This is a genomic window from Acinetobacter amyesii (assembly GCF_023499985.1).
GTDB classification, from domain to species: Bacteria; Pseudomonadota; Gammaproteobacteria; order Pseudomonadales; family Moraxellaceae; genus Acinetobacter; species Acinetobacter amyesii.
In genome coordinates this window covers 112653-170323 of record NZ_JAMCOU010000039.1, presented here as the reverse complement: position 1 = coordinate 170323, position 57671 = coordinate 112653, and the positions used below count along the sequence as shown (strand labels likewise).

Annotated in this window: 54 protein-coding genes (2 of these 54 cut by a window edge); 39 read left to right on the top strand and 15 right to left on the bottom strand. The window is 41.0% G+C overall.

Translation table 11 applies throughout. From position 1 onward, the window contains the following. The 3 genes from M5F03_RS16010 to M5F03_RS16000 form a co-directional block, all read left to right on the top strand. Positions 1-1081, top strand: the 3' portion of a protein-coding gene (locus M5F03_RS16010) for a UDP-N-acetylmuramoyl-tripeptide--D-alanyl-D-alanine ligase (RefSeq protein ID WP_249708874.1). The gene continues 329 nt to the left of window position 1, outside the view; only the last 1081 of its 1410 coding nucleotides appear in the window; its start codon lies off the left edge, out of view; it ends in the stop codon at positions 1079-1081. Next, complete coding sequence (gene mraY, locus M5F03_RS16005) at positions 1081-2199, top strand: phospho-N-acetylmuramoyl-pentapeptide-transferase (protein WP_078189386.1); 1119 nt, start codon at positions 1081-1083, stop codon at positions 2197-2199. The genes M5F03_RS16010 and mraY overlap by 1 nt, the downstream gene beginning before the upstream one ends. A gap of 77 nt (positions 2200-2276) precedes the next feature. Next, positions 2277-3080, top strand: coding sequence for a putative RNA methyltransferase (locus tag M5F03_RS16000; protein ID WP_249708924.1), 804 nt, complete (start codon positions 2277-2279; stop codon positions 3078-3080). A 56-nt stretch (positions 3081-3136) separates the two neighbouring features. Here M5F03_RS16000 and ponA read toward each other — a convergent pair whose 3' ends face one another. Further along, positions 3137-5677, bottom strand: a complete 2541-nt coding sequence (ponA, locus tag M5F03_RS15995) for a penicillin-binding protein PBP1a (protein ID WP_180129586.1) — start codon at positions 5675-5677, stop codon at positions 3137-3139. A 165-nt stretch (positions 5678-5842) separates the two neighbouring features. Here ponA and M5F03_RS15990 point away from each other — a divergent pair, with 165 nt between their 5' ends. From M5F03_RS15990 to tfpZ, 16 genes are all read left to right on the top strand, one after another. Then, positions 5843-6901, top strand: coding sequence for a pilus assembly protein PilM (locus M5F03_RS15990; protein WP_078192532.1), 1059 nt, complete (start codon positions 5843-5845; stop codon positions 6899-6901). Next, positions 6901-7587, top strand: a complete 687-nt coding sequence (locus M5F03_RS15985; RefSeq protein ID WP_180024285.1) for a PilN domain-containing protein — start codon at positions 6901-6903, stop codon at positions 7585-7587. The genes M5F03_RS15990 and M5F03_RS15985 overlap by 1 nt, the downstream gene beginning before the upstream one ends. Then, positions 7584-8306, top strand: a complete 723-nt coding sequence (locus tag M5F03_RS15980) for a type IV pilus inner membrane component PilO (RefSeq protein WP_078192531.1) — start codon at positions 7584-7586, stop codon at positions 8304-8306. The genes M5F03_RS15985 and M5F03_RS15980 overlap by 4 nt, the downstream gene beginning before the upstream one ends. Beyond that, a complete protein-coding gene (locus M5F03_RS15975) occupies positions 8303-8830 on the top strand; it encodes a pilus assembly protein PilP (RefSeq protein WP_078192530.1) in 528 nt (175 codons plus the stop codon). The genes M5F03_RS15980 and M5F03_RS15975 overlap by 4 nt, the downstream gene beginning before the upstream one ends. A 61-nt stretch (positions 8831-8891) precedes the next feature. Then, positions 8892-11006, top strand: coding sequence for a type IV pilus secretin PilQ (locus M5F03_RS15970; protein WP_249708923.1), 2115 nt, complete (start codon positions 8892-8894; stop codon positions 11004-11006). A 36-nt stretch (positions 11007-11042) separates the two neighbouring features. Continuing rightward, on the top strand, positions 11043-11588 hold the full coding sequence (gene aroK / locus M5F03_RS15965; protein ID WP_078189378.1) for a shikimate kinase AroK: 546 nt from the start codon (positions 11043-11045) through the stop codon (positions 11586-11588). Between the two features lie 14 nt (positions 11589-11602). Further along, entirely contained in the window at positions 11603-12685 is a 1083-nt protein-coding gene (aroB, locus tag M5F03_RS15960) for a 3-dehydroquinate synthase (protein ID WP_180024286.1), read from the top strand. Positions 12686-12692: 7 nt separating this feature from the next. After that, positions 12693-13532: a hypothetical protein gene (locus M5F03_RS15955; RefSeq protein WP_180024287.1), complete on the top strand. Its 840-nt coding sequence runs from the start codon at positions 12693-12695 to the stop codon at positions 13530-13532. A gap of 445 nt (positions 13533-13977) precedes the next feature. Further along, positions 13978-18453: a glutamate synthase large subunit gene (gltB, locus tag M5F03_RS15950; protein ID WP_180024288.1), complete on the top strand. Its 4476-nt coding sequence runs from the start codon at positions 13978-13980 to the stop codon at positions 18451-18453. Positions 18454-18522: 69 nt separating this feature from the next. After that, entirely contained in the window at positions 18523-19944 is a 1422-nt protein-coding gene (locus tag M5F03_RS15945) for a glutamate synthase small subunit GltD family protein (RefSeq protein WP_078189374.1), read from the top strand. Positions 19945-20185: 241 nt separating this feature from the next. Then, positions 20186-21070, top strand: a complete 885-nt coding sequence (locus M5F03_RS15940; RefSeq protein WP_249708873.1) for a metal-dependent hydrolase — start codon at positions 20186-20188, stop codon at positions 21068-21070. A gap of 161 nt (positions 21071-21231) precedes the next feature. Beyond that, positions 21232-21822, top strand: a complete 591-nt coding sequence (locus M5F03_RS15935; RefSeq protein ID WP_078189372.1) for a LemA family protein — start codon at positions 21232-21234, stop codon at positions 21820-21822. Between the two features lie 29 nt (positions 21823-21851). Further along, a complete protein-coding gene (locus M5F03_RS16660; protein ID WP_372491162.1) occupies positions 21852-22919 on the top strand; it encodes a TPM domain-containing protein in 1068 nt (355 codons plus the stop codon). Beyond that, positions 22913-23473, top strand: a complete 561-nt coding sequence (locus M5F03_RS15925; RefSeq protein ID WP_249708872.1) for a TPM domain-containing protein — start codon at positions 22913-22915, stop codon at positions 23471-23473. Before M5F03_RS16660 ends, M5F03_RS15925 begins: the two co-directional genes overlap by 7 nt. 204 nt (positions 23474-23677) lie before the next feature. Further along, the gene (locus tag M5F03_RS15920) at positions 23678-24202 is read left to right on the top strand and encodes a pilin (protein ID WP_249708871.1); all 525 of its coding nucleotides are present in this window, start codon (positions 23678-23680) and stop codon (positions 24200-24202) included. 165 nt (positions 24203-24367) lie between these two features. Further along, complete coding sequence (gene tfpZ / locus M5F03_RS15915; protein WP_249708870.1) at positions 24368-25105, top strand: TfpX/TfpZ family type IV pilin accessory protein; 738 nt, start codon at positions 24368-24370, stop codon at positions 25103-25105. Between the two features lie 49 nt (positions 25106-25154). Here the strand turns inward: tfpZ and bfr are convergent, their stop codons facing one another. The 6 genes from bfr to gmk all read right to left on the bottom strand — a co-directional run bounded on the left by bfr (position 25155) and on the right by gmk (position 30032). Beyond that, on the bottom strand, positions 25155-25619 hold the full coding sequence (bfr, locus tag M5F03_RS15910; protein ID WP_180145458.1) for a heteropolymeric bacterioferritin subunit Bfr: 465 nt from the start codon (positions 25617-25619) through the stop codon (positions 25155-25157). Between the two features lie 257 nt (positions 25620-25876). Next, entirely contained in the window at positions 25877-26071 is a 195-nt protein-coding gene (locus M5F03_RS15905; RefSeq protein WP_218945411.1) for a bacterioferritin-associated ferredoxin, read from the bottom strand. 217 nt (positions 26072-26288) lie between these two features. Next, positions 26289-26672: a deaminase RidA gene (ridA, locus tag M5F03_RS15900; protein ID WP_078189365.1), complete on the bottom strand. Its 384-nt coding sequence runs from the start codon at positions 26670-26672 to the stop codon at positions 26289-26291. 54 nt (positions 26673-26726) lie between these two features. Next, positions 26727-28832, bottom strand: a complete 2106-nt coding sequence (locus M5F03_RS15895; protein ID WP_249708869.1) for a RelA/SpoT family protein — start codon at positions 28830-28832, stop codon at positions 26727-26729. A 218-nt stretch (positions 28833-29050) separates the two neighbouring features. Next, the gene (gene rpoZ, locus M5F03_RS15890; RefSeq protein ID WP_067762989.1) at positions 29051-29332 is read right to left on the bottom strand and encodes a DNA-directed RNA polymerase subunit omega; all 282 of its coding nucleotides are present in this window, start codon (positions 29330-29332) and stop codon (positions 29051-29053) included. Between the two features lie 76 nt (positions 29333-29408). Next, positions 29409-30032: a guanylate kinase gene (gmk, locus tag M5F03_RS15885; protein ID WP_249708868.1), complete on the bottom strand. Its 624-nt coding sequence runs from the start codon at positions 30030-30032 to the stop codon at positions 29409-29411. A 133-nt stretch (positions 30033-30165) separates the two neighbouring features. Here gmk and ispH point away from each other — a divergent pair, with 133 nt between their 5' ends. From ispH to rplS, 12 genes are all read left to right on the top strand, one after another. After that, positions 30166-31116 carry a 4-hydroxy-3-methylbut-2-enyl diphosphate reductase gene (ispH, locus tag M5F03_RS15880; protein ID WP_180102358.1) on the top strand — a complete coding sequence of 317 codons (951 nt, stop codon included), beginning with the start codon at positions 30166-30168 and terminating at the stop codon, positions 31114-31116. 164 nt (positions 31117-31280) lie between these two features. Then, the gene (locus M5F03_RS15875; protein ID WP_180126915.1) at positions 31281-31727 is read left to right on the top strand and encodes a GspH/FimT family pseudopilin; all 447 of its coding nucleotides are present in this window, start codon (positions 31281-31283) and stop codon (positions 31725-31727) included. Then, entirely contained in the window at positions 31721-32230 is a 510-nt protein-coding gene (pilV, locus tag M5F03_RS15870) for a type IV pilus modification protein PilV (protein WP_372491161.1), read from the top strand. Before M5F03_RS15875 ends, pilV begins: the two co-directional genes overlap by 7 nt. Further along, entirely contained in the window at positions 32231-33256 is a 1026-nt protein-coding gene (locus M5F03_RS15865) for a PilW family protein (protein WP_180126911.1), read from the top strand. Continuing rightward, complete coding sequence (locus tag M5F03_RS15860; RefSeq protein ID WP_180126909.1) at positions 33253-34017, top strand: pilus assembly PilX family protein; 765 nt, start codon at positions 33253-33255, stop codon at positions 34015-34017. Before M5F03_RS15865 ends, M5F03_RS15860 begins: the two co-directional genes overlap by 4 nt. A 15-nt stretch (positions 34018-34032) precedes the next feature. Then, the gene (locus tag M5F03_RS15855) at positions 34033-37536 is read left to right on the top strand and encodes a pilus assembly protein (RefSeq protein WP_249708867.1); all 3504 of its coding nucleotides are present in this window, start codon (positions 34033-34035) and stop codon (positions 37534-37536) included. Between the two features lie 9 nt (positions 37537-37545). Continuing rightward, positions 37546-38001 (top strand): type IV pilin protein, encoded by a 456-nt coding sequence (locus M5F03_RS15850; RefSeq protein ID WP_180126905.1) that lies wholly within the window; start codon positions 37546-37548, stop codon positions 37999-38001. Positions 38002-38006: 5 nt separating this feature from the next. Then, a complete protein-coding gene (locus tag M5F03_RS15845; protein ID WP_249708865.1) occupies positions 38007-38459 on the top strand; it encodes a type IV pilin protein in 453 nt (150 codons plus the stop codon). A gap of 147 nt (positions 38460-38606) precedes the next feature. Further along, positions 38607-38864 carry a 30S ribosomal protein S16 gene (rpsP, locus tag M5F03_RS15840; RefSeq protein WP_078189354.1) on the top strand — a complete coding sequence of 86 codons (258 nt, stop codon included), beginning with the start codon at positions 38607-38609 and terminating at the stop codon, positions 38862-38864. A 17-nt stretch (positions 38865-38881) separates the two neighbouring features. Continuing rightward, positions 38882-39430 (top strand): ribosome maturation factor RimM, encoded by a 549-nt coding sequence (gene rimM / locus M5F03_RS15835; RefSeq protein ID WP_078189353.1) that lies wholly within the window; start codon positions 38882-38884, stop codon positions 39428-39430. 42 nt (positions 39431-39472) lie between these two features. Further along, positions 39473-40213 (top strand): tRNA (guanosine(37)-N1)-methyltransferase TrmD, encoded by a 741-nt coding sequence (gene trmD, locus M5F03_RS15830; protein WP_111884167.1) that lies wholly within the window; start codon positions 39473-39475, stop codon positions 40211-40213. A 139-nt stretch (positions 40214-40352) separates the two neighbouring features. Continuing rightward, positions 40353-40724 carry a 50S ribosomal protein L19 gene (gene rplS, locus M5F03_RS15825; protein WP_078189351.1) on the top strand — a complete coding sequence of 124 codons (372 nt, stop codon included), beginning with the start codon at positions 40353-40355 and terminating at the stop codon, positions 40722-40724. A gap of 63 nt (positions 40725-40787) precedes the next feature. Here the strand turns inward: rplS and M5F03_RS15820 are convergent, their stop codons facing one another. The 5 genes from M5F03_RS15820 to M5F03_RS15800 all read right to left on the bottom strand — a co-directional run bounded on the left by M5F03_RS15820 (position 40788) and on the right by M5F03_RS15800 (position 46563). Beyond that, the gene (locus M5F03_RS15820; protein ID WP_249708863.1) at positions 40788-41747 is read right to left on the bottom strand and encodes an esterase/lipase family protein; all 960 of its coding nucleotides are present in this window, start codon (positions 41745-41747) and stop codon (positions 40788-40790) included. 224 nt (positions 41748-41971) lie between these two features. Then, positions 41972-42937 (bottom strand): esterase/lipase family protein, encoded by a 966-nt coding sequence (locus tag M5F03_RS15815; protein WP_111884169.1) that lies wholly within the window; start codon positions 42935-42937, stop codon positions 41972-41974. A gap of 202 nt (positions 42938-43139) precedes the next feature. Continuing rightward, positions 43140-44117: an esterase/lipase family protein gene (locus M5F03_RS15810; RefSeq protein ID WP_443611949.1), complete on the bottom strand. Its 978-nt coding sequence runs from the start codon at positions 44115-44117 to the stop codon at positions 43140-43142. Between the two features lie 394 nt (positions 44118-44511). Next, positions 44512-45492: an esterase/lipase family protein gene (locus M5F03_RS15805; protein ID WP_372491160.1), complete on the bottom strand. Its 981-nt coding sequence runs from the start codon at positions 45490-45492 to the stop codon at positions 44512-44514. 42 nt (positions 45493-45534) lie between these two features. Then, entirely contained in the window at positions 45535-46563 is a 1029-nt protein-coding gene (locus M5F03_RS15800; RefSeq protein WP_180004766.1) for a lipase secretion chaperone, read from the bottom strand. Positions 46564-46716: 153 nt separating this feature from the next. On the opposite strand from M5F03_RS15800, the gene truB reads away from it, so the two are divergent. The 3 genes from truB (at position 46717) to M5F03_RS15785 (ending at position 49020) form a co-directional block, all read left to right on the top strand. After that, on the top strand, positions 46717-47625 hold the full coding sequence (truB, locus tag M5F03_RS15795; RefSeq protein WP_249708922.1) for a tRNA pseudouridine(55) synthase TruB: 909 nt from the start codon (positions 46717-46719) through the stop codon (positions 47623-47625). A 24-nt stretch (positions 47626-47649) separates the two neighbouring features. Then, on the top strand, positions 47650-48423 hold the full coding sequence (locus M5F03_RS15790; RefSeq protein ID WP_180059151.1) for a sulfite exporter TauE/SafE family protein: 774 nt from the start codon (positions 47650-47652) through the stop codon (positions 48421-48423). Between the two features lie 135 nt (positions 48424-48558). Beyond that, a complete protein-coding gene (locus M5F03_RS15785) occupies positions 48559-49020 on the top strand; it encodes a hemerythrin domain-containing protein (protein ID WP_249680046.1) in 462 nt (153 codons plus the stop codon). Positions 49021-49105: 85 nt separating this feature from the next. Here M5F03_RS15785 and M5F03_RS15780 read toward each other — a convergent pair whose 3' ends face one another. The 3 genes from M5F03_RS15780 to serA all read right to left on the bottom strand — a co-directional run bounded on the left by M5F03_RS15780 (position 49106) and on the right by serA (position 52424). Then, complete coding sequence (locus M5F03_RS15780) at positions 49106-49984, bottom strand: EamA family transporter (RefSeq protein ID WP_180145428.1); 879 nt, start codon at positions 49982-49984, stop codon at positions 49106-49108. 220 nt (positions 49985-50204) lie between these two features. After that, positions 50205-51074, bottom strand: a complete 870-nt coding sequence (locus M5F03_RS15775) for an EamA family transporter (protein ID WP_249708857.1) — start codon at positions 51072-51074, stop codon at positions 50205-50207. A gap of 117 nt (positions 51075-51191) precedes the next feature. Then, complete coding sequence (gene serA / locus M5F03_RS15770; RefSeq protein WP_078192852.1) at positions 51192-52424, bottom strand: phosphoglycerate dehydrogenase; 1233 nt, start codon at positions 52422-52424, stop codon at positions 51192-51194. Positions 52425-52796: 372 nt separating this feature from the next. Between serA and M5F03_RS15765 the strand changes: the two genes are divergently transcribed. The 5 genes from M5F03_RS15765 to craA all read left to right on the top strand — a co-directional run. After that, on the top strand, positions 52797-54206 hold the full coding sequence (locus M5F03_RS15765) for a D-2-hydroxyglutarate dehydrogenase (RefSeq protein ID WP_078189543.1): 1410 nt from the start codon (positions 52797-52799) through the stop codon (positions 54204-54206). Positions 54207-54396: 190 nt separating this feature from the next. Continuing rightward, positions 54397-54768, top strand: a complete 372-nt coding sequence (locus tag M5F03_RS15760) for a hypothetical protein (protein ID WP_078192499.1) — start codon at positions 54397-54399, stop codon at positions 54766-54768. An 85-nt stretch (positions 54769-54853) separates the two neighbouring features. Then, positions 54854-56431, top strand: coding sequence for an SIR2 family protein (locus tag M5F03_RS15755; protein ID WP_249708855.1), 1578 nt, complete (start codon positions 54854-54856; stop codon positions 56429-56431). Positions 56432-56533: 102 nt separating this feature from the next. Beyond that, on the top strand, positions 56534-57415 hold the full coding sequence (locus tag M5F03_RS15750) for a pirin family protein (protein ID WP_249708853.1): 882 nt from the start codon (positions 56534-56536) through the stop codon (positions 57413-57415). A 250-nt stretch (positions 57416-57665) separates the two neighbouring features. Further along, positions 57666-57671, top strand: partial view of a chloramphenicol efflux MFS transporter CraA gene (gene craA, locus M5F03_RS15745; RefSeq protein ID WP_180077089.1) — the 5' portion only. 1224 nt of this gene lie beyond the right edge of the window; the window shows 6 of its 1230 coding nt (coding positions 1-6); the start codon lies at positions 57666-57668; the stop codon falls past the right edge of the window.

Sequence of the window (57671 nt, the reverse complement as noted above, 5' to 3'; positions counted from 1 at the left end):
AAACCCAGCCTTAAAAGTGATTGCCTTGACAGGAAGCAGTGGTAAAACCACAACCAAAGAGATGCTCGGGAGTATCCTTTCTCGTCTTGCACCAACATTAATTACGCGCGGTAATTTAAATAATGACCTTGGCGTACCGATGATGTTACTTGAGTTGCGTCTAGAACATCAGTATGCCGTGATGGAGCTTGGTGCCAGTCATAAGGGTGAAATTGATTACACCTCAAATTTGGTACAGCCTCAGGTTGCCGGTATTTTAAATATTGGCACTGCTCATATGGGTGAATTTGGTGGGCGTGATGGCATTTGTCGTGCCAAGTCTGAAATTTATGCACATATAGCGAAAACAGGAACTTCGATTGTTCCTGCGGCAGATGATTTTACAGATGCCATTCGTCAAGCGGTGCAAACTGAGCAAGTAATGAGTTTTGGTCAGGGCGGGGATGTCTTTGCGACTGAGACGGAGCTTCAGGCTCAATCTTCACGTTTTATCTTAAATACGCCACAAGGTGCACGTCCTGTTCAACTGCCATTTGCTGGTGAACATAATGTGCAAAATGCCACTGCAGCCGCAGCTTTCGCGTTGTCGATTGGCGTGAGTTTAGATGACATCGTTGTGGGTCTTGAACATGCAACTGGTGCCAAAGGTCGTCTAAACTTTATTCAACACAAAGATTACTTGTTTATTGACGATACTTACAATGCAAATCCAACCTCAATGCGTGCTGCTGCTGATGTACTTGCGCAGCAAGATGGCATCAAAGTCATGGTCATTGGGGATATTGGTGAGTTAGGTTCATCTGCTGCACAGCAGCACTACATGTTGGGACGTGATCTTGTCTCACACTCTGGTCTTCAATTTGTCGTTGCTGTCGGTGAGTTTTCACCTGCTGTGCAAGAAGGCGCGCGCAGTACACAATATGGTAAAAAATTACAGGCCTTTCTTACTCAAGAACAGGCTTTACCGTTATTAATTAGTCTAGTCAAAACACATCAGCCTCAGTCCATGAGTTTCCTGTTTAAAGGTTCTCGTTATACCCACATGGAAACTTTGATGGCTGAATTGATGGAGAAACTTTAATGCTGTTATGGTTATTTGAGCAGCTTGCGGGTTATCACAGCTCGTTTCAGGTTGTTCGTTATTTAACGCTTCGTTCGCTACTCAGTGTCTTAACGGCATTGGCCATTGGTCTGTTGCTTGGACCTGTGATGATCCGCAAATTGCAAGCTCTCAAATATGGTCAGGCAGTCAGTTCATTTGCACCTGAAAATCATGCCAAAAAAATGGGCACACCGACTATGGGCGGTGTGTTGATTTTACTGTCTATTGGGATTTCAACCTTACTTTGGGCCGATCTTTCAAACCCTTATGTATGGATTGTACTTGGCGTTATGGTGATCTTTGGTGCTGTTGGCTGGGCCGATGACTGGATTAAAATCCGTTATAAAGACAATGCCGGTCTACCTGCGAAGAAGAAATTCTTTTGGACTTCTGTGGCATCGTTAGGCGCCGGTATTGCACTTTATGTGATTGCGACACAGCAAGCAAACCCAGTACATACCTCAAATATGTTGGATCTGCTGATTCCATTCTTTAAAGAAATTAGCATTCCATTGTCTATTATTCCACTCGGTATTGGCTTTATTGTCTTTACTTATTTGGTGATTAACGGCGCATCTAATGCTGTGAACTTAACCGATGGTTTAGATGGCCTAGCAATTATGCCAATTGTTCTGGTTGCCGCTGGTTTAGGTGTGTTTGCTTATCTGGCTGGTGATGTTCGTTTTGCCGATTATTTACATATCCCTTATGTGAAATACGCATCTGAACTTGTCGTGATCTGTGCGGCAATGATCGGTGCTGGTTTGGCATTCTTATGGTTTAACGCGCATCCAGCTCAAGTGTTTATGGGTGATGTCGGGGCCTTATCTCTAGGTGCGATGCTCGGTACGATCGCAGTCATGGTTCGTCAAGAAATCGTTTTTGCCATTATGGGCGGTGTCTTTGTGGTTGAAGCTATTTCTGTTTTCTTGCAAATTGGCTCACTGCGTATGCGGAATAAGCGTGTATTCTTAATGGCACCGCTGCACCATCACTATGAGAAAAAGGGATGGCGTGAAACTCAGGTGGTGATTCGTTTTTGGATTATCACAATTATGCTGGTAGTTTTGGGTCTAATGACTTTAAAATTACGTTAAGCAAATAAATAAACGAAACCGGCATTTGCTCCCACAGATGCCGGTTTTTTTATTTCAAAAATATAGTGGAGTAAATGATGAACCTGTTGATGTGTCCTGTATGCCGTGAAGCATTGAAACTCACAGAGCGGACATGGCGCTGTGAAAATAATCATAGCTATGATGTTGCAAAACAAGGCTATGTCAATTTACATGTGGTTCAACATAAACACAGTAAAAACCCGGGTGATACGCCTGAATCTGTACAGGCGCGTCGAGCATTTTTAAGTGCAGGTCACTATGCACCTTTGCAACAGACAGTAGTGGCTTTGATTCAAAAGTTACGTGTTGAAAACTTATTGGATATTGGCTGTGGTGAAGGCTATTACACCGATGCGATGCAAGCTGAAGTATTACAGTGTGTGGGTGTCGATATCGCTAAAAATGCAGTACAAGTGGCCGCTAAACTGAATAAAGAGGTGACTTGGGTGGTTGGGACAGGGGCAACCTTACCTGTATTAGATCATTCGATTGACTTGTGTACGAGTTTATTTAGTCCTATTCCTCAAGAAGAAATCCTTCGTGTGTTAAAGCCTGAGGGGCACTTGATGGTGGTTACACCTGCGCCAGAGCATCTTTATGCAATGCGTGAAGCCCTGTTTGAAGAAGTAAAACTACATGAACCGCATAAATTTGTGGAACAACTGGCGAATGATTTTGAATTGGAAAGTGAGCAAGTGGTACAAGCGAAAATGTCACTTTCTCAGCAGGATCTCAAAAACTTAATTGCAATGACGCCTTATGCCTATAAAGTGAAAGCTGAGCGTCGAGAAGCTCTAGAAAAAAATGAACAATTTGAGTTGCAAGCGCAGTATCAAATTTATCTCTTTAAAAAGAAATAATGCATTGGCAGTGATAAAAAAAGCCCTCGTTTGAGGGCTTTTTTTATGCAGCTTATTTACTGAACTTGATCGATGAGATGATCAAGTGCGTCAGTTTTATGCTCTGTACCTTGTGGTTTAGGCTGCATTGGTGGTGGCGCAGTCCGAGTAGGTGCAAGATTGGTTTCAGCAGCCCCTGGAAGATCTTCAAAATCATTTTGCGTAGCCTGTGGTTTTGGTACAACAGGAGCAGGACGATACAGCGGTTGAGCCATCGGCGGCGTTGCTGCACGATCTTGTTCAGGTTGACCTTGAGTCGCTTTAGCTGAATTGCGATTGATTGGATTTTTGGCATGAGTGTCTAAACGCACCCAAGCTTCAGGTGTGCCTTTGAGTGATTTCGCCATAAAATCTGACCAAATCGGCAGAGCTGCAACACCACCATATTCACGACGACCTAAGGTAGAGGGTTGGTCAAAACCGACCCAAGCCACAGTGACTAATTTTCCATTAAATCCAGCAAACCACGCGTCTTTTGCATCATTGGTTGTACCGGTTTTACCACCTAAATCACCGCGACCAATTTTTAATGCCGCACGACCTGTACCATGTTGGATCACGTCACGCAAGATGTTTGCCATATCAAAGGCCGAACTCGACTTCAAAATTCGCTGAGCTTGCTTATAGTTTGCTGCTTCAGTATCGGAAATTTTCGATTCAGCAGGTTTATTATCCTGATTAGTGACTTCAATCACTTCATCATCTGGCGTGGTCGGATCTGCAGATTCAACTTCGTCCTTTTGATTGATACATTGAATACATGCATATTCAGGATTGGCTTGATAAATCACTTTGCCATAAGCATCTTCAATACGACTAATAAAGTGCGGTTGAATACGATATCCACCGTTAGCAAATGTCGCATAACCTGTCGCCATTTGAATCGGCAATACCTGTGGGGTACCTAAAGCAATGGTGTAGTTACGTGGAATTTGGTTTTCTTGTAAGCCAAAATCCATAAATAATTGGCGAGTACGTTCAATTCCGACGACTTGTAATAAGCGAACAGAGACCGTGTTACGTGATAAATATAGGGCACGGCGTAGAGGAATCATCCCTAAATAGCGACCGTCAGAGTTTTTAGGCGTCCACTTGCCAATCGTAATTGGATTGTCATTGACCATGGAATACGGAGTCATGCCACGTTCAAGTGCTAAAGCATAAACAAAGGGTTTAATGGTTGAACCCGGCTGACGCCAGCCTTGTAGAGCACGGTTAAATTTAGATTGATAAAAATTATAACCACCGACAATGGCTTCAATGCCACCATTATTGGGGTTGAGTGCGATTAATTGACCTTGCGCTTTTGGAATTTGCACCAAAGCCCATGAGCTTTTATCAGCATTCGGACGTAGGCGAATAATATCTTTTACTTTAACAATTTGTGAGGCTTTGCTTGGCGCATTGCCTACACTATTGGCATTGCGATAGGGACGTGCCCAAGACAGACCTGACCATGGAACAGTCACACTACTGCCGTCTTGCATCAACACTTCGATACTGGTGTTGTTGACTTTAGTGACTTCGGCAGGATAAGTGTTAGCATATGGGATAAAGTTTTTTAATGGCTCATCATGTGCTTCTGCACCACGCCAACCATGTCGTCTATCGTAAGCTTCAAGACCATCTTGCACAGCTTGCTCAGCATAGGCTTGGCGTTGGCTGTTGATGGTGGTATAGACTTTATAGCCAGAATCTATCGCTTGTTCGCCAAACTTTTCTACGAGCTCAGAGCGAACCATTTCCCCGACATAGGGGAATTTGTTGCTAACTCCGCGGTCAGGCATATCGAGATTAATTGGTTCAGCAATTGCTTCTTGATATTCCGATTGATTGATATAACCCAATTGCAACATACGTCCTAAAATCCAATTACGACGCTCTAAAGCACGTTTTGGATTGGCTACAGGATTATATTTTGATGGTGCTTTGGGTAGGCCTGAAATCATTGCCATTTGAGCCAAGCTCAAATCTTGCAAGCTCTTGTTATAATAAATTTTTGCAGCTGCTGCGATCCCGTATGCATTTTTGCCCAAAAAGATTTTGTTAACATACAGCGTTAAAATTTCTTCCTTACTTAGATTTTGTTCAATTTTTCGAGCAAGGAAAACTTCGGTTAGTTTACGTTTTAAAGTACGCTCTGGAGTCAGATAATAGTTTTTTGCAACCTGCATGGTAATGGTTGAACCACCCGTTTGCACATCTGAGCCTGTAATACTTTCACTGACGGCACGCCCCAATCCTTTGAAACTAATTCCGCTGTGTTCAAAGAACGAAGAATCTTCCGCAGCTAAAAAGCCATGAATGAAATGAGACGGGATTTGGTCGTACTCTACAGGAACCGAAAGTTTGCCACCATATTCTGCAATCAGCTCATTATCAGCACTATAAACTTGCAATGGTTTTAATAATGGAGCCTTTTTTAAGATGGACATTTCAGGCAAAGACGGGGCAATATAGAGATACATGCCATAGAAACCCATTGGAATTGCGACCAAAACAATAATAATGGCCAAAAAAAATGGATGAACAAGGCCTGAACAAGATAGCTTTTTCATAACAAGTAAGTTTTAATAAGAGCTAATGGCAAACTAATTGGTGGTCAGTATATCCTTTCGATATACGGATTGTTAGATGAGTTATTGTATCTGTATAAAATTATAGACCAATGCTAATTAGTGGGTTAATTTTTTTGGGGATAAAAAAATAATAGGAATTATATTGTGCTCAGGTTATATCGTAAGCCAAATAAGGGGTTAATAGGAGTAGATATTAGTTCGACTTCTGTTAAGGTTTTGGAACTTTCTGTAAAGAGTGGGCGGTATTGGGTAGAAAGCTATGCTTTGGTGCCATTACCAGAAGGAAGTGTTGTTGAAAAGAACATATTGAATCCGGAAGCTGTCGGTGACTGTTTAGAGCGCGCAATTAATTTGGCCAATACGCAGACCACTAATGCAGCTTTGGCGGTTCCAACGTCGATGGTGATTACAAAAATCATCGAAATGGACGCAGATATGAACGATGATGAACGTGAAATTCAGATTCGTGATGATGCTGAGCAATATATTCCGTTCCCACTTGATGAAGCGAGCCTTGATTTTGAGGTCTTGCCAGATCGTCTGTCCAACCCAAATCGTGTCAATGTTTTGCTTGTCGCTACGCGTATTGAAAATGTTGAAGCGCGTGCGGAAGTCATTCAGCTTGCTGGTCTTACACCAAAAATTGGTGATGTAGAAAGCTTTGCAATTGAAAATGCATTTAAAGTTTTCTCAGATACTTTGCCAATGGGTGTGAATACCGTGGGTATTTTAGATATTGGTCATAGTATGACAACCTTATCTGTCATGCAGAATAACAAAGTGATTTATACCCGTGAGCAAGTGTTTGGTGGCAAACAATTGACACAGGAAATTCAAAATCGCTATGCATTGTCTTTCGAAGAAGCTGGTCGTGCGAAAAAAACACGTGCCTTGCCAGATGATTATGATATCGAAGTCTTAGAACCCTTCTTAGAAGCTGTCGTTCAACAAGCAGCACGTTCTTTACAGTTCTTTTTCTCATCTTCACAGTTCAACGAAATTGACCATATTTTATTGGCAGGGGGGAATGCCAATATTCCGGGGCTTGCAAAATTACTTCAACAAAAATTGGGTTACCGCGTCACGATTGCCAATCCATTCTTGCAAATGGGTTTTTCACCTCAAATTGATATTAAAAAAATTGAAAATGATGCCTCATCACTCATGGTGGCATGCGGTCTAGCATTGAGGAGTTTTGATTAATGGCAAAAATTAACTTGCTCCCTTGGCGTGATGAGCTAAGAGAGAAACGAAAAAAAGAATTTATTGCACTTTGTATTGGGGCTTTCTTAATTGGGGTAATTGGGGTTGGTTTAACATGGTTGTACTTTGATCACAAATTAAAAGATCAAGAACAAGCGAACCAATTGATTATCAGTCATAACCAAAACTTAGATGTTCAATTAAAGTCTTTGGATGGTTTACAAGAACAGCGTAATGCCATTATTGAACGAATGAAGTTGATTCAAGGCTTACAAGGTCAACGTCCAATTGCTGTACATCTTGTAGATGAATTGGTTCGTGTGACACCTGCCAATATGTACATCACAAAATTTGAACGTAATGGCGACAAATTTATGATCGAAGGGCGTGCGGAAAGTCCAAACACTGTTGCAGATCTACTGCGTAATTTGGAAGCATCACCTTGGTATCGTAATGCCTTCATGAGCTCATTCCTTGTGGCGGAAGAGAAAAAAGACAAAGCGCCGACGTCAGTGGTTCCTCGCGTAGAAGAATCTTATGGTGCATTTACTGTGACTGCTGATTTGGAGCAAATTGCGCAGCCGACCATTAATGATCCAGCAGTAAATGCAGGACAGTCAGCTTCATCGGCGCAAACATCTGACGCACAAACTGCAGCAAAACCAACTCCGGAGGCTGCAAAATGAGTCGTGATGAATTTGAACAATTGAATCAAGATGCTGTGGTCATTCCGAAAAAGAAAATGACTTTTGATAAGTTTGTACAGCAGTTCAATACGCTAGATCCGAATAACTATGGTAGTTGGCCAATTTCAGTCAAAATTACATGTTGGATTTTTATCATTATCCTTGTGGCAATTTTGGGCTATTTCTTGGCGATTAAAGGCAAGATTGAAGCTATTTCAAGTGCCAATGCACAAGAACAAAATTTGTTAAATGAGTTTCGTGAAAAAGATTCAAAACTACGTAATTTGCAACAATATCAGCTGCAGTTGCAGGATATGGAAGCACGTTTTAATCAACAATTAGAACAATTGCCGAAAGAAACTGAAATTCCAGGTTTGGTTGAAGATATCAACTTAACAGGCGTGAATTCTGGATTGAAATTTAAAATTATTCGTCTTGAGCCTGAAGTGAAGCAAGAGTTCTTTACGGAACAGCCAATTCATATTGAGGCAACAGGTGATTACCACGCCTTTGGTTCATTTGTAAGTAGCATTGCGGGGCTTTCACGGATTGTGACTTTGCATAATTTAACGATTACAGCAACTGAAAATAAAGAAAAGAACTCAGATATTCCAAAAATTGACTATGTGATTTCTGCAAAAACATATCGTTATGAAGGGAATACTGAAAGTGCTGCGAAAGCTGCAGATTCAGCAAGCACACAGGAGGCTCCAAAATGAAAATGAATAAATTGGCACTTTCTGTGATGGTTGGATTTGTATTGGCTGGTTGTGAATCACGTATTGATGTGGTCAATCAAGAGATGGCAAATATACGCAATCAAGCTCCACTAGCGATTGAACCTGCGCCAGATTTTGTACCTGTCGAAACTTTTAATTATGCGGCGCATTCTTTAAAAAGTCCGTTCTTGCCAAGTTCCTTGGCAGCAGAACTTAAAATCATGGCAGGTAAGCGTGTTTATCCAAACTTGAGCCGTCAGCCTCAACCTTTGGAGAGTTATGCACTCGAAACCCTGAATATGAAGGGTAGTATGCGTAACCAATCTGGGCAAATACTAGCCTTGATTCAGACACCTGATGGTGAAGTTGAGCGTATTCAACGTGGAAGTTATATGGGGCTCAATCATGGTCGAGTGGTAAATATTACCCCGACGCAAATTGATTTGATTGAGATTATTCCGGATGGGCGAGAAGGATATGTAGAGCGTCCTAGAAGTCTCATATTAATTGGACCAGCACCTTAAGCTTAAAGGAATAAAAATGAAGAATAGTGTACAAGATTTTATTTTTGGGGATGGCAATACAATGAATCATGTGTTTCGTCAGTTTTCGATGGGGGCTGTTGCAATGGCGATGATGCAAGTTGCCAATGCTCAGGTGAGTGTAACCAATGTGGTACCAATGCAAATTCTAGGTCAAGGGACTGAAATTCGCGTGATGTTTAATGGCTTGCCGCCGCAACCACAAGCTTATCAACTCGATCAACCATCACGACTAGTTTTAGACTTTGATAAAGCACAGCAAAATTTAAAACAAAGTTCAATTCCTGTTGCAACGGCTGAAGCGAGCACTGTGGATGTGAGTTCGGATGCACAACGTGCGCGCTTAACTGTGAATTTAGCCAATGCTGGCGCTTTTACCACGCGTGTTGAAGGTAATACCTTTATTTTAAAAATCAACTCTGCACAAGCTGCAAATTATGTACAGCCTGTAGCACAACGTCAGCAACAGGGCATCTCAAATATTGGTTTCCACCGTGGTTCTAATGGTGAAGGTCAAGTTGTTGTTGATTTACTGGGTGGAAATACTCCCGTTGATGTTCAACAGCAAGGCAGTAAAGTGGTGATCCGTACTTTAGGCAATAAAGTACCTGCACATTTGACTCGCCGTTTAAATGTCAATGATTTTGCAACACCTGTTGCAACGGTGGATGCACATAATGATGGCGGTAATGGTGTGATTACCATTCAGTCGACGGGCAGCTATGAATATATGGCGTACCAAACTGATAATAAATTAACGGTAAGTTTGAAACGTCCGGAAGATAAGAATCCATTACGTCCTAAAGCTGCCAATCATTATACCGGTAAGAAGATTTCATTAGACTTCCAAGATATTGAAGTACGTCGTGTGCTGCAACTTTTGGCTGATTTTACCGAAATCAATATGGTTGCTGCTGATACGGTTCAAGGAAATATTACACTTCGCTTAAAAGATGTGCCTTGGGATCAAGCACTAGATATCGTATTGAAAACCAAGAATTTGGACAAACGTCGTAATGGTAATGTGATTTGGATTGCGCCTGTATCTGAGTTGATTAAAGCGGAAGAAGAAGAAGCAAAAGCCTTACGTCAAAGTATGAAGTTGGCACCATTACAGACTGAATATTTAACGTTAAGCTATGCAAAAGCTGCTGAGATAGAGAAGCTGATTACGCAGTCTAAAACTGCGGGTAATAGCGGTTCGTCAAATAATAGTAATAATGCTGATGATGATCGGGGTAATTTGTTAAGTCCACGCGGAACGATTTCTGCAGATACGCGTACAAATACACTGATTATTAATGATACCGCGCAAAACATTGATCAGATTCGTAAGATGGTGGATTTGCTTGATGTATCAGTCAAGCAGGTCATGGTTGAAGCACGTATTGTAAAAGCATCTACTGACTTTACCAAAGAAATGGGTGTGAAATGGGGTCTCTTGTCTCAAGGGATTAACCAAAATGACCATTTATTGGTGGGTGGTAGTGATACTACGCTTTGGGACTTAAAAACACCGGATGATGATGGTAAATATACGATTCAGCGTCCAAGTAACTTAAACGTGGACTTAGGGGTGACTACTGCAGGTGCCAGTCGAATTGCGTTCGGCTTAATTAGTCTTTCTGATTTTATGTTGGATTTAGAGCTTTCTGCTTTACAAGCAGATGGTTATGGTGAAGTCATTTCTACACCAAAAGTACTGACAGCGGATAAACAACCCGCCAAAGTTGCATCAGGTCAAGAAATTCCATATCAAACCACAACGGGTACAGGTTCAAATGCGACTTCTTCTACCGAGTTTAAAGAAGCTTTATTAAGTCTGGATGTCACGCCTAGCATTACTCCAGATGGTAAAGTGCAAATGAAGCTGAATATCAAGAGCGACTCACCAGCAGGATATGCACAAAATGGTGAAATCATCCTGAATAAAAATGAAATTAATACCGATGTCTTAGTCAACAATGGTGAAACTGTTGTGCTCGGCGGTATTTTTAATCAGGAAACACAAAGTAAGCAAACTAAAGTACCGTTCTTAGGTGATATTCCTTATGTGGGTCGCTTATTCCGTAAAGATATGAAAAGCGATGCAAAAAATGAGTTACTGATTTTTGTTACTCCGCGAATTGTTAATGACAGTGTTACCAGAAATCATTAATATATTTTCAATTTAACAAAAGAAATAGGTGACTCCTTGCCAAGCAAAGAGTTTGAAACCCTACCAAATATCTATTTGGTAGGGCCAATGGGGGCAGGAAAAACAACCGTAGGGCGACATTTAGCAGAATTGTTAGGACGTGAATTTCTAGACAGTGATCATGAAATTGAACGTAAAACAGGTGCGACCATTCCTTGGATTTTTGAAAAGGAAGGGGAAAAAGGCTTTAGAAGTCGTGAAACGAATGTCATTGATGAGTTAACTGCAAAGAAACAACTGGTCTTGGCGACTGGCGGTGGTGCTGTGACTCAGCCCCCAAATCGTGAATTTTTAAAACAACGAGGTATTGTTGTTTATCTATATACTCCGGTGGAAATTCAGTTACAACGAACCTACCGCGACAAAAATCGCCCACTTCTTCAAGTGGAAAATCCAGAGCAAAAGCTACGAGATTTATTGGCTGCCCGTGATCCTCTTTATCGTGAAGTCGCCCACTATATTATTGAAACCAATCAAGGTGCGGCGAGAGATCTTGCGCAAAAAATTTTTAATTTAATTGTTTCACAAAATATATCTCGTTAGAAAAGGTTAAATTCATGCAAACCTTACATGTTGAACTCGGTGATCGTCGCTACCCTATTTTTATTGGGAGTGACCTTAATCCACAAACTTTACTTGAGCCTTATATTCAGGGTAAACAAGTGATGATTGTCTCTAATACCACAGTTGCCCCGCTCTATTTAAAACATTATGTAGAAGCAATTGAGGCAGTAGGGAAAACTGTTGCGACATGTATTTTGCCTGATGGTGAAAAGTATAAAAATTTAGACCATTTGAATTTAATTTTTGATGCCTTGCTCGAAGCAGGCTTTAACCGCGATTGTACGGTTTTGGCATTAGGTGGTGGTGTTATTGGAGATATGACCGGTTTTGCCTCTGCATGCTATCAACGCGGTGTGTATTTTATTCAAGTACCGACGACTTTACTTTCTCAAGTGGATTCAAGTGTTGGTGGCAAAACAGGGATTAACCATCCACTAGGTAAAAACATGATTGGTGCCTTTCAGCAACCCCAAGTGGTTCTTGCGGATATGGCGCAATTAAAAACTTTGCCAGCGCGTGAACTTTCTGCAGGTTTGGCTGAAGTGATCAAATATGCGTTGTTGGGTGATGTTGAATTCTTAACTTGGCTTGAACAGCATATGGATGCTTTAGTTGCAGGTGATGCAACTTTGTTGGCTGAAGCGGTTTATCGTTCATGTGCCCATAAAGCGCGTATTGTGGCCAATGATGAAAAAGAACAAGGTGAGCGTGCGTTATTAAACTTGGGTCATACCTTTGGCCATGCGATTGAATCGTACTTGGGGTATGGTGAATGGTTACATGGCGAAGCCGTTGCAACAGGGATGGTGATGGCTGCAGATTTGTCCCATCGTATGGGCTGGATCACAGTTGAAGATTTAGAGCGTACAAAAAAAATCATTTTACGTGCACAATTACCGATAGTTTGTCCTAAAATTCCGCTAGAGGAATTTTTGGCGTATATGTCCCATGATAAAAAAGTATTGAATGGGCAATTACGACTTATTTTACTGAAATCATTAGGTCAGGCCATCATCACCAAAGAGTTTGATGTCGAATTAATGAAACAGGCAATTTTGGCAAATCAGGCAGAGTAGGTACATCATGGCAGCGCGGCAGTCTCAATGGCAAAAAGTTCATCACTACACATGGTTGGTGGGTGGAGCTGTGTGTCTGTTCGCTGCATTGGTTTTTTGGGCGATTACAGATACCAAAGAATTGGTTGAAGTTGAAAAACAAGCGGAAACCGAAGTCGATTTACAAATTCAGCCAGAGAAAGTGGCAGCAATGTCCCATCTTGGTGCATTAAATGACGAAGTGCGTCCGCTTGATATGACGACCCGTGTGGTTGCTACGGCTCAACATGAACCAGAATTTCGCGGCACTAAATTTATCAATGATTCTGTCAAGCTTTATGGTATTGAATTATTTAGGGTTTCTGAAGAAGATATTTTAAAAAGCTTCTTACGCAAGCAGCCTGAGCGTCACAAATTTATTTATCTACGTCTTTCTGGTGAAGACCATCCTGAGCAATACGTCATTTTAACAGGACCATATTCGTCTCAAAATGATGCGAAAACTGCAATGTCGAGCCTCAATATTGCTTTGCCTGCATCAATTAAACCTAAGGTTGTGGAATTTAAACAATATCAAGCATATGTGAATGACTTAGGCGCGGAAGAAATGTCGTCGAGTCAAAAGTTATATGCTGTTAAATTAAAGTCTGTGCCTTTACCGAAAATTGATGAAGCTCAAATCGCAGCACGAAAAGCAGCGGCTGCAGCGTCGGTAACAACTCCAGCTAATGCAACAACAAGTACTACGGTGACTCGCCGTGATGCTGAAGGGAATGTGATTGATGTGCAAAAATCACAAAGTAGTGTAGATGCACCACGTCCAAAACCTGCACCGGTAGAGCAAGAAGTAACCGATCCATTCAATTAGTTCTAAAATAGCGCAAGATGTCTTAGGAAAAGTCTAAACTGCACAGAAAAAGTGCATAAAATTATAAAAGAACAATTTAAATTATTTGTTATAACTAAAAAATGTTTGTAATCAGCCATCTTAGGAGAAAATGCATCAAGTTGGCATGTAAATTGCTTAATTGGTGCGTAAATTGAACTTTTCTCCCTGTTTTGGCGCGAAAATGATTCGATAAAAGTGCGAAGTCATTAATCCAGTCGTTATCCCTGATCTGAACTGCAAAAGCAGAAAATTTGACTTTTATTCATGCATCTAAGATGAATTCGGTTTATCTTAAGGGTGTGAATAAGAAATAATTTTGCTCGACAGAACAATTCATGTGAGTAAGTTAAGACGAATCGCAACAAGAAATTAGTTTGTTAAGTGCTCGAAAGAGCTGTAAAGAAAAGAAGGGTACGCTATGCACATGCCATCGCCTAATACTGTAGCTCCCGCTCAAGGTTTATACCAACCGGATGAGTTTAAAGATAACTGTGGTTTCGGTTTAATCGCCCATATGCAGGGTGATGCAAGCCATGATCTCGTCAAAACCGCAATGCATAGTTTAAGTTGTATGACCCACCGTGGTGGTATTGCCGCAGATGGTAAAACCGGTGACGGCTGCGGTCTACTCCTTGCTATGCCCAAAGAATTTTTCCGTGAAGAAGCGAAAAAACTCAGTGACATTACATTGAGTGAAATCTTTGCTGTGGGTACGGTATTTCTAAACCTAGACCCTGCATTAGCCGCACATGCAAAACAAATTTTAACCAAAGAAATCGAAGACGAAGGTTGTAAAGTCATCGCTTGGCGTGTTGTGCCAACCAATAACGATGCGTTGGGTTCAATCGCGATGCAGTCATTGCCTGCATTTGAACAAATTATCGTAAATTGCCCAATGGGTGTTTCAGAGGTTGAATTCAACCGTAAGTTGGTGATGGCACGTCGTCGTGCAGAACAACAGCTGACTGCTGACCCATACTTCTATGTAACCACTTTATGCTCAACTGTGATCAGCTATAAAGGTTTGATGATGCCAGCAGCCATTGCTGATTTCTATACCGATCTTGCTGATGAGCGTTTAAAGTCACACATTGTTGTATTCCATCAGCGTTTCTCAACTAATACCTTGCCTCGTTGGCCATTGGCTCAGCCGTTCCGTTACTTAGCACACAATGGTGAGATCAATACCATTACCGCAAACCGTAACTGGGCGATGGCACGTACACCAAAATTTGAAAACCCATTATTGCCGGGTTTAACTGAGCTAAATCCAATCGTGAACCGTACAGGCTCGGACTCTTCAAGCTTAGACAATATGCTGGAAATCCTTGTTGGTGGTGGTATGGACTTGTTCCGTGCGCTACGTATGTTGGTTCCACCAGCGTGGCAAAACGTTGAAACTTTAGATGCGGACTTACGTGCATTCTACGAATTCAACTCGAAACATATGGAAGCATGGGATGGTCCAGCAGGTCTGGTAATTCAAGATGGTCGTCATGCGATTTGTATGCTTGACCGTAATGGTTTACGTCCAGCACGTTGGGTAATTACTAAAAATGGTTACATCACCTTGGCGTCAGAAATTGGTGTTTGGGGTTATGAACCAGAAGACGTTGTGTCTAAAGGCCGTGTCGGTCCGGGTCAAATTTTGGTGATTGATACCTTTACCGGCAAAATGCTCGATACTCAAGATGTGAGTAATCACCTCAAACGTATGCGTCCGTACCGTCAGTGGTTACGTGAAAACTCAGTACGTGTGCAAGGCAGTCCAGAGCTCGAAGAATATTTATGTGACCAAGGCTTAAAAGGCGATGACCTGAAAGCTTCACAAAAAATGTTCATGGTGACATTTGAAGAGCGTGACCAATTGCTTCGTCCAATCGCTGAAAGCGGTCAGGAAGCCGTGGGTTCAATGGGTGATGATACGCCAATGGCAGTATTGTCTCGTCAGGTGCGGCATGTGTCTGACTACTTCCGTCAGCAGTTCGCTCAGGTTACGAATCCGCCAATCGATCCATTACGTGAATCGATCGTAATGTCGTTAGAGACATGCCTCGGCCGTGAACAAAATGTATTTGAACAAGGTCCAGAGCATGCAGATCGTCTGATCATTTCAAGCCCAGTACTGTCAAATTCGAAAATGCATCAAATCCGTACACTTGGTCGTAAAGGTTACGAGATTGCAGATATCGACCTGAACTATGCAGAAGATGAAGGCTTAGAAGCTGCCATCGCGCGTATTTGTGAAGAATCTGCACAAGCGATTCGCGACGGAAAAACATTGCTTGTATTGTCTGATAAGAAAATCCGTCAAGGTTTCTTACCTGCAAATGCATTGATGGCAACTGGCGCGGTTCACCACTATTTAATCAATGTGGGTCTTCGTACAGATGCCAACATCATTGTCGAAACTGGTTTGGCGCGTGATGCACACCAGTTTGCGGTGATTCTTGGTTTCGGTGCGACTGCGATCTATCCATACTTGGCTTATGACGTGATCAATGACTTGATCGCGAAAGGCGAATTGTTGGGTGACCCAATTCATGCGCAAGCTAACTTCCGTAAAGGTATTGAGAAAGGCTTATTGAAAGTCCTTTCTAAGATGGGTATTTCTACTGTTGCCTCTTACCGTGGCGGTCAGTTGTTTGAAGCGGTCGGCCTTTCTGATGAAGTGGTTGCAAAATGCTTTACTGGCGTACCGAGCCGTATTAAAGGCGCGACATTCTCTGATCTAGAAAATGACTTGAAAAAATTGGCAGATTTGGCATGGAAATCACGTAAACCAATTGATCAAGGTGGTATGCTGAAATTTGTATTCGGTAAGGAATACCATGCATTTAACCCAGACGTAATTAATGCGCTGCATAAATCAGTACGCTCTGGTAATTATGCCGACTTTAAAGAATATGCAGAGCTAGTGAATAACCGTCCAATTGCAACGATTCGTGACTTATTCAAGCTGAAAACAGATCAATCGATTGCGCTAGATCAAGTTGAATCCGTGGAAGAGATTCTGCCACGTTTTGACTCGGCTGGGATGTCTTTAGGTGCATTATCACCTGAAGCGCACGAAGCTATTGCAATCGCTATGAATACCATTGGTGGTCGCTCGAACTCGGGTGAGGGCGGCGAAGACCCAGCGCGTTACGGCACTATCCGTAACTCGAAAATCAAACAAATTGCATCTGGCCGTTTTGGTGTGACCCCTGCATATCTAACTTCTGCAGAAGTCCTTCAAATTAAAGTGGCACAAGGTGCAAAACCAGGTGAAGGTGGTCAGTTGCCGGGCGGTAAAGTGAATGGCTTAATTGCACGTTTACGTTACTCAGTACCGGGTGTGACATTAATTTCTCCGCCGCCGCATCACGACATCTACTCAATCGAAGATTTATCACAGTTAATTTTCGATTTAAAACAGGTTAACCCACAGGCGATGGTGTCAGTTAAGCTGGTTTCTGAGCCCGGTGTTGGTACGATTGCGGCAGGTGTGGCAAAAGCATACGCAGACTTCATTACCATTTCTGGTTATGACGGTGGTACAGCGGCTTCTCCACTTTCTTCAATTCACCATGCAGGTTCTCCATGGGAGCTTGGTCTATCTGAGGCGCATCAGGCGCTACGTGTGAACGATCTGCGTGGCAAAGTCCGTGTACAAACTGATGGTGGCTTGAAAACAGGTCTAGACGTTGTGAAAGCAGCGATTCTTGGGGCTGAAAGTTTCGGTTTTGGTTCTACACCGATGATCGCATTGGGTTGTAAATACCTGCGTATTTGCCATTTAAACAACTGTGCGACCGGTGTTGCAACACAGCAAGATCATTTACGTCAGGAACACTATATCGGTGAGCCTGAAATGCTGATCAACTTCTTCCACTTTATTGCGGAAGAAACCCGTGAATGGTTGGCGGCACTCGGTGTGTCTAGCCTCAAAGATTTGATTGGTCGTACAGATTTACTGGAAATGCTTCCGGGTGAAACTGAAAAACATGCACACCTTGATTTGAGCGCATTGCTCCAATCGCATCCTGCGGCTGAAGGCAAAGCACAGTACTGTGAAGTACAAGGTAATGCACCATTTGATAAAGGTTTATTGGCTGAGAAAATGGTAGCTGAAATGCTGCCAGCGATTGAAGCAGGCACAGGCGGTGAATATAGCTTCACAATTGGTAACTGTGACCGTTCAATTGGCGCGCGTATTTCGGGTGAGATTGCAAAACGTTATGGCAACCTCAGTATGGAAGCGCACCCTGTTAAAGTTAAATTAACAGGGACTGCAGGTCAGTCATTGGGTGTTTGGAACGCCGGCGGTTTACACATCAGCCTAGAAGGCGATGCGAATGACTACGTGGGTAAAGGTATGGCTGGTGGTCGTATCTCGATCTTCCCACCGAAAGGTTCACCGTTCCAAACGCAAAATACTGCGATTATTGGTAACACCTGTTTGTATGGTGCAACAGGCGGTAAATTGTTTGCTGCAGGTACAGCAGGCGAGCGTTTTGCTGTGCGTAACTCAGGTGCGTTTGCCGTGATTGAAGGCGCAGGCGACCACTGCTGTGAATACATGACGGGTGGTATCGTGACTGTATTGGGTAAAGTGGGTCATAACTTTGGTGCGGGTATGACAGGCGGTTTCGCTTATGTGCTCGACCTCGACAATGACTTTGTTGACCATTACAACCACGAACTGATTGAATTGAACCGTATCTCTACAGAATCGATGGAAGAACACAAAGAGTTCTTGTGCCGTATCTTAGATGAACATATTAAAGAAACAGGTAGTGCTTGGGCGTATAAGATCCGCAACGAGTTTGACTTCTATAGCCGCAAATTCTGGCTTGTGAAACCAAAAGCTGCTAATTTGCAGACTTTGTTGAAAACAACTCAAGCTGATCCACAATAATTCCACTACTGCAGATTTGATAGGCAGGTGTAAGTCAAAACATGCTTACACCTACCCACGGAGAGAGACATGGCAGAGCGCCTAAATAATGACTTTCAGTTCCTGGATGTAGCACGCCAAGATCCAGAGAAAAAAGATCTAGTTGTCCGCAAAGCAGAATTTGTGGAAATCTATAAACCGTTTACAGCTGAAGTTGCAAAAAATCAAACGCACCGCTGCTTAGGTTGCGGTAACCCGTATTGTGAATGGAAATGTCCAGTACATAATTACATTCCAAACTGGTTAAAATTGATTGCAGAAGGTCGCATTTTCCAAGCAGCAGAATTGTGTCATCAAACCAACACCTTGCCTGAAGTTTGTGGTCGTGTGTGCCCGCAAGACCGTTTATGTGAAGGCGCATGTACGCTAAATGACGGCTTTGGTGCAGTCACCATTGGTAATGCTGAAAAATACATTAACGATACAGCCTTTGCATTGGGCTGGCGCCCAGATATGTCACACGTTAAGTGGACAGACAAAAAAGTTGCGATTATTGGTGCAGGTCCTGCTGGCCTTGGCTGTGCAGATATTCTTGTACGTAATGGTGTGAAGCCAGTCGTATTTGATAAGCGTCCTGAAATTGGTGGTTTGCTGACATTTGGTATTCCAGAATTCAAAATGGAAAAAGACGTAATGAAACGTCGCCGTGAGATTTTCTCGGGCATGGGTGTTGAATTCCGTCTAAATACCGAAATTGGTACAGATGTGACCATTGATCAGCTATTGGCTGATTACGACGCTGTATTCATGGGTATGGGAACCTATACCTACATGAAGGGCGGTTTCGCGGGTGAAGACCTTGTTGGTGTGCATGATGCACTGGATTTCTTGATTGCCAATGTGAACCGTACGCAAGGTTGGGAAAAAGATCCATCTGAATACATCAGCATGGAAGGCAAAAAAGTGATTGTTCTGGGTGGTGGTGATACCGCGATGGACTGTAACCGTACCTCGATCCGCCAAGGTGCCGAATCCGTTGTCTGTGCCTACCGTCGTGATGAAGAAAACATGCCGGGTTCACGTCGTGAAGTGAAAAATGCACGTGAAGAAGGTGTGGATTTCCAATTTAATCGCCAGCCAATTGAAATTGTGGGTGAAAATGGCAAAGTGACGGGTGTTAAAGTTGTGACTACACAGCTTGGCGCACCTGATAGTCGCGGTCGTCGTAGCCCTGAACCAGTTCCGGGTTCAGAAGAAATTTTACCAGCAGATGCAGTATTGCTAGCCTTTGGTTTCCGTACCAGCCCCGCAGATTGGTTTACTACATCAAACATTAGTATGGATGGTTCAGGTCGCGTCATTGCTGCTGAACAGCAAGAATTTAAATTTCAAACATCGAATCCGAAAATTTTTGCCGGCGGTGATATGGTCCGGGGATCTGACCTTGTGGTAACCGCAATCTGGGAAGGTCGCCAAGCTGCAGAAGGTATTCTTGATTACTTAGATGTTTAAGTCATGACATGCCAGTGATTGCATTGGATTTATTCAAAAAAACTCGCTTCGGCGGGTTTTTTATTTTTTGGAATTTACCTCAAATGACACGTGAATGGATTTTGCAGATAAATACGCTGAAAAGTTGTCAGACAGCGCTTTAGAATGGTGAATTATGCAAATGTGCTAGCACATTTTGCCATGTGTGAAAGAGCTTAGGAATTACATACTGCGATCATGATCTAAATCTTAGGAAGCGACCATGACGCAAGTGACGACACAAAAAACATATCTAAATCGTCCTAAAGCCATTGGCATTACGGTACGTCGAGCACAATTCAATCCTAAAGCGATTCGCCGGCATTATTTTGCCAACTCACCGGTGATGTCGCATTTGTTGACGGCATTGTCATCGACCTTTCCCATTGGTGAGCAATTCTTTGTGCATAGCGTGCGCAATGTACGCGATAAAGTCAGTGATGAAAAATTACAAGCTGAGATCGCAGCATTCATTGGGCAAGAAGCGATGCATTCCAAAGCCCATGCTGAATTTAACGATGCTTGGCGCAGTGAAACCTATAATTTAGATCGTTTCCAAGCATGGCTGGCACGTAAAGACAGCTATGTAAAAAACTTACATCCAAAAATACAGTTGGCAATTACCTGTGCATTTGAACATTTTACCGCGTTGCTTGGTGGCTATATTTTAAGACATCCTGAAGTGCTCAGTACTTTAGATGATGATGCAGTGAAACTTTGGGTGTGGCATGCGATTGAAGAGATTGAGCATCGTGCGGTAGCATTCGATGTATATCAGCATGTCTATGGTGATGACAAAATACGTCGCATGATTATGCGCAGTGTGACCACGGGTTTTGCAAGTCTTACGTTTTATTCTGCAACGAAGCTATTTATGCAGGATAAGAAAAAAAGTTTGCCAAAGCTGGGCGGAAATATTTTCGGGGCGTATTTGCTGGCAAAAATGTTTATTCAATTGACGCCAGAATATTTGTCATATTACAAAGCAGAATTTCATCCGAGCGAAATTGATTACAGTCAGATCGTGAAATATTGGAAAGAACGCCTTGCTGATGAATATCAAATGGAAAGTTTTCAGACTGAAATCACACCGCAATTGTATAGTTAATTCAATATGATAAAAAAGCCCGAGTTGTGGGCTTTTTTTAATGCTAAATATTTTTCGAGTAGATCAGTTTAATCACAAAGAAAATACATAATTCATTCGAAAAATAAGGTTAGAATGAATTTATTTAAACAATTACAAATAAATACTTGAGGTTAAGGGTTATGAATTCAATGAAAAAAAGCATGCTCGCAATCGCATTAGTCAGTACGTTGACCCTGAGTGGTTGTGGCTATAACACATTACAAGTCAAAGACGAGGCCGTTACAGCAGCATGGTCTGAGGTGCAAAACCAATATCAACGCCGTGCAGATTTGGTACCTAACCTTGTCAATGTGGTTAAAGGTTACGCGAAACATGAGGAACAAGTACTGACCGAAGTGACTCAAGCACGTGCCAATGTTGCGGGCTTAAAAGTGGATAAGGAAGTTTTGGAAGATCCAGCACTGTTCCAAAAATATCAAGAAGCTCAAGCGCAGATGACCAGCGCACTTTCTCGTTTAATTGCAGTCTCGGAAAATTATCCAGACTTAAAAGCCAATGAGCAATTCCGTGATTTACAGGTTCAGTTAGAAGGCACTGAAAACAGGATCGCTGTCGCACGTAATCGCTACATTACTACAGTACAAGACTTTAATGGCTATGCACGCCAGTTCCCGCAAGTGATGACAGCTAAAGTCATCGGTATGGATACCAAGCCTAACTTTAGCGCAGAGCAAAGTGCACAAACTGCACCAAAAGTTGATTTTAATTAATTGGCATCACTGCATTGTGAGGTGGGCTGATGGTGGATTTTGAGCTAAAACATACAGGTTTGTTGTGGTTGCAGCGCATGGTTTTAGCATGCTTATTGTGTGTGGTGGGTTTCACACATGCAGAAACTGCCACCGCTACAGATGTAGATGCTGAAACAGTTGTTGTCGGTAAAATATTAAAAGATCAACAGTCAGCTACGCAAAAAGATACAACAGCACAGCCTGAAATCAAAATTCAGCAGCCGAATATCGCTAATGATATGGCAGATGGCGAGTCGATTCGTGGCTTGCCGACGCTCAATGAACCTGTAGTTGATCAGGCAAACTTACTTTCCGCTGCTGAAAAGCAAGCCATTAGCCAGAAAATTTTACAGTTACACGAACAAGGCAAGGCACAAATTGGCGTCGTGATTGTGCCAACCACAGGTCAAGAAGATATTTTTGATTACGCCATGCGTGTTGCAGAAAAATGGCAACTCGGTTCAGCAAAACGTGACAATGGGATATTGATGGCGATTGCTGTGAATGATCACAGAATTCAAATCCTGACGGGTTATGGGCTGGAAGGCATTATGCCAGACATTATTGTTAGTCGAATTATCCGTAATCAAATCACGCCGTATTTTAAGCAAGCTCAGTATGCTCAAGGCATTGATGCTGGCTTAACGGAAATAACACGTATTTTAAATCAAGACCCTGAAGTTGCCGCTCAAGCAGCCCAAGAGCTGAAAGAACGTCAGGAACAAGCCTTACACGAGCAGCAAGCCAAAGAGAAAACTTTTACAACGGTTCTCATCATTTTGGTGATTGGTATTTTTGCATCCTTTATTGTGGGTAAGCGCTTAAGTGCGTCAACTGCTGCTGTTGCAGGTACCGTTGCGGGTTTGGTCAATGGTGCAGGTCTACTCACCAGTCTGTTGATGGGTGGAGCAATTTTCTTTTTACTGATTACGGCTATTGCTCAAACCATTTTTCAAATGTTTCTTGCTGGTGGTGGGGGTGGTGGAGGCCGTAGCGGAGGTGGTGGCTTTGGTGGCGGCGGCTATAGTGGAGGCGGTGGTAGCTTTGGCGGTGGGGGAGCATCAGGTTCATGGTAACGAAAACAGAAACAACAGAAATTGTCACCTGTCCTAAAACACAGGAAATACAGCAACCAAGTTTTAAACGCTGGTTGAAGCACTTCTTTTATATGCCTGCAGCAAACCGGTTTTTTAATAAGCAAGATCAGCAGGCCATTGCGCAAGCGGTGACAGAAGCTGAGCATGGCCATGTGGGCGAAATACAGGTGGTGATCGAAGGGCATATTCCTTCGAACCAAGCCTATTATCAAAATACCCGTGCACGTGCTGAACAGCTCTTTGCTGAACTGGGTGTGTGGGATACAGAATTTAATAGTGGTGTTTTGCTTTATTTAAACTTGTGTGAACGTCAGGTGGAAATTGTGATTGATCGCGGGATGAGGCAGGCGACCGATGCCCAAGTATGGCAGGATATTTGCGCGCGAATTATCCAAAGCATGCAAAATAAACAATACCGAATAGCTTTGACGGTTGGTGTAAAAGAGATTGGTGAAGTGATGGATCACTTTTATGCAGGGAAGTCTGTAGATCGAAATAATGAAATCGCAAATGCGCCAATAATTTTGCGCTAAAAAACGGTGATAAAGTGACACAAATCGTCACTTTTAAACACAAAAAGAGACGCAATGATTACAAAAAATAAAAATATTTTTTTAAAGTGCTGTTTTTTCTGTCATTTTCACTATAATAAATCTTGGCACGCTCTGTGCTATTTATAAAACAAGCTACATAGCTTTATTAAATAATTAAATTAAAAAACATTTGTGGAGAATGTTATGAACGCTCAAAAAGGTTTTACCCTTATTGAATTAATGATCGTTGTTGCAATTATTGGTATTCTTGCTGCTGTTGCGATTCCTGCTTACCAAAACTACACTGTTCGTGCAAAAGTAACTGAAATTGTTGGTGCTGCAACAGCAGGTAAGCAAGCTGTTAGTGAAATGTATCAAAGCAATGGTATGACTGGTGTTAAAGCTGCTGCTGCTGCTATTGCAACTGAACAAGCAGCAGGTACTATTGCATCTAAATATGTTCAAAGTGTTGTCGTAGATGAGGCTACTGGTATTATTACTGCAACTTCTTCAAATGATGCAGATGTATCTGGTTTACCTGGTGATGCACTAAACAAAACAATTATCTTTACTCCTTTTGTAGGTACTACAGCTTTAGCCTCTGCAACAGCGGGTGGAACAGTTGATTGGGCTTGTACTTCTTTAACAACAGCAACAGCAACTGCACGTGGTTTTACTGCAGCTGCTGGTTCAATGCCGGATAAATACGTACCTGCTGAATGCCGTTAATTTTTAGCTAAAAAAAGGAGTGCTAAGGCACTCCTTTTTTGTAAAGTTATTTATGGAAATGAATAAACGAAATAGAAAAAACTAACATGCTGTTTAGGGAAGTGTGTAATAAAACCCTATTTTACTAAGTCAAAAGCAAAATGAATAAATCATGAGTATGCTGTAATGGTTAAAAATAAACGCCTAAAATTTTTCCTCAGCCATTTATTTATTTCTATCCTAGTTGCTTTAATTATAATGGGATTGGTTTTTTTTGTATGGTACCCATCTCCACTCGCAAGTGCTGTTGGTGTTACTCACATTTTTTTAATGATGCTTGCGATTGATGTCATTGTCGGGCCATTGCTAGGTTGGTTGGTTTATAAAGAAGGTAAAAAAACACTTAAATTTGATCTCGGTGTGATTATTGCTTTGCAAATTTCTGCTCTCTGTTACGGTTTATATAGTATAGAGAAGGGTAGACCTGTTTGGATTGCTTATAATGTTGATCGTTTTGAATTAGTACGTAAAAATGATCTAATTATGGAACATCTAGCTCAAGTGAAAATTCAATTTCAGAAGCCCTCATTATTATACCCTCAATACGTATGTGTTGAATTCGCTCAAGACAAATTACAACGCGAAAACGATATGTTTGCTGAAGCATTGGGTGGGATTTCAATTGCTCAAAAGCCTGAACGTTATGTGGACTTTACAAAAGCATTACCGCAAATAAAAAAACGTGCGATACTTCTAAAAGAATTGGAGCAATTTAATGACTATAAGCAGGTACGAAAGATATTAGCGAAATATCCTCAAGCCACAGGTTATATTCCATTAAAAGCAAATGCTGTGGATATGACAGTATTAGTTAATAAAGAAACAGCTGAAGTCGTAAAAATCGTTGACCTTCGCCCTTGGTAGTAATTTATGAAAATAAAAAACCCGCATCCGCGGGTTTTTTTTAATAAGTTTAAATCTGACTCTGAATGTAATTCTCTATACCTACAGATTCAACTAAGTCTAATTGGGTTGTAGCCCAATCCAACCATTCTTCTTCTTTTTCTAAGATTTCTTGAGCCAGATCTCGAGTGACATAATCTAACTGTTCTTCTGCTAGTTTAACTGCAGTTTGAATGGCTTCAATGTTCTCTTTGACTTTACGTACATCACAATTTAAGACTTCAACGGTATGCTGACCGATATAGAGTTTACCGAGGTGCTGTAAATTTGGTAAACCTTCTAAAAACAAAATTCGCTCAATAATTTTATCAGCATGCTTCATTTGACGGATTGATTCTTTATATTCCGCAGAGCCCAGTTGTTCAATACCCCAATCGTTGAACATCCGTGAATGAAGAAAATATTGATTAATTGCAGTTAAATGATGATAAAGCACCTGATTTAACTGATTAATTACATCACGATTGCCTTTCATGTCTGACTCCTTAACTGCAATAAAGCTCGAACTAAGCAATATAAATTCGATATTAGAATAGAAATATCTTAAACAACAAAGTGTAATTTAGCGAGTGTTTTATAGAACAGCAAATGAAAATCACAATCAAAACAAGGCGCTAATTTTCAGGGCTTTAATAAATAAAAACCCGCTTAGAGTCAGAAGCGGGGGAGGAGGAATGGTCTGAGACCATTGGTTTTATAATTATGATTGTAGAGAAAATTTAAAAGCTTGGTTTATGCGGCAATTGCGATACGGGCTGCAATTTGTGCAATTTCATCACTGATGATCATACGTGCTTCAGGAGCACAGCGACCACAACAGGTGCCTAAATCGAGCATATCGCGAACTTCACGATAGCTTTCTGCACCATTGGCAATTGCATCTTTAATGTCTTGATCAGTAATACCACGGCACAAACAAACGTACATGAAATCAAACCAAGTGAATAAATGGGATAAGTAATATTATTGATAATTATTATCGTTTGTCAATAAAAATCATTTAAAAATGCTTTTAAGATAATTGAGTTTTTGAATAAAAAATGCCATTTAAGTGGAAATCTGAGTAATGCTCAGATTTCCATGTGAGGCTTTTGTTCTTTTGGAATGTGATATTTCGTGAAGGGCTTAAGCGATGTTTACTAACTTATTGATTAATAATCACCACGCCATCCATTTCAACTAGGGCACCTTTTGGTAGGCTAGCTACACCGAGTGCTGCGCGTGCTGGGTAAGGTTGAGCAAAGTATTCGCCCATAATTTGGTTGACCAATTGGAAGTTAGAAAGGTCAGTGAGGAAAATATTCAGCTTGGCGATATCGGCTAGCGTCCCACCTGCAGCTTCACATACCGCTTTTAAGTTGTCGAATACACGGCGAATTTGAGCTTCAATGCCTTCTACCAGCTCCATGCTATATGGATCTAAGCCAATTTGACCTGATAAATACAAAGTGTCGCCCACTAAAATGGCTTGTGAGTAAGTACCAATTGCAGCGGGTGCATTTTCAGTATGGATTACCTGGCGGGACATCTATTTCTCCTATTATCATCACAGACACAACATATATAAATAAGTGGTGTCAGGTTAGCTGGCAACTTTCGCAGGCTCAGCAATGGCAACAGCTTGTGCCAAACGACTGATGCGTGGGAAGCCAAAATGCATTCTTAAATTACGGATAATTTCGGCAATTTGTTTACGATTGTGTACAACAATATTCACATAGGTTTTTTCTTCATGTGAACGGACAGTTTCTACACCGACTTTTTCTTTACGGCATAGATAGATCAGCTCTGAAATTTGTTCATCATTTAACAGCATGTTTAAGCATAAATAGGCTGTAAAACTAATGTCCTCACTGTCTTCTGTAGTCCAGTGTAAAGGCATGATATTTTCAGGATGTAAATGTTGTTCATGCAATAAATTATGACAACGTGAACGGTGCACAATCAAACCACGACGTGATAAATGCCCTTGTATTGGATCGCCTAAAACGGGGTTACAGCAGTGCGCATATTTAACGTCGACACCGTCAGTACCCAAGATCAAGCGTGCAGAGTTTGAAGTCTGAATGGTATCTTGAGCATATAAATGATTGGCAACCAATTGCGGTAATAAGTCACCCACGGCAATCTGTTCAAATAATTGTTCTTTATCATTTAAATGACGCCAATTCAGCACATTTTCCCAATCCGCTAATGTCAAATCACTTACAGAACGGTTAAAGAGTTTTAATGCGCGATTTAAAGCTTGCTGACCAACTAAACGTTGTTCATCTTGGTCTTGGTCACGGAGGATATTTTGTAATGCGCGGCGGGCTTTTTGGGTATTAATAAAGCTTAGCCAGTCAGGGTTTGGTGTTGCAAGAACATCAGTGATAATTTCAATCACTTGACCACTCAGTAATGGTGTTGAAAGGGGCTTGGTTTCCCCATCAATTTTCGCACCAACGGCATGGTTGCCCAAAAATAAGCTTGCTGAATAAGCGAAATCAACAGCTGTGGCACCCTGAGGGAGTTCATGCAAATGACCGTGTGGGGTGTAGACCCAAATTTTTTCTTGATGTAGATAATCCAGTAATTCACTAAATGTGGTCTTTGCACATGCGCCATCGACTAACACGTTTAAATTTTGCATGGAGGCTTGGATCGCTGAACGACAAGCTTGTGGTGCATTTTCACCGAGGACCACACCAAATCGCGCTGCTTTACGCATCAACTCTGTTTGGATGGTCAAAGATAAAATAGTCTTTTCGCCTTTTAAGCGCATCATCAGTGACTGGTTACCACCAGGGAGTGGGCGACGAATATGATCGGCGTAATTTAAAACTTTAAAGCTTTCTTTGAGGATGTCTGCAAGTCGGTCACAGTCTGCGATGCTTTGTAAAATAATTTCAAAGGCATGACTATGGGTGAGCTCTTGCAGATCAATATCGTTTTTTACAAAGTGACGAAGTAATTCAATATTATTATTTTTCTTTTTAATTCGACCAGAAATATGGTGCTGTTCTAGTAAGGTGGTGAGGTTATTTTCCCACTTGGTTTGGTATTCGCAGCGTTTCGGTTTGGTTTGTAATAAAGCTTCTTGAACATTGTTATACATATCTAAGTCGAGATTTTGATAACACAAATGTTCAAGGTTGTCGGCCATTTCATTCATACCGACAAGGCGTGCCATAGGCACAAAAATTTCAAAAGTTTCTTGGGCAATACGAGCACGTTTGTCAGGGCGTAAAGCACCTAGTGTGGTCATATTATGATAGCGATCTGCTAGTTTAATAATAATGACACGTGGGTCTTGTAGTGTGGCTTGCAGAATTTTACGGAAGGATGCGGCTTTATTATATTCTTTATCACTAGAGTGGCTGAGTTTAGTGACGCCGTCGACTAGTTCAGCAACGGTCAGACCAAATTTTTCAGTAATATCTTGTTTGGTAAATTCGGTATCTTCAATGACATCATGTAGTAAAGCAGCCATTAAAGTTTCCGCATCAAGACGCATATGCGCCAAAATACAGCTCACCGCAATTGGGTGAAGGATGTAGGGTTCGCCACTTTTACGTGTAATGCCATCATGGGCAATATCCGCATAGTCGCAAGCTTCAAGCACGCGTTCGACATCACTTACTGAAAGGTAAGCGTCGATTATCACATTTAACTGTTGCTTGGCTTGGCTGACCATTGGGCCTGGCATAGAACACCCTTTTACTACTGATTTACAAATGAAACGGTTAATACTTTAATGAAATGCATATTGCATGACTTGTCAATTTTTTAGTTTAAAAAAATGAAAATCTTTTTCGCCTGCTTTGCACTTCTTAAGCTTATGTTATAACTGTTCTGAGTAAAATATTAAAGAGAATCCATAAAAAAAGCCTAGTTAAAAACTAGGCTTTTAAGGTCAGGTTTATCTTATTGGAAAGAAAAACCGTCTAAGTTTAGGTTATTTGCAGAAAGTGCAAGGTCTAAACTTGAAGTTTGGTAGTCTTGTTCACGTTGTTTCAAAATGTCTTTAGAAACGTGACCCGCTGCGATTTCACGAAGAGCAACAACGGTTGGTTTGTCATTGTCCCACTCAACAGTAGGTTCGATACCTTGACGTGCCAATTGACGCGCGCGTTTGCTTGCCACTAGTACAAGCTCAAAGCGGTTGTCTACATGGTCTAAACAATCTTCAACGGTTACGCGTGCCATAAGAATTCTCGTTTGAATATAAAATTTTAACAGACTGTGCAGTATAAGGTGCTTTGTCTATAGACTCAAGTTTTAATCACTGCTCCGTAGGGGTGATTAATTTCTCAATCAGTTTTTCATGGCGCACAGCTTGTTGTTTTAAAACAAGACGATTGGCAATAATAACGGACTCTAAGTCATGCAGTGCTTTATTAAAGTCATCATTAATAATGATATAGTCAAAATTAACGTATTGCTGCATATCTTCTACGGCACAGCTGAGACGATGTTCAATCACTTCAACAGAGTCTGTACCACGATTGGATAAACGTTGACGTAAATCGAACTGACTCGGAGGGAGAATAAAAATTTGTCTAGATTCAGGAAAAAGTTTACGAACCTGTTCAGCACCTTGCCAGTCAATTTCAAGTAAAACGTCATGACCTTTGGCCAATTGCTCTTTTACTGTGCGCTGTGCAGTACCGTAATAATTACCAAAAACTTCTGCATATTCAATGAAGCCGCCTTCATTTACCAAAGATAGAAAATCTTCTTTTTTTGCAAAATGGTAATGTACGCCGTCTAATTCGCCAGGACGCTGACCACGAGTGGTATGAGAAACAGAGACATGTAAATTGTTTACACGTTCAAGCAGGGCTTTAACGAGGGATGTTTTGCCCGTTCCCGAAGCAGCAGAAACGACAAACAAGAGACCCGACATGATATTTTTCCTGATATGATAAAATATCTTCTCTATTTTAGAGCAGACGCGCGCCAAACAAAATAGTCAGACGTCTATTGTTTACATTTATTTCAAGTGATACCCGTAAAATTGAGTGGGCATTGAGGATTCTATGGAAATTGTTTTAGCTAATCCACGCGGTTTCTGTGCAGGTGTTGATCGCGCCATCGCGATTGTGAACCGTGCACTGGAATGCTTTAACCCCCCAATATATGTGCGTCATGAGGTAGTACATAATAAATTTGTGGTGGACGACTTGCGTCAACGTGGTGCGATATTTGTGGATGAACTGGATGAAGTCCCTGATGACAATATTGTGATCTTCAGTGCGCATGGTGTATCTAAAGCAGTACAACAAGAAGCTGAGCGCCGTGGGCTAAAAGTTTTTGATGCGACGTGCCCTTTGGTGACCAAGGTACATATAGAAGTGACCAAGTACGCACGTGAAGGCGTGGAAGCGATTTTGATTGGTCATGAAGGTCACCCAGAAGTTGAAGGGACAATGGGCCAATATGACACCAAAAATGGTGGTTCGATTTATTTGGTTGAAGATGAACAAGATGTTGCTGATCTCAAAGTGGTGCATCCTGAAAAAGTAGCGTTTGTAACTCAGACAACGCTTTCTATAGATGACACAGCAAAAGTCATTGATGCCCTACGTCAGAAGTTCCCTGAAATTCAGGGGCCTCGTAAAGATGATATTTGTTATGCCACTCAAAACCGCCAAGATGCCGTACGTGATCTGGCCGCGCAATGTGATGTTGTATTGGTTGTGGGGTCCCCGAACTCTTCGAACTCGAACCGATTACGTGAATTGGCTGAACGGATGGGTAAGCATGCGTATTTGGTGGACAATGCAGATCAGTTGCAGCAAGAATGGTTTAATGAACACACAAAAATTGGTGTAACTGCAGGAGCATCTGCACCTGAAATATTAATTAAACAAGTAATTCAGCGACTGCAAGATTGGGGAGCAAAAGCGCCGCAAGAGTTGGATGGTCGTGAAGAAAATATTACATTTAGTTTGCCAAAAGAGTTACGTATTCCTGTAACTCAGGCATAAAGTGTTAATGACTTAACATTCTGAATTTTTTTAAGAATTGACAGATAATTGCTTTTTGGCAATTATCTGTTTTTTTATGCCTTTTATCCTTATTTGTGTTTGTTTTGTAATTTAATTAGATATTATTTTTAATAGGGTAAAGTTTGGCGCGCCTTGGGGGGAGTATGCAGAAAAATAAAGGATTTACGTTAATAGAGCTGATGGTGACGATTGCTGTGATGGGGATTATCGCCATGCTGGCTGCGCCTTCATTTGGAGATATGATTGTTCGCCAAAATTTAAAGAAAAGCACAAATGAACTTATTGGAGTGTTAAATCAAACGCGAGCAAAGGCAGTGTTGGAGCGTAGGAACATAGATGTTAATTTAAGTTCAGAAGAAACAGATGCATTGCCTATAGATACTGCCACAGTAGTGAATTGGATGCCTCATGGTAAAACACATTTAACGTCCGCAAGTGAAACAAGTATTACATATGGTTTAAGTGGTGGAGTGGTTGGCGCAACAACAGATACTAGCTTTATTTTGTGTTCTGTTGCTGGGGGTAAATCTCAAACAATTAGTGTTTCAAAAATGGGAACGATTCAGCAAGTTGTTGAGGGTACATGCTAATGATTAAAAAGAAGAATCAACAAGGTGTTGGATTAATTGAAGTATTGGTAGCTCTTTTGATCCTTGCAATAGGGGTGATGGGTTTTATTGCTTTGCAATATAGAGCTATCGAGGCAACTGCTGAAAGTGGCTCGCGAATACAAGCAATTAATTTAGCACGTGATTTGGCTGAAAGAATGCGGGTAAATCGTGGTGCTGAAGAGGTTTATGCTTTTCATTTGAATACAGCAAATACTCAGCGAGTTTTCCCAATAAATTGCTTTAATGCGAATTGTTCTAGTGCCGATTTGGCTGATTTTGATGTTGCTCAGATTGCAACAAAAGCAAGAGTTATTGGAATGTCTGTTAATTACTTACCATGCCAAGGAAATGCGGATAGCCGTAGATGTATTTATGTTGCGTGGGGTGATACTTCTGCTACTGATGGTGCTGAAAGGGGGAACTGTACAACAGGGGCTAGCTATGAACAGGAATCAACATGTTTGATTATGGAGGTTTACTAAATGAACCCAATTAAACAAGCAGGCTTTACCTTAATTGAGTTGATGATTGCATTAGCTCTAGGTTTAGTAATTGTTGCAGCAGCCACAATGCTATTTCTGACAAGTTCACGTAGCCAAGCATTACAGCAAGGACAGGCTAGTTTACAAGATGATGCTAATTTTGGACTGAATTATATTGTGAAAGACATTCGGTTGGGAAATTTAAATACTGTTCAATCTAGCATCAACGATTTGACAACTTATGGTGGTGTGGTTTTTCGTTCATCATCAAATCCTGTTGAAGTCAGTGGTGTAAAACAAGCAAATTTACCGATAAGTTTAGTAGGAAATTCTGTAAGTCAAACGCTTTTAAGTAGAAGTCATGGTCTTTCAGTTGGTACAGCTCCACAGTGGACAGGTGTTTCAAACGTACAAGGGGAAGCTAGTGATCAGCTTACAATTCAATTTGTGCCTCAATATATTTTAGATCATAAAAATACGGCAACGGAAGCCGATGATGTTTGGTATGGCGGATCAGATTGTGAGGGTAATGAACTTGAATTTACTCTTGCTGAAGGTCGACATGTTGTTGTTCAGCGTTATTTTTTAAGAGCAGATACGAATAATAGTACAAATGAGCCTAACTCACCTTTGGCATTAGCATGTGATGCGGGGCACTACCCATTAGAGGGCTCACCAACTGAAATCGACGGTTTGGGTGGGGCGGGTGAAATTATTATAAAGAGAGCAGACCAATTTAGGGTCTTATATTCGATTCAGTCAGGTGCAAACCATCGTTATGTTGATGCAGCAACATACATGGCTATGGATCCCCGTCCAAGAATTTTGGCTGTTCAACTCGGGGTCTTGGTGCGTTCAAATCAGACTGTAGGTGGTGGTGCTGATTTTAAAGATGATCAAACCTTTCGGATTTTGGATCAAGAAGTCACAGTAACAACACCTACAGCTAGTGCTCCTAAATATGCAAGACAGGTTGTCACGCAAACAGTATCGTTGCGCAACACTTTTGGGGAGAGAGGACAATGATAAATAAACAGCGTGGTGCAACTTTAATTGTTGTCTTATTTCTTTTACTCGCAATTGTGGTCCTAGGAACTTTGGCTGTTCGCCAAAGTTTAGTGAGCTTAAATATTGCAACAAATAGTCAGGCACAACAGCTATTGCTACAAAACTCGGATTCAGCTTTTTTTAATGTCGAGCGTGAAGACAATATCATTCAAGCATTGAGTTCAAGTGGTATGTTTGGGTATATCAGTGGGGCTCCTGATAAGGAAAAGGAAATGGTTTTTTGCTATCGCGGAGCAGAGCCTAGTTTTTTTGATATTAACCGGGCCAGTTTAATTTATTGGAAGCCTGGTGAGGTAGCCCCAACAAATAATGAATTTGGTTTAGATGGATACTGTAATGCTGACGAAAGTACGACTAACTTTTTTACTAGCGGTCGTAAGGCAGTTATGACACAAGTGGCTGTGAAATTTACAAGTATTTCAGAAAATGATCCGTTTTTTGGTGCGCAATTTGGCACAGATGACAAAACAGTTAAATTTGATAGTACTAAACCTGTAAAAGTTTTTGCGGTCTCGGTTATGCCAACACTAACTAATGCATCAACAACAGATATTAATAATTGTTTTAGAAATCATATGAGTGAAGCAACTGTACCTGAAGGTACTTCAGTGGCACTAAATGCAATTTCACGTAAAACAGTGACAGAGTGTCTTGCTGATTTAAATGTTCCATATACATCACATGTAACGGAATATGTGATTGTTCAAGACTTTGTATAGATTTGGGGTAATGAAATGAAAAAACAAACTAAGAATTTTATTAATTCATGTCGCCATAAAGTTCTTGTAGCAAGTATGGCTGCATTTAGTACGGGCTTAGTGACTACAAGTGTTTCACAAGCAAGTGATATTGATATTTATCAGGATGCGAAATCTGGTGATATTACGTTGATGTTTATGCTAGATGTATCTGGGAGTATGACTGGGAGTGGTTCTTATGATGGTACAGGAAAAACCCGAATAGCTCGATTAAAAACGGCCATGGATAACCTTTTAAATGGTACTGCAACAATTGATAAATTGGGTGATGATAAAATTATTGGTTTATCAACTTTAGGATCACCTAGCAATACAGAGTCAGGTGCGGTTTTAGTCCCTGCAAGAAGGTTAGATGCTGTTGTAGGGGGGAAAACGCAACGACAAATTTTGTGGCAGAAGATAAATGGATTGTCCGCTAATTCAAATACACCTACAGGGCGATCATATGCGACGACCATTTCATATTTAATGGGGACATCCACTAAAGATATTAATAATGGAGGTTGGAGTGAATCGGATAGTTTGACAAAGGATGGTAACAAGTATCTATCACCGTATTCATTGACTCAAACAGATGAAGTGAAAAAATGTAGTGGACAGGGTATCTATGTCTTAACAGATGGTGAACCTAATAAGGGTACAACTGCAGATTTGTCTAGAGCTGCAATTGGGAAAACAACTTTTCCCTCTTGTACGGGAACATCTCCAGGCTGGGATTGTATCGGTAAATTGAATTCAGCTTTATTGGATCCAACTAAAAATGCAAAACAGCTAAAATTTAAGACAGCTGTGGTGGGTTTTGGTAATAGTTTTAATAATATTCCAAAATATGATGTTAATAAATCACAAGCTGAAAATTTAGCCCCATTCGTAAATACTGATGGAACTAAAAAGACAAATTTAACGAATGTACAAGAAGCAGCATATTGGGGGATTATGGGGGAAGGAGGTTGGTATTCAGGTAACGAGGCTGCTGATATTGTAGAAAGTGTGAATGACTTTATTAGTAATTTATCTAAAGATATTCCTTCTGTAACAACAGGTTCTCCGACCATCCCACGAGATGCTTTAAACCCTGCTGAGCTACAAAATAATGCTTATTATCAAAGCTTTCAACCGACTCCCAATACCAATTATCAATTATGGACAGGTAATTTAAAGAAATATTTAGTTGGTGATGATGGGAAGCTTAAAGGTAAAACAGGAGGTGATGTATTTAAAACTGATGGTGGTATTAAAGAACCTACTTATGATGCTAACGGAAATATTACCTCTGCAGTTTACGATTATTGGGCAAAAAGCGTTAATACGGCTGTAGAAAATAGTGATGAAAATACAGTGGGCAGTAAGAAGTTTGCTGCACGTGGCGGTGCTTGGTCACAAATGCTACTTGGAGCAAATGTTCAAAATAATGCTGAAAGAAAACTATTAACAAATCGTAAAGCAGTTGGTAACACATTTGGTGGTACTGGTTCATTGCGTCAGGTTCAACTAACTGATGTTACAGATTCAACATATAAAAATGATCCGAATAGAGGCTATTTGCTTACATTATTGGGATATAACTTAGACGTAGCAAACCCACCAACGACGATTGACGCCTTGAAAGCACAGAGTAGTTTACGTCAAATGGGTGCAGTGATGCATTCTTATCCAGTTTTGGTAACGAATAAAGGTAAGTTGGAATATAACAAGACTAAAAAAGTTATGGAGTCAACCGGTCGTGAGGACTACGTATTATTTGGGACCACGCAAGGCTTACTACATGTGGTTGATGCAGACACAGGTGTAGAAAAGTTTGCTTTTGTGCCAAATGAAATGGTTGAGAATCAAAAAGATGCTTTCCGTTTATCCAGTGTTACCAATGGTGGAATGCAAAAACTTTATTATGGTATTGATGGACCATGGAGCCTTTATACACAATATGTGGTAGATAGTTCTGGCAGCTTGGTTGTAGGAAATGGTCGTACAACAAGCCAGAAAGGTATGCAAATAGCATATGGTGGTTTGCGTATGGGGGGGCGTAGTTACTATGCATTAGATCTCAGTAATATAAATAGTCCTGAACTTAAATTTCATATTGACCCTGCAACTCAAAAGGTATACAGCGGCTCAAAATCTACAACGTTTAGTCAGCTTCAATATATGGGGCAAAGTTGGTCGAAACCATCGATTGGTTGGGTAAATTGGGGTGGCGAACGTAAACGAGTCATGTTAGTTGGTGGTGGATACGATGCTGGTGGTGATGATGGGGATGCGCGTACAGGTGGTGTGAAAGGTTTATATGCTGGATATGAAAGTGATACATATAATCCTACGAAATCAAAAGGCGCTGGCGTTTATATGTTTGATGCGGACAATGGTGATCTTCTTTGGTGGGCAAGTGATAATGTTGCAACTACATCCGCAGCAAATACCAACACAGGTGTGATAGCAACGAAGCATACTGATTTAAAATACAGTGTCGTAAGTGAAATCCGTACAGTTGATCGCGATGGTGATGATTTAATTGATCACATCTATTTTGGGGATCTAGGTGGACAATTATTTAGAGTGGATTTTGATAATAAACAAAAGTTAAAAGGCGCTGTTCCAAAAACACCAGTTAAACTTTTAACATTAAATGATGGCGCTAAAAGTCCTAGATTTTACGATATGCCAGGATTTTCTTTATATAATCAAAATGGTGAGACCTTTGCTGTAATTTCACAAGGAAGCGGTAATCGTAGTACACCAATGAAGGATTTTTCTTCTACTGAAGCTGGCTATGATTATGACGCGATCTATAATGTTTATGATAAGGATGTGGCACGTCGCGACCTATTCAACAGAACAACAAATTTATATACAGAAAACCTTCAAAAATCAAATTTAGGTGAAATAACAGAGGCAAATCGTTTTGCAAATTCAACTTTAGTTGCTCCTTATTCTGAAAAAGGGGGGTGGTTCTACAAATTTCAAAATTGTACGGCTGGTGTGGATGGTAAGCTGACAAATTGCAGTAATTATAAGAAACAAAGTGAAAAGGTCTTTGGTACACCTCTAGCTATGAACTATAAACTTTATGTATCAACGTTTGATGCAAGTAAGCCGGGTATTTCTGGTGATTGTGGTGCAGGTGTGAAAGGTGAAAGTATGCTTACTGCATTCTGTATGCCGTTTGGTCAATGTGCGACCAAAATAGAGCCTTCACGTAGCGTTATTGGTGTAGGTATTCATACAGTTACTGTTGGTGGTAAAGATGGTGGTGGTACCGGTGGTGGAGAGGAGTGTGCCGGAGGTATATGTCCTCCAGTAGAATGCCAAGACGAATCTTGTCCACCAAAAGCGACCGGTAATACGAGTGCTACAAATTATTGTATCAATACAAGTGGTCGAATTGCCTTAACGGTGACTGGTAGTTTTGGTAATGGAGAAGCGACAGAAATGTGCCTTATCCCACAGCGATGGTATGAAAAACTCGCGCGTAAAGCATCTTAGGGGGGGGAAATGAAAAGAAAAAACTTTTTCCAATCAGGCTTTACACTAATCGAGCTGATGGTAGTAGTGGTGATTGTGGCAATTATTGCCGCAATTGCAATTCCATCTTATCAAGAGTACATTCGTCGGTCTCAGGCTACGCAGGCTCAAGATCAAATACAACAAATCGCTATGGCTTTAGATCGTCATAAATCTAGAAATTTTAATTATCAAGGTTTTGTAATGCCGTCAGGGATGAATGTACAGCCTAGAGGTGCGACGGGGGCTGCTGTAAAATATAATTTTACAGTAGTACCAGGTGTTGGTGGTCAGACATGGTTAATTACAGCGTTGGCTACAGATCCAAAGAATTACAATTTTTTAATGTCTAGTACTGGTGTACGGTGTAAAAATAAAACGGCTAGTCTTATCGATTCTGCATCTATTTCATGTGGTACAGAAAATACGGGGCGTGAAGAATGGTGAATCGTATGACAAAAGGCTTCACACTTATTGAGCTTATGATTGTGGTTGCAATTTTAGGTATACTTGCCGCCATTGCTTATCCTTCTTACCAAGAACATGTTAGAAAAACTAAGAGAGCTGAAGCACAGTCTGAAATGCTTGACCTAGCAAACCGAATTCAGCGTTTTAAAATTGCGAATTTTTCATACGTCCCATTGATAAATAATGTTGAAGTGCCGATGACGTTAAATGATTTACAGCATTCTGGGAAAATTCCTAGTCAAGGTACAGTTTTATATACTATTCAATTGACCAATGTTACACCTACAACTTGGGCATTGATTGCAACACCAGTTTTAGGAACATCTCAACAAAATGATGGCTCAATATGTATAAATCATAGGAGTCAAAAATATTGGTCAAAAGGCCGAACCTGTACTATTGCTGATCTTACTGATACTTCATCTTGGAATAACTAATAACCTTAAATTCAAAATTGTGGATAAACACTTTTTGATCTTTCATTCAGGGCAAATTTCACGTAAAATATTGCCCTCTATGAAAGGGGTTTGAAATGTATCGATGGTCGGTACAGGGATAATCCGTAAAAACTATAAGGTTCTATCATGGTTGTTATTCGTCTTGCACGCGGTGGTGCTAAAAAACGTCCGTTCTATCAAATCATTGTGACTGATAGCCGTAATGCACGTGACGGTCGTTTCATCGAACGTATCGGTTTCTTCAACCCTACAGCTCAAGGTAAAGCAGAAAAACTTCGTTTAGATGCTGACCGTTTTGCTCACTGGGTTTCACAAGGTGCTCAACCTTCAGAACGTGTTGCTTCTTTAGCTGCTGAAGCTAAGAAAGCTGCAGCTACTGCTTAATTAGTAGTAGGTTGCCCATGACACCAACACAGAATGTTCCCGAAGATCGTATTCAGATTGGACAGCTACGTTCAGCATATGGATTAAATGGGTGGCTCTGGGTCTATTCCAATACAGAACCTATGAGCAATATTTTTGACTACCTCCCTTGGTACATTGAGACCAAAGCAGGTTGGCAAACAGTAGATGTAAAACGTTGGAAACCACATGGCAAAGGCTTGGTTGTTTCGCTAAAAGGTGTGAGTGATCGTACCGCAGCAGATAACTTGGTTGGCGCAAATATCTGGATTTCTAAATCGCAACTGCCTCAAGCAGGCGTGGACGAGTATTACTGGTCAGATTTGAAGGGCTTAACAGTGTTAGGTCTTGGAGAAGATGAACAAGAAGTCAACCTCGGTCAAATCCACGAATTGTTTGAAACAGGTGCTAACGACGTGATGGTAGTTCGCGCTACTGCTGACAGTGTCGATAGCGAAGAGCGAATGATTCCATGGCATAAAGATGTAGTACAGCGTGTTGATCTCGAAGCTGGTCGTATCTACGTAAATTGGGGCGTAGATTATTAATCCTTTAAGGATTGACGCAGCAGGAAAATAGAGGAGTCTGCGATGTTTTTTGCAGTCATTACGCTTTTTCCTGAAATGTTTGAAGCGATTACAGCCTACGGTATTAGCGGGCGCGCAGCAAAACGTGACATTGTGCAAGTTCATTGTATCAATCCACGCGACTTTGCTGAGGGCAACTACAAAAGAGTGGATGAACGTCCATTTGGTGGTGGTCCAGGTATGGTGATGATGGCTGAGCCATTAGCGAAAGCAATTCATCGTGCCAAAGAGCTTGCCAAGCAAGCGGGTGCTGTTCATGTACCTGTGGTGTATATGTCACCGCAAGGTAAGACCTTAAATGAACCTGCAGTACAAGATTTCGTCAAATATGATGGATTAATTGTATTGTGTGGTCGTTATGAAGGAGTTGATGAGCGTTTGATCCAACAATATGTTGATCAGGAATGGTCAATAGGCGATTATGTTTTATCTGGTGGTGAACTCCCTGCGATGGTTTTATTGGATAGTGTGATTCGGAGACTTCCGGGTGCAATGTCTGATGAGCAATCACATGTGCAAGACTCATTTGTGGATGGTCTTTTAGATTGCCCACAATATACCAAGCCAGACCATTTTGAAGGTTTAGATGTTCCTGAAGTATTAAAATCAGGACATCATGCCAATATTGAGAAGTGGCGGTTTTTGCAGCGATATCAACGCACTTTAGAACGCCGACCTGAGTTGGTTGAAAAAGTTGAATTGACCAAGCAGCAAAAGAAATGGCTAAAAGATTCCCAGGTTTAAATTTTTTAAATCTTATATTAGGCTCTTTATGCATTGAAGCGGTCAAGCATAAAGGGAAAGTCAATCGGGTCTATGCGCTTTAGCCTCTAGCCCCAGCGATGATTAGACCTCTTCTAACTCGCATAATTGGAGATACCCCATGAGCGGTAAACATCCTTTAGTACAAGCTGTTGAAAATGCACAGTTGAAACAAGACATCCCTGCTTTTGCTCCTGGTGACACAGTAGTTGTTCAAGTTAAAGTAAAAGAAGGTGAGCGTGAACGTCTTCAGGCATTTGAAGGTGTTGTAATTGCTAAGAAAAACCGTGGTTTGAACTCTGCGTTCACAGTACGTAAAATTTCTAGCGGTTTCGGTGTTGAGCGTGTATTCCAAACTCACTCACCAATCGTTGCTGGTATCGAAGTGAAACGTCGTGGTGACGTTCGTCGTGCTAAACTTTACTACCTACGTGAATTGTCTGGTAAAGCTGCACGTATTCGTGAAAAATTACCAGCTCGTAAAGCAAAATAATTTGTTTTACAACGCTGTAAAAAAATGCGCCTTTAGGCGCATTTTTTTATGCAAGAAAGAAAATTATAACCCTTGAAGTTTCAAACGATTGGCATGTTGACGGTAGACTGAAACAGGGTCTGGTGCAAATAAGCCTTTCAAGCCTAATACTTGATTGACTTCATCGAAATGGTTCCACTTATAATTATCACGGATGGTTTTACCCAATTTACTGCTGCATTGGCTCACTAAGCCATCGTTCGGTTGTCCGCTAAATGCAATTGGCCCCATTGCGGTAAAGATCGTGTCTGGATCAAGTAAGTTGGTGGTGTTGGAAATACCTGTCCATGAATAGAAGCTAATGCCATTGGCAACACTTGGGCCATCAGCACATTTGGTTGCAGGCATACCGAGTGGAAATTTTGCATTAAAGGCTTTCACACCCGGTTGAGACATACTGTAGATCGAAGCTTTAAAATTTGAAGGCAGATTGGACTGCTGGGCGAAGTTAATCACTGGGGTCATTAATGCATCCATAACAGTCGCTAATACGCCATTTAAAATCGGTACGCTCTGTACTAAATCCGCCACAGGTGAACCGTCATTGGTGCCTGCGACTGTACTGACAGAGGCAACCAAATCAGGTCGTACGCCAGCAATATATCGAGCCGTAGGGCCACCATGTGAGTGACCAATTAAATTCACTTTGGGTTTGCCAGTAATGGCAACTACTTGTTCAACTTGGTCTAACAGTTGTTCACCGCGAACTTCAATGGATTCCAATGGGGAGATTTGAGTAGCAAAGGCCGTTGCCTTATGGCTTGCCAAATCGGGGAGAACTTGATACCAATAATCTAGACCAAAAACGGCACCGCCTAAGCGGTTAAAACCAAACATCCCGTGTACAAACACTAGGGGGTATTGGGTTTCAGCATAATTGTCGATGACTTTTTTAGTGGTCGCTTGCTGTATACCCAATTCAGCATGCGTTTGGGTCACTGCCATACTTGCAAGGAGCGTGGCGCAGAGCAATTTTCCTTTCATTTTTCATTCCTTTCTTTTTGTTTTGGTATTCAAACTGTGATTTAGTTCAGTTTGGAAATAGACAAAATTGCCTATCTGACAATTTTTATTGTCATTAAGGATTATAAAAAAAGGAAAGCAAAATGTGAGAACTAATCGACAGAATGAAAGATATTTTGTAAATAGATTAATGAAAATATCATTAAACCCTGAATTTACAGGGTTTAATGTATAGCTTTACTAAATTATAAACCTTGAAGTTTTAAACGATTGGCATGTTGACGATAAACATCGACAGGATCTGGTGCGAACAACGCTTTGAGACCAAGCACTTGGTTGACTTCATCTAAATGGTTCCAGTTGTAGTTATCACGAATGGTTTTACCAAACTTGGCACTACAGCGTGATACGAGGCCATCATTGTCTTTTCCGCCATCGATCAGTAATGCGGTCACTTTTAGGGCTGAGTCTAAATCTAAAATATTGGTGATTTGGCCAACGCCTGTAAATGAATAGTTGTAAATGCCTTTTTCCACGCTATTGCCATCAGCACAATTGGATTTAGGTAAGCCCAGAGGGAATGCGGCGTTATACTTTGCAGAACCCGCTAGCGTTAAACTTGAACCACCTGCCAATGCGTCATGAGGATAAGTCTTTGGATCTAGACCTTGCGCCCAAACGATGGCTTTAGAGACAAAATTCACAGCTCCAACCAAGGGTGCTTCGACAGCGGTGCCTTCAGCTTTTAAAATTAAGTCTGCAACAGGGGATCCTTGATGAGGTCCTGCAACACTGGTTAATGAAGCAACTACATCTGGGCGAACACCGGCAACATAACGAATCGTTGGTCCACCATGACTATGTCCAATTAAATTCACTTTATCCGCACCTGTGAGTGCTTGGATTTCAAGAACTTGTTGTAGAAGCTGTTCGCCACGCACTTCGGTAGAGTTAAAAGGCGATACGCGAGTTGCCCAAACATTTGCACCATTTCGGGCAAGATCAGGAAGGATTTGATACCAATAGTCGAGTCCAAATGAGTCCGTACCAACGGTAATAAAACCACCCATACCATGGTTGAATACGATTGGATATTTGGTCTTTGCATAGCTGGAACTAGCTTTGGCAGTGACTTGGGTTGTTTGCGATGCAGATACATTACTGATGAACGTAGCTGCAATTAAACCTGCTAAAAATGATCCGTATTTCATGAGCGATCCTCAATGTATTATTGTTTTATGACAATATTTATTGTCACTTCTAATAAAGCAATAAAGATCACCTGTTGCAAATTGAAAGAGATTAACTGTGACGCTAAATGTAACAAAATAAAAGATCATGAATTTTCAGATTGATAAAAGCAAATAAGAGGGCCGAAGCCCCCTTATTGCATTTAAATTTCAACGATAAGAATTAAAGTCCTTGCAGTTTTAAACGGTTTGCATGTTGACGGTACAGCGCCACAGGATCTTGTGCAAATAGCCCTGTTAAGCCAAACATCATATTAGCTAAATCGGTATGGTTAAGTTTGTAGCTATCGTTAATGACTTTACCGATATAAGCACTACAACGTGCAACCATACCGTCATTGTCTTTATTGCCATAAGACAATGGCCCGAGTTGCATCAGGATCGTGTCGATATCAAGTAGATTTGTGGTTTGCGCAACACCGGTCCATGAATAGTATTGAATGCCTTTGCTGTCGACTTGCTTTAAGTTCTTACTGCAATTTTCTGAAGATGCCAAAACACCGTCAGTTACAGCAGATTGTGCAACCGTACTGTTAAATGCAGCAGAACCTGTTTGTGATAATGATTTCATAGAAGCATCGAAATCAATTTCAAGCTCAGGTTTTGCCTGACCTAAAGCAATCAGTGGGCCGACAATATAATCACCTAAAATATTGAAGGCAGTACGAGAAAGTGAGTTGCCTTGAATATCATCCGCTACTTTAGAGCCGTGATAGGTACCTGCAACACCTGTAATAGACGCAATGTACTGTGGTTTTGTTTGAGCAACATACAATACAGTTGGACCACCATGAGAGTGGCCGATTAAGTTAAGTTTTGGCTTCCCTGTAATAGCCAAAACATCTTCAACTTGTGCAATTAACTGCTCACCACGATGTGCTGTAGTATTTGCAGGAGATAATTGCGCTGCGAATACGGTTGAGCCATTTCGTGCCATATCTGGCAAGATTTGGTACCAATAATCCAGTCCAATGGTGTCGGTACCGATACGTGACCAACCGAGCCAACCATGCACCATTAAAATTGGATATTTGGTTTTTGCGTAGTCAGATTTTGCCGTTTCCTTCACCTGGAGGACGCTAGGCGCAGCTTGAGTGCTTGCCGATATACTCATCGCTAAGCCTGCAGCTACAGAGGCCATCTTGGCCGTGTTTACTAAAGATCGCATAAATGTTCCTTGATCTGATGTTGTTTTTATTACTTTTTAATAATGAAAATACTCTCTGTTTTTAAGCAACATCTTTGTGATTGGCCAAGCCATATCTTTGATTTTAGAGAGTTTGAATAGACAAAGATGCCTTGTCATTTTTTCATCCTCGGTTTGAAATTCCATGTCATTTTAGGACATGGACGGCGTTGAGGTGACAAGTATATTTATATACATTCGTTTTTTATTTTTATCGTTTATTTTAGTTGTTATCATTTAAGAACTTATTGAATTAAATTGTTTAATGCGTACAAATAAAAAAAATTGTAAACAAAAAAGGACGTCCAAAGACGTCCTGTTCAGTGCTGAAAGGGAACTAACTTTTGAGTTAAAGTCCCTGTAATTTTAAACGATTGGCATGTTGGCGGTAGAGCGCAACTGGGTCAGGTGAAAATAGGCTGCGTAGGCCAAAGATCATATTCACTTCATCTAAGTGGTTGTGATTGTAGTCGTCGCGGATCACTTGTCCGATGTGGGTGCTACAGCGTCCAACCAAACCGTCATTGTCACGATTTCCATAGGCCAAAGGGGCAAGCTGACTAATCACTGTATCTAGTACATCTAATACATTCGTGGTTTGCGCTGTACCTGTCCATGAGTAGTAATACACGCCTTTGTCGACTTTGGCACCCGACTGATTGCAGTTCGCAGCCAGTGCTGCAGTTGGAAATTTCGCATTAAATTCAGCAGAACCTTTTTCACTGATCGCGGCAAGTGATGCATCAACACTGTTGGGTAGACTCGAGTTGCCTTCAGCCCAAGTAATAATCGGTGCTAAGAGTTGATCGCCAAGGACCCCAAAGACTGAATTAATAGTTTTATTCGCTTGGATTTTATCTGCGACTAGAGAGCCACGATAAGTGCCTGCAACCCCAGTCACCGAAGCCACATATTCAGGTTTGATCGCTGCAATGTAGCGAGTTGTCGGTCCACCATGTGAATGACCAATGAGGTTCACTTTGGGTTGGCCGGTCAGAGCAAGAACTTCTTCGACTTGAGAGAGCAATTGCTCACCACGGACTTCTGTCGACTCTAGCGGAGAAACTTGGGCGGCAAAGGTATTGGCCCCATTACGAGCTAAATCTGGCAAAATTTGATAAAAATAATCCATGCCAAAGCTGTCAAAACCAATGCGAGTAAACCCGAACATACCATGGGTAAACACAATCGGATATTTGGTCTTGGCATAGTTTGCCGAGCTGTTGGCGGTGACATGTTGGAGTCCTGCCGCCGCTTGGGATTGTGTGCTGGCGATCACTGCTGATGTAGCGATGATTGCGCATAAAAGAGCTTGTGGTTTTTTCATCATTTCATCCTGAAATTGAGGTTGTTTTTAAATTGTTGTTTGCAGTTATTCTGCGAAAGGTAATTTTCCACCTTGATCATGCACAGATTCAAAGGTACTGACGCGGAGCTGATCTTCCTTCGATTTAAAATGTTGATTACGGAGTTGCTGCACCGCTTGTTGTTTCGCACTGTCACTCATATTGCTTTTCACAATGCTGTCACGCTCTGTGAGGTATTGATTTACGCTAGATTTCCAAGAGCTGCGCTGGCTGTCTAGATTTTCAAGGCGCTGAGTAGCTTCTGGACCCACTAAATTTAACCGCATTTGATGAATTTCTTCGCTTGAACCACCACGGGCTTTAATGTCTGCTGTGAGCTTGCGTAAATCTTCAAGTTTATTGATTTGTTCCAGATTTTCTTTCCAATCTTCTGGGAGTTCATCAAACAGGGCTTTTAGTTTTTTGGCTTTTTCTGATTCAGACAGTTTTTTGTCATTTACTACTTCCATCCGTTTCAGCGTGTATTCGTGATAAGTATTTTCCTTGCCAAATAAACCTTCAATTTCATAATCAGAAAAGAACTGTTTTCTTAAATTCTGGGTGCTGCTGTAGATCGAGCGATAGTATTGTGGTGATTCTTTGTCGTCGCTTGGTGGCTGTAAATGACCTAACTGTTCACGATATTTCATATAACGATCCCACAAATCATAAATTTGGGACAGCGCAGGTTCTTTATGACCTTGTGCAATGTAGGCTTTAAAATCCTTTTTAATTTGATCTATCGACTTTTCACCATACTGAGTAATGAAATATTCAAAGCAATTCCGTGTTTGTTCATTCACGATCAAACGGTTTGAACCATCCATACTGATTTGACAGTTAACTTCCGTGTCTTGTTGACTTGGACTGAGCAGCGAAGAACCGCTTGTTGCTTGAGCCGTAGCGGTTTCGCCCTGAGCTAAAGGCGTATTTTGTTGTTGAATCGATTGATCTGAAGGATCATTTTGTGATGCTTTTGGCGCAAGCCAATATATGAATGCAGCAACTGCGATAACGACCAAGGCTATGATGAGCCAAAGTTTATTTTTTTGCATATCCCAATGCACCTTTATTCCGTTTTTAATTGTTTTAGAGTTCTAAATGCGAACTCAATATGACATAAAACGCAGATAAAAACATAGAAAAGTTGTAAACGCTTAGCATGGATTGATACCATGGCGCAGTTCTCTTTTTGCCCTATTTTAGTCATGAAAAAAGCTTCTCCTAAGATTCAGCGTCGTCCTGTACATGGTGTATTTTTATTAAATAAGCCTTTGGGCATTAGCTCGAATGCTGCATTACAAAAAGTGCGTTGGTTGTATCGAGCACAAAAAGCAGGACATACAGGTGCGCTTGATCCGCTGGCTTCAGGTTTATTGCCGATTTGTTTGGGTGAAGCAACAAAGTTTTCGCATTTTTTATTGGATTCGACTAAACGTTATAAAACCACCGTCTTTTTAGGACACAGTACCACGACGGGTGATGTGGAAGGTGAAATACTATTAGAGCAAGCTGTTCCAACATTGACTGAAGAAAATATTCAAAATGTCTTGGCGCAATTTGTAGGGGATATTCAACAAATTCCACCCATGTATTCGGCATTGAAAAAGGAAGGTCGCCCGCTGTACGAGTTGGCGCGTAAAGGCATAGAAATTGAGCGTGAAGCACGTCCAATTTCGATTTATGCCATCGAGTTATTATCATTTAATGAGAATAGTATTACACTCGACATCACCTGTTCCAAAGGCACGTATATTCGTGTATTAGGCGAAGATATTGCCAAAGCATTGGGTACTTTTGGACATTTAACCTATCTACACCGTATTCAAACCGGTCATTTTGATCTTAACCCAAGCTTTACCATTGAATATTTAGAGAGTCTGACCGAAGCTGAGCGTGAAGCATTATTGCTGCCGGTGTATTCGCCTGTCGATCATTTCTGCAAAGTGCAAGCGCCGGAAGGTCGAGCTGAATATTTTAGTCGTGGAATGGAAAGTAATATTGAGCATGCTGCGGAAGCGCAGGTTTTGGTATTTGATGGTGAGCGTTGTTTAGGGCTGGCTGAAATTACAGACCGTAAACGTTTGGTGCCTAAGCGTGTGTTAAATCTAGAGTAGCTGATACAGCATTGAAGACTTCTTATGGACTTTGAAATTATTTTAAGCCTCTTATTTTTTGCATTTTTTGCCGGTGCAATTGATGCAGCAGTGGGGGGCGGAGGATTAATTCAAATTCCAGCCATTATGAATGCCATGCCGCACTTATCTCCGGCGACGGTGTTTGGCACCAATAAGTTGTCTTCGATTTTTGGTACGGCTTCGGCGTCCTATTCTTTTTTACGCCAAGTCAAACTCCGTTGGAAATTACTTGCGGTCATTGCAAGCTGTGCATTTGTTGCCTCCTTTGTGGGAGCAGCCTGTGTATCAATGATTCCAAAAGAAGTCTTACGTCCTTTCGTTTTGGTCATGTTGATCGTGATTGCGATTTATACCTTTGCCAAAAAACAATTTGGTCAGGTGCATGTACGCCAAGAACTGACTCCTAAAATCCTCGGTTTTGCCGCTATTGGTAGTCTGGTGATTGGCTTTTATGATGGCATCTTTGGACCTGGCACTGGCAGTTTCTTTATTTTCTTTTTTATTCGTTATCTACAAGCAGACTTTTTACATGCCTCTGCTTTGTCAAAAGTCGCCAACTTAACCACCAACCTTGCAGCACTGAGTTTTTTTGCGCCCACTGGCCATGTGTTATTTGCGATAGGCTTAATGATGGCTGTAGCAAATATTTTAGGCTCGATCGTTGGTGTACGTGCGGCAATTAAATACGGTAGTGGCTTTATTCGAATTCTATTTTTGATTTTGGTGAGTATTTTGATTGTACGGTTGGGTTATCAAACCTTTACGGGACAAGCTTAAAACAAATCTTAACAGAGCGTTGCTGAATTCTGTCGCTGAAATGATTAGTATGAAAATAAGCGACTCGTTTGAGTTGTGGATAATAATTAAATTTCATAATACACAATTAGCTAAGCATCAGAGGTCATCACTACAATGAATATATTTGAAGCTTTACGCCAAAGTCATGAAAAGCAACGTGAACTTGCTGAAAAACTCATTCAAACATCAGGGGATACAGCTGAGCGTCGAGATTTATTTGAGCTGCTCAAAAATGAGTTGTTTGCTCATGCTGTTGGCGAAGATCGTTATTTTTACATCCCGTTAATGATGACTGATTCAGGCCTAAACATCACCCGTCATGCATTGGCGGAACATCATGAGATGGATGAATTATTAGAACAACTGACGGAAACTGAATTTAGTAATCCAGGTTGGTTGGCGATTGCGAAAAAGTTATCTGAAACGGTACATCATCATTTGCAGGAAGAAGAGCACGGCTTTTTTCAGCAAGCGGGTAAAATCTTAGATGAAAAACAAAAGGAAAGTTTAGCCAAACAATATTTGGCGGAATATAAGAAATACAAGAAAGCAGATAAAGACAGTTTGACGGGCTAAACGCAAGTGAAGCCTGAAGACGAATGCAAAATCAAAAAAAAGACGGCAGAGGCCGTCTTTTTGTTTCAACTATAAATATAAAAATTTAGTCTGATACGCTGCTCGGAGTATTGCGAGAGGAACGTAAAGTCACCCCGACGGACGCCAACATAATGCAGACTAAGGCCACCCATTGCCACGTCCCAATATTTTCGCCAAGCAGAACCATACCTGTAATGGCAGCTAATGCAGGCGACAAACTCGATAAAGTCCCATAACTAAGTTTACTGAGGATTTTTAACGCTTTTAAATCCAGTGCATAAGGTATGGCCGTGGCTAAAATCGCAATTAATAAGGCTTTCGGCCAATATTGGGTATCGAGTAGGGCGGGAGCATTGTTATATAGTCCAATCGGGAGCAAGGTCAGTGCGGACAGTGTGATGGCAATCGTTAGCGCATGCATACCAATATTTTGATGTACCACTTTTTGCCCGAAATAAATATAGAATGCCCAACAGAGTCCCGCTGCTAAGGCACAGGCTGCCCCAAGTATTGAGAAATTACCATCATGAGCTTGTCCCCAAGGCACCATCAAGGTAATGCCTAAGATTGCTAAAAAGACCCAAATATAATCACTGCTGTTTTTAATGGATAACAATGCCAGACCCAAAGGGCCAATAAACTCTAAACCCACGGCAATGCCTTGTGGCAATTTACCCAGTGACATATAGAACAACACATTCATCAAACAGAGTGCCGCGCTATAGCAGAGCAGATCCCGCCATTTTAAAAAAGACAGCCGTTTTAAAATGTGCCATGAACGAAACATTAAACAGATAATAATTGAAGCAAAACAGAGTCGTAAAATGGTCACACTGAGTGGATCAAGCACCAAAAATAATTGCTTGGCGAATGATGCACTGATTTGATAGGAGATCATGGAAAGTACCATGAAAACGACTGCTAATAATTGTGAGTTTGGCATGCGGCACGCTGTGGTGGGGGGAACAAAGTACCCCAATTTTTAATTCTGCTCAGTATAGCGGTTAATATTGAATTATTGATGACTTTTCAGAGGCAGAAATGCAATTTGCAGGTTTTGAATTTAAAAAAATTGAATATAAAAAATCGTCTTTAAATCGCCACCATTTTTAAATTCAAAATAAAAAATGGAGATATTTTCAAAAGATTAAGGCGGTTTGAATTTAAATTGATTTGGCCTTTTGCGTGGTATAAGTACAGCCAATCGAAGCACTGATTATCACTGCCAATGCCAACCATTGTGTCCATAACAATTGTTCATGCAAAAAGATAAAACCCGAGAGAGCGGCAACAGCAGGTTCCAAACTCATGAGTGTACCGAAACTCAGCGCAGTCATGTTACGTAGCGCAATCATTTCTAGAGTAAAAGGTAAAGCACTAGCTAAGGTCGCAAGTGCAATAAAATACAGCAGACTACTTGGCTCAAACGCCTGTGCCGGCATACCTGCAAAGATTGCGATGGGCATCAGAACACACATGCCGACGAACATGCCTAAGCAAACGGTATGATTGCCTGAGACCCCTGATGGTTTTTGACCTGCCACGATATAGAGTGCCCAACACGCACCTGCACCGAGGGCAAGCAAGATCCCAATTGGTTCAAGACGTTGTGCTGCTTGATCAAATGGAAACAGCAAAATTAGGCCTAGAATTGCAAGGCCGACCCAGACGAAGTCGAATTTTCGTCTTGCTGCCAATAGTGCAACACTTAAAGGGCCAATAAATTCAAAAGACACGGCAATGCCGAGCGGGAGACGATCAATCGACAAGTAAAATAGCATATTCATGCCTGCAAGAGCACAGCCATAACTGATAATCGCAGACCATTTGACTTGTTTAAAATTGATCTGCCAAATTTTAAAAATAATCGCCAAAATCAAAGCGCCTAGCATTAAACGCATGGCCGAGACGGTCAGTATGGGAAATTGACCGAAAAGATATTTGGCAAATGAACCGCTGCTTTGCATGCTGATCATGGCAATAAGCAAGATCAGCGGTGCTTGGACAGCCGGTGCAACTTTAAAATTTGGCATAAACTAAATTTGTTTCGATGACTCGAAGAGCTGGAGAGTGGCACTAGCCAGATTTTAAAATTTTATAACAATAAAAAAACCACAGCCCGAAGGCTGTGGCTTCAGTGTCTAATTAAATTAGAACAATACGCGAACGCGGATTGTACCTTCAACTTCGTGAAGTGTATCCAATGCTTCTTTAGAAGCAGTTGCGTCAACGTCCATCACTAAGTAACCCACATCACCTTTAGTCATTAAAGACTGACCAGAGATGTTGATACCGTGTTCAGCAAACAAGTTGTTGATTTTTGAAAGAACGCCTGGCACGTTTTTGTGGATATGAAGTAAACGGTGTTTGCCTTCAGTCAACGGTAACGCGATTTCTGGGAAGTTCACTGCAGATAAAGTCATACCTTTATCAGAGTAAGCAACGAATTTTTCAGCAACTTCAAGACCGATGTTCGCTTGCGCTTCCATCGTAGAACCACCCACGTGAGGAGTCAAAATCACGTTGTCTAAGCCACGAAGTGGAGAAACGAATTCTTCACCGTTTGCTTTAGGTTCTTTAGGGAATACGTCTACAGCCGCACCAGCAATATGACCAGATTTGATTGCATCAGCAAGATCTTCAATGATGACACATGTACCACGTGCAGCATTGAGGAAGATTGCGCCTTCTTTCATTTGAGCAAATTGGTCTTTGCCGAAGAAGTTGCGAGTTGATGGAACGTCTGGAACGTGTAGAGATACGACGTCTGCATTGGCAAGAAGTTCACCCATAGAACCGACTTGACGTGCATTACCCATTGGAAGTTTAGTTACGGCATCGTAATAAATTACGTGCATACCTAAACTTTCAGCAAGTACAGAAAGTTGCGAGCCAATCGAACCGTAACCAACAATACCTAAAGTTTTACCACGAGTTTCAAATGAACCGACTGCAGACTTGTTCCAACCACCACGGTGAGTTGAAGCAGATTTTGCAGGAACACCACGAAGTAATAGAATCGCTTCAGCAAGTACTAGTTCAGCAACTGAACGCGTATTTGAGTATGGTGCGTTAAATACTGGAATACCGCGAATCATTGCAGCATTTAAGTTCACTTGGTTTGTACCGATACAGAAACAACCCACAGCAATCAGTTTGTTCGCCGCTTCAAAAACTTCTTCAGTTAATTGAGTACGTGAACGAATACCAATGAAGTGAGCATCTTTAACCGCTTCTTTCAACGCTTCACCCTCAAGCGCAGTTTTACGGTAGTCAATGTTGGTGTATCCAGCAGCATTTAGAGTGTCGATTGCGTTTTGGTGAACGCCTTCTAACAACAAGAAACGAATTTTATCTTTAGGTAAAGAAAGATGTTGGCTCATTACGGCTCCGCTACAAAGGCCAAATTTAGTGCGCATATAATAGCATAGGAAGTCGCCTGATATACATTTCCTTTATGACTGACGTCATGGCTATTTTGGCGAATGATGAGTCAATTTTTTTAGATTTGGTCTAATTAACTTGGTCATATTCCTCGTGACATTTTGAAATCACGTTTTTCTTTGGGTTTTGTCAAAAAAAGCCCAGTTATAGCTTATAATGGTGCCGCTCAAAATCATCATGACCAAGTCCCTGACATTTTGATGCGCTCTGTTTCAGGCTTTTTCCCTTGAAATATGCGTTACCGCAGTTTTGACTGAATGAAGTCTGGACCTTTAAAAAAACTTGTTTACTTCTTGCAAGGTCTGAAAACGATGAATGCTCCAGTCGCTTTAACCCCAGAGTTATTGACCCAATTGACCGCTATTGTTGGCGAAAGCCGAATTAAAACCGATGCGGATAGTCTCCAAAATTGGGGTCGTGACCATACTAAGCACTTCGATCCAAACCCGTCGGTCGTCGTTTTCCCTTCAAGCACAGAGCAAGTTCAACAAATTGTTAAGCTGGCAAACCAATTTAATGTCGCGATTACCCCAAGTGGCGGTCGTACAGGTTTGTCTGCGGGTGCTGTGGCTGCTAACGGTGAAATCGTGGTAAGCATGGACAAGATGAACCAAATCTTGGAATTCTTCCCAGCTGACCGGATGGTACGCGTACAAGCAGGCGTGGTGACTGAACAACTTCAGAATTATGCTGAAGAACAAGGTATGTATTACCCAGTCGATTTTGCATCATCTGGTTCATCACAAATTGGCGGTAACATTGGTACCAATGCCGGCGGTATTAAAGTGATTAAATACGGCATGACTCGTAACTGGGTGTTGGGCATGACCGTGGTTACAGGTAAAGGTGACATCCTGCGCTTGAACAAAGGCATGATCAAAAACGCGACGGGTTATGCGCTTCAACACTTATTTATTGGTGGTGAAGGGACTTTGGGCCTCGTGACTGAAGCTGAAATCAAACTAGAACGCCAACCCCATGACTTACAAGTATTGGTTCTCGGTGTGCCTGATTTTGATGCGATTATGCCTGTTCTACATGCCTTCCAAAAGAAAATCGACCTGACTGCATTTGAGTTCTTTGGTGAGCTTGCAATGCAAAAAGTATTGGACAATGGTCATGTACAACGTCCATTTGAAACACCATGTCCGTTCTATGTTTTACTTGAGTTTGAAGCACCATTTGAACCGATCATGGATGCGGCAATGGAAATCTTTGAACATTGCATGGAACAAGGCTGGGTACTGGATGGCGTGATGAGCCAAAGCTTAGACCAAGTACATAGCTTATGGCGTTTACGTGAAGACATTTCAGAGTCAATCGCACCGTTCACTCCATACAAAAATGACATCTCAGTTCTGATTACACATGTGCCTGCATTTATTAAAGAAATTGATGCAATTGTGGAAGCGAACTACCCAGACTTTGAAATTTGCTGGTTCGGTCATATTGGTGACGGTAACTTGCACTTAAATATTTTGAAACCTGCGGATTTAAGTAAAGACGAATTCTTTGCAAAATGCCAAGTGGTAAACAAATACGTATTTGAAACTGTGAAAAAATATGACGGTTCAATTTCTGCAGAACATGGCGTGGGTATGACTAAAAAGCCTTACCTCGATTACACACGTTCAGCAGAAGAAATCGAATATATGAAAGCATTGAAAAAAGTATTCGATCCAAATGCGATTATGAACCCAGGTAAATTGTTCGATCTTTAATTTTTTAAAGACGATTGAAAACGCATCTTCGGATGCGTTTTTTATGGCTATAGCATGCTTTTTAGCCGCCTATGGATGAGAAACAGCACATTGATTTTGTGGACTGGACTACTTCTTTTACATTGCTTAAATAGTGTTTTGGACAAATGTTCGGCATGATAGGTCTGAATAATAAATTTGAGTTGCTTCTATGTATCGTTTAATTGCTGTGTCTGCATTGTGTGTGGGGATGTTGGCGGGTTGTGCGACAACGCAGAAAATTGTGTCTAAAGTCGGTTCTTCTGCTACGCCACTCGATCAGGTATTAAAAGAACGTCCTGATTTGCGTAAAGAGCTGTCGACTGTGGAAATTCGTCAGTACTTTAACCGTGTTGAGTCGCCAAATGCGGGGCAGGTGAAAGTGACGGAAACGGGTTTGATGGATGATTCGGTGAAATCAATTCGTACTATTTATAGTTTTAGATTGGTGGATGGTGACTGGCAGCGTGTAAATACGCAAAAGGAATATCAGTGCCAACGTGGTAAAAATACTAAGACTTTCCAGTCGGCGAAGTGTCCTTAATAAATCTTTGATTTATGGTTGAAATTTAGGCATGTGTGCCTCATAAAAAGCGTATCGATTGATGCGCTTTTTTATTGGGGAAATAATGGAAATTGAACAAGAATTAACGAGCTTATTAGAAAGAAAAAAATCTGCACCGTTTCTATTTTTAGGTTCAGGCTTTTCAAAAAGATATATCGAGTTGGAAAGCTGGGAGGGGCTACTATCAAAGTTTTGTGAGCATTTAAGAAATTACTCCTACTATAAAAGTAAAGCTAATGGTTGTATTGAAGAGTCAGCAAAGCATTTAGCAGATGATTTTTTTGAACACTGGTGGTCACATTCTGATTATGAAGTTAGTAGATCTGAAGATCCAAAGTTATCATTTAGGGATTCCCCATTAAGATATGAGATTGCAAAGTATTTAGCTGCCAAAACAGATAATATTCCATTGGAATCATTGGCATTATATGAAGAATTAGAGTTATTAAAAGAATGTGAAATAGATGGGGTGATAACCACAAATTGGGATTTATTAATAGAAAAAATTTTTCCTGAATATGAAGTGTATAAGGGTCAACAAGATATTTTGTATTCTAATATTATGAATATTGGTGAAATTTACAAAATTCATGGCTGTTGTTCGGATCTCGATTCAATGATATTAACGGATGATGATTACAAAGATTTTAATGCAAAGAATGCATATCTTGCTTCTAAACTAATTACAATTTTTGTAGAACATCCTGTAATTTTTATTGGATACTCCCTTACAGATAAAAATATAAAAGCATTATTACATTCGATTGCTTTGTGCTCGGGTCAGGATAATCTTGAAAAATTACGTGATAATTTGATTTTTGTAAATCGATTGAAAGGTGATGGGGAACCTCGAATAGAGAACTCTTCAATCACAATAGATAATGTACAAATTCCAATTAGGCTAATAAAAACAGATGATTTTATGCCTATCTATCAATCTTTAAGTAAGTTTCAGAGAAAATTACCAGCTCATATTTTAAGGATGTGTAAAGAAAGAGTATATGAACTAGTTGATAAAATTGACCCAGCTTCAAAGATATCAGTAATTGATTATGAAAAAATAGATAATTTTAAAGATGTAGAAATAGTATTTGGTATAGGGGTAACAAATCAATTAGGAGAAAAAGGGTATGATGGTATGGATACTTCTGATTTAATAAGGGATGTTATATTTAATGATGAAAATTATAACTGTGATTTCATTTTAAGTCGGACTTTACCATCTCTTAATGCAAAGACAAAATTTGTTCCATTATTTAAATATTTAAAACAATCAAATATCTTAAAACTAAGTTCTTATCCAAATGATATTAATCTATTGAAAAAATTTATTGGGGTAAAATTTAAAAATACTTTTAGACCTTTTAAAAAACAAGATTTTTATGGTGCAAGTAGTTCAGCATCAAAATTTAAAGAAAAATATAGTAATCAGAATTTTAAGGATTTTTTGGAAATAGCTACGGAGTATGATTTCGTAACTTGGGTCGCATATTTTGAAGATATTGATTTAAGCTTATTAGAAAGTTACCTGCAAAAAAATTATGCGAAGTCCCAAGAAGGAAGCTATTCATCGCCATTTCGAAAAATTGTTGTTTTTTACGATTGGCTTCGTCACGGTCAAGAGTTGGAGTTTGATAGTTAATTATTTCATCCTAAAACTGCGATACTGAAAACCATTTAGCCTATCGAATCAGCTATCTTTGGTAGGCTAAGATCAAACGATCCTAAATACACCTAAAACAATATGAAAACCCTCGCTTTTATTCATGTTAATGACTCAGGTTCACCCGTGGGTGACTTTGCACCAGTGACTTCAGTTTTTTCCCATTATGAGTTGGGCAATACCGTTTCGCCGTTTTTATTACTCGACCATTTAGGGCCTGGGGTTTTGAAACCAACCAAACTGAAAAAAGGCGTATTGGAACATCCACATCGAGGGTTTGAAACCGTCACCTTGGTGTTTAAAGGTGAACTTGAACATCATGATACAACTGGCGGCGGTGGTGTCATTGGTGAGGGCGATATACAGTGGATGACTGCTGCTTCAGGCATTCAGCATGAAGAAGTCTTTAGCCATGCCTTTGCACAGCGGGGCGGAGCATTTGAAATATTGCAATTGTGGGTCAATTTACCTGCTAAAGATAAAATGAATCCTGCACGCTATCAGAGCTTAGACAAAGCCAGTATTCCTATTATGAATTTAGCCCAAGATGCTGGTTATGTAAGGGTGATTGCAGGGCAATATTTAACAGCCCATGGCCCTGCAGAGACACATACACCCATGCAAGTATTTGATGTCTTTGTCAGTGCCAATCAAAGTATCACACTACCTGCACAAGAAGGGGATACCACACTTGTGTATTTACGCTCAGGCAAACTGAAATTTACTGAAACAGATGAACAGTTAAATGCACAGCATATGGCAGTCATGTCGAGCCAAGGTGAAAATGTCGAATTGACGGCAGTCGAAGATAGCCACATATTGTATTTATCGGCGCAGCCTTTAAATGAACCCATCTATGGGCGAGGCTATTTTGTGATGAATCATTTTGCAGAAGTCATGCAAGCCTATGAGGACCTAAAACAAGGTCGCTTTATCCAAAAAGCAGACAATGAAAAGCCATAAAAGTGGCTAGATAAAAAGACCAATACAACGCCAGCAAACACTGTTAAAATAGTCGGACTCAAACCGACAGATCGGTTCGTTGAAGTTCATTTTATCTCTATCTAGCGTCTTGTGAATACGACGCACATATGGCGGATACGCCGCAAATTCATTTTTAAAATTAATATTACAGTGCTCGTCATTGGGCTGAAGTGTCTCTCCCTATTTGTCATTTCAAGCTCGACAGCACACATTTGATATGTAGATAACAATGCAA

Coding starts and splice junctions, on each gene's coding strand:
- mraY (WP_078189386.1), top strand. CDS start 1,081: ATGCTGTTATGGTTATTTGAGCAGCTTGCGGGTTATCACAGCTCGTTT.
- M5F03_RS16000 (WP_249708924.1), top strand. CDS start 2,277: ATGAACCTGTTGATGTGTCCTGTATGCCGTGAAGCATTGAAACTCACA.
- ponA (WP_180129586.1), bottom strand. CDS start 5,677: ATGAAAAAGCTATCTTGTTCAGGCCTTGTTCATCCATTTTTTTTGGCC.
- M5F03_RS15985 (WP_180024285.1), top strand. CDS start 6,901: ATGGCAAAAATTAACTTGCTCCCTTGGCGTGATGAGCTAAGAGAGAAA.
- M5F03_RS15980 (WP_078192531.1), top strand. CDS start 7,584: ATGAGTCGTGATGAATTTGAACAATTGAATCAAGATGCTGTGGTCATT.
- M5F03_RS15975 (WP_078192530.1), top strand. CDS start 8,303: ATGAAAATGAATAAATTGGCACTTTCTGTGATGGTTGGATTTGTATTG.
- M5F03_RS15970 (WP_249708923.1), top strand. CDS start 8,892: ATGAATCATGTGTTTCGTCAGTTTTCGATGGGGGCTGTTGCAATGGCG.
- aroB (WP_180024286.1), top strand. CDS start 11,603: ATGCAAACCTTACATGTTGAACTCGGTGATCGTCGCTACCCTATTTTT.
- M5F03_RS15955 (WP_180024287.1), top strand. CDS start 12,693: ATGGCAGCGCGGCAGTCTCAATGGCAAAAAGTTCATCACTACACATGG.
- gltB (WP_180024288.1), top strand. CDS start 13,978: ATGCCATCGCCTAATACTGTAGCTCCCGCTCAAGGTTTATACCAACCG.
- M5F03_RS15945 (WP_078189374.1), top strand. CDS start 18,523: ATGGCAGAGCGCCTAAATAATGACTTTCAGTTCCTGGATGTAGCACGC.
- M5F03_RS15940 (WP_249708873.1), top strand. CDS start 20,186: ATGACGCAAGTGACGACACAAAAAACATATCTAAATCGTCCTAAAGCC.
- M5F03_RS15935 (WP_078189372.1), top strand. CDS start 21,232: ATGAATTCAATGAAAAAAAGCATGCTCGCAATCGCATTAGTCAGTACG.
- M5F03_RS16660 (WP_372491162.1), top strand. CDS start 21,852: ATGGTGGATTTTGAGCTAAAACATACAGGTTTGTTGTGGTTGCAGCGC.
- M5F03_RS15925 (WP_249708872.1), top strand. CDS start 22,913: ATGGTAACGAAAACAGAAACAACAGAAATTGTCACCTGTCCTAAAACA.
- M5F03_RS15920 (WP_249708871.1), top strand. CDS start 23,678: ATGAACGCTCAAAAAGGTTTTACCCTTATTGAATTAATGATCGTTGTT.
- tfpZ (WP_249708870.1), top strand. CDS start 24,368: ATGGTTAAAAATAAACGCCTAAAATTTTTCCTCAGCCATTTATTTATT.
- bfr (WP_180145458.1), bottom strand. CDS start 25,619: ATGAAAGGCAATCGTGATGTAATTAATCAGTTAAATCAGGTGCTTTAT.
- M5F03_RS15905 (WP_218945411.1), bottom strand. CDS start 26,071: ATGTACGTTTGTTTGTGCCGTGGTATTACTGATCAAGACATTAAAGAT.
- ridA (WP_078189365.1), bottom strand. CDS start 26,672: ATGTCCCGCCAGGTAATCCATACTGAAAATGCACCCGCTGCAATTGGT.
- M5F03_RS15895 (WP_249708869.1), bottom strand. CDS start 28,832: ATGCCAGGCCCAATGGTCAGCCAAGCCAAGCAACAGTTAAATGTGATA.
- rpoZ (WP_067762989.1), bottom strand. CDS start 29,332: ATGGCACGCGTAACCGTTGAAGATTGTTTAGACCATGTAGACAACCGC.
- gmk (WP_249708868.1), bottom strand. CDS start 30,032: ATGTCGGGTCTCTTGTTTGTCGTTTCTGCTGCTTCGGGAACGGGCAAA.
- ispH (WP_180102358.1), top strand. CDS start 30,166: ATGGAAATTGTTTTAGCTAATCCACGCGGTTTCTGTGCAGGTGTTGAT.
- M5F03_RS15875 (WP_180126915.1), top strand. CDS start 31,281: ATGCAGAAAAATAAAGGATTTACGTTAATAGAGCTGATGGTGACGATT.
- pilV (WP_372491161.1), top strand. CDS start 31,721: ATGCTAATGATTAAAAAGAAGAATCAACAAGGTGTTGGATTAATTGAA.
- M5F03_RS15865 (WP_180126911.1), top strand. CDS start 32,231: ATGAACCCAATTAAACAAGCAGGCTTTACCTTAATTGAGTTGATGATT.
- M5F03_RS15860 (WP_180126909.1), top strand. CDS start 33,253: ATGATAAATAAACAGCGTGGTGCAACTTTAATTGTTGTCTTATTTCTT.
- M5F03_RS15855 (WP_249708867.1), top strand. CDS start 34,033: ATGAAAAAACAAACTAAGAATTTTATTAATTCATGTCGCCATAAAGTT.
- M5F03_RS15850 (WP_180126905.1), top strand. CDS start 37,546: ATGAAAAGAAAAAACTTTTTCCAATCAGGCTTTACACTAATCGAGCTG.
- M5F03_RS15845 (WP_249708865.1), top strand. CDS start 38,007: ATGACAAAAGGCTTCACACTTATTGAGCTTATGATTGTGGTTGCAATT.
- rpsP (WP_078189354.1), top strand. CDS start 38,607: ATGGTTGTTATTCGTCTTGCACGCGGTGGTGCTAAAAAACGTCCGTTC.
- rimM (WP_078189353.1), top strand. CDS start 38,882: ATGACACCAACACAGAATGTTCCCGAAGATCGTATTCAGATTGGACAG.
- trmD (WP_111884167.1), top strand. CDS start 39,473: ATGTTTTTTGCAGTCATTACGCTTTTTCCTGAAATGTTTGAAGCGATT.
- rplS (WP_078189351.1), top strand. CDS start 40,353: ATGAGCGGTAAACATCCTTTAGTACAAGCTGTTGAAAATGCACAGTTG.
- M5F03_RS15820 (WP_249708863.1), bottom strand. CDS start 41,747: ATGAAAGGAAAATTGCTCTGCGCCACGCTCCTTGCAAGTATGGCAGTG.
- M5F03_RS15815 (WP_111884169.1), bottom strand. CDS start 42,937: ATGAAATACGGATCATTTTTAGCAGGTTTAATTGCAGCTACGTTCATC.
- M5F03_RS15810 (WP_443611949.1), bottom strand. CDS start 44,117: ATGGCCTCTGTAGCTGCAGGCTTAGCGATGAGTATATCGGCAAGCACT.
- M5F03_RS15805 (WP_372491160.1), bottom strand. CDS start 45,492: ATGATGAAAAAACCACAAGCTCTTTTATGCGCAATCATCGCTACATCA.
- M5F03_RS15800 (WP_180004766.1), bottom strand. CDS start 46,563: ATGCAAAAAAATAAACTTTGGCTCATCATAGCCTTGGTCGTTATCGCA.
- truB (WP_249708922.1), top strand. CDS start 46,717: ATGAAAAAAGCTTCTCCTAAGATTCAGCGTCGTCCTGTACATGGTGTA.
- M5F03_RS15790 (WP_180059151.1), top strand. CDS start 47,650: ATGGACTTTGAAATTATTTTAAGCCTCTTATTTTTTGCATTTTTTGCC.
- M5F03_RS15785 (WP_249680046.1), top strand. CDS start 48,559: ATGAATATATTTGAAGCTTTACGCCAAAGTCATGAAAAGCAACGTGAA.
- M5F03_RS15780 (WP_180145428.1), bottom strand. CDS start 49,984: ATGCCAAACTCACAATTATTAGCAGTCGTTTTCATGGTACTTTCCATG.
- M5F03_RS15775 (WP_249708857.1), bottom strand. CDS start 51,074: ATGCCAAATTTTAAAGTTGCACCGGCTGTCCAAGCACCGCTGATCTTG.
- serA (WP_078192852.1), bottom strand. CDS start 52,424: ATGAGCCAACATCTTTCTTTACCTAAAGATAAAATTCGTTTCTTGTTG.
- M5F03_RS15765 (WP_078189543.1), top strand. CDS start 52,797: ATGAATGCTCCAGTCGCTTTAACCCCAGAGTTATTGACCCAATTGACC.
- M5F03_RS15760 (WP_078192499.1), top strand. CDS start 54,397: ATGTATCGTTTAATTGCTGTGTCTGCATTGTGTGTGGGGATGTTGGCG.
- M5F03_RS15755 (WP_249708855.1), top strand. CDS start 54,854: ATGGAAATTGAACAAGAATTAACGAGCTTATTAGAAAGAAAAAAATCT.
- M5F03_RS15750 (WP_249708853.1), top strand. CDS start 56,534: ATGAAAACCCTCGCTTTTATTCATGTTAATGACTCAGGTTCACCCGTG.